This is a genomic window from Acinetobacter sp. AOR12_HL (assembly GCF_027855275.1).
GTDB classification, from domain to species: Bacteria; Pseudomonadota; Gammaproteobacteria; order Pseudomonadales; family Moraxellaceae; genus Acinetobacter; species Acinetobacter baumannii.
The window spans coordinates 1-57450 of the sequence record NZ_JAKTIJ010000018.1; the positions used below are offsets into that span (position 1 = coordinate 1).

A 57450-nucleotide genomic window follows, 5' to 3' on the forward strand; every position below is an offset into this window, starting at 1 on the left:
AGAGGTGGATCAGGAAATTTGAACAACACTTATAAGTGATATTTTGCTCCCCAAATGATGTTATAAACATCAATATATGGAGTATTTTATGGCACGTAGACCAAGAAGAAATCATTCAAATGATTTTAAAGCTAAGGTAGCACTTGCTGCGATTAAAGCAGAAAAAACACTTGCTGAATTGAGTGCTGAATTTGATGTTCATCAAAACCAAATTATCGACTGGAAAAATCAACTGATTTCAGCTTCCTCGCAAGCTTTCGATCAATCAAAAGCTCCAACAGAACCACCCATCGATCTAAAAAAACTACATGCAAAAATCGGTGAGCAGGCATTAGAAATTGATTTTTTAGAAGGTGTGTTGAAGAAACTGGGCCGCTTCAACCACAAAAGTTAATCGATGACTCACTTCAGATTTCAGTATCTAAGCAAGCTCAGCTGCTGAAAGTCTCCCGTGGTTGTTATTACTATCGCCCAAAACCTGTGAGTGCATCAGATCTGAAGCTGATGCGGTGTATGGATGAGTTACATATGCAATACCCTTTTGCAGGTAGCCGTATGATGCGTGATTTGTTGAATCGTCAAGGACATCATATAGGACGACGTCATACACGTACTTTAATGAAGAAAATGGGCATTAATGCGTTATATTGCAAACCAAATTTAAGCCAGGCTAATCAAGCTCACCGCAAATATCCATATCTGCTCAAAGGATTGGCTATTCAGCGCAGTAATCAAGTGTGGTCTACGGATATAACGTATATCCCTATGGCAAAAGGCTTTGTTTATTTATGTGCTGTGATTGATTGGCATAGCCGCAAGGTACTTGCGCATAGAGTATCGATTAGTATGGAGGTTACATTTTGCATAGAAACATTAAATGAAGCTATTGAAAAATATGGTCGACCTGAAATATTTAATACAGACCAAGGCAGTCAGTTTACCAGTGATGCATTTATTGATGTATTGAAATCAAATGACATCCAAATCAGCATGGATGGTAAAGGTCGATGGGTTGATAATGTGATGGTTGAACGATTATGGCGGAGCGTTAAATATGAAGAGGTGTATCTCAAAGCCTACAGCAATGTTTTGGATGCGAAGAAGCAATTAAACGCATATTTTGAATTTTATAATTTGAAACGACCTCATTCGAGTCTGGACAAAATGACTCCAGATGAGTTTTACTATGACCAGCTACCACAACAAAATAAGGTAGCTTAACTAGAGCAGAGTATCACTTATAAATAAGCTTTTAGTTGTTCAAACATGTGGGACCACCTCTATTAGTAGTACTTAATCCCAAAGGATCAATCCAACTTACTGGATTCGGTGCATATGCATATACATTATCTCCACCCAATAATCCAATCGGGTCTTTGGAAATAAAACGCCTTACATACGGTGAATAATAACGATAACGGTTGTAATGAAGCCCTGTCTCCTCATCAAAATACTGCCCTTGGAAACGGATATTATTACTAATAATCTCAGAGTCTTCAAAGAAGTTAGATTTAGCTTTTTCAGCTTTACACTCACCCCAAGCTTTGCCAAATGACCGAACCTGTATGATCCGTCATTTCTTGCGGTGTACCTAAATGGTCGCAATGATAGAACCAAAAATCTTTAAAGTCTTTTGATGTTTTCGTTACTTTCCATAATGGGTCACGTTGTAAACTATAGGGTTTATCTGCCCAGTCAGGTGTTTGACGAAGCTCTATTTCTTCTGCATAAACAGTCTGTACCAGCGGTACAAATGAATCTTTCTCATATATATAATACTTGGTAATTTGCTCATTCGACTCATAAGCAAGTGTATTGCCATCCCATCCATAAATGATGTTATGCTCACCACCGGTATGATGATGTTTACTTCGCTTTTGAATACGGCGTTCTAACGCATCATAGCGGTACTCTGCTGTATATTCAGCATTAGGACTTTTAATCAGTCGTCCACATGCATCCCACTCAAGTTGTAAATCACTCTTACTTGATTTTTGACGACAGATTTTGCTTTTTTTTGGGTTTCCAATATTCTAAACTTTCAAAAGCTCTTTCTAAATCGTCCATATCATCTTCCCCTAAACCATTATCAAATTTACTAGATAAAATTCTTCTAATTCTCGCTAGTCTTTCACAAATATTATTATCATCAATAAATTTTGTAGTTTCATCTGCATATTCGATATAAGAATCAGGTAAGGTTTCAGCATAGTGAGATCCTACTTTGTGCAGAGAAACTAATATATATTCTATCTCTTTTAAAACCTCTACCATTTCATCACCAGAATAAAATATAGTTTGATTATTAACTAACATTATTTTCTCCTATGAATAGTTAAATTACACGGGTTATCTACGTCGCCTTTGATTGTAAGCTTTTCATTATGATACCTAGGGTTTTTAATGCACTCTGTTTTATTTTTTTGAACATCGAATTCTACATAGTCACGCCTTTTACCTTGTTTAATTTGACATTTATCCTCCGCTTCAACTTGAGATAAAGGCTTCCTATTAGCTAGTTCAACATATATCCTATTATTATCAGCAGCAATTATTTTTTGAGTTTTTTCAATAACATTTGAATCTTTTCTATTTGTGTAATGTCTTACACGTATCATTTTCCTCTTCAGAATTTTTGGATTTTGAATTTAACCCCAAAGGATCAATCCACCCTACAGGATTCGGTGCATAAGCATATACATTATCTCCACCCAATAATCCAATAGGATCTTTGGAAATAAAAGGCCCTATATACGGTGAATAATAACGATAACGGTTGTAATGAAGTCCTGTTTCCTCATCAAAATACTGACCTTGGAAACGGATATTATTTGAGATAATTTCACTATTTTCGAAGAAATTCGACTTGGCTTTCTCTGCTTTACACTCGCCCCAAGCTTTATATTCAGCTTTCCAAATAATTGCACCTGTATGGTCAGTCATTTCTTGTGGTGTACCCAAATGGTCACGAAGATGAATAATAAAAATCTGTCTCCAATATTTCATTCAATTGATCAGAAAAGATATTGTTATAATCTAAATTTATTCTAGGATTTTTTAAAAATTGATTATTTAAGTCAAATTTAAAATAATCAACAATAATTTCTTGCTTCCCTTTCAAATCAAAAGAAAAATCTCTATCAATATACTCAGAAGGATAAATTTCATAAAAGTACATCAATCAGCCTTTAAAATATTTTATTTTAAATAGTACTTAAAAAGTACTATTTAAATTTTCAAACTATTCAGGCAATTTAACCATATCTCATAATAATATACAATTTCATTGTAAAAATTATCACACTCAAACTAACTAATCATTTTATATGATAATTGCAACACATCAATTCAATAAAAATATTGACAATTCTTCCTCATGATAGTTTTCAATAACCCATTTTTTATTTCCGCCAATAATCCAAAAATCCCAATCCTCATCAAAAATATTATCTAAATTTTCTAATACAAACTTAATATCACAAAGAATTGAATATTTATTTAAATTTGACCAGAATACATGAACTTCCTCATGAATCGGTTTCTTCATTAAATATTTTCGTATCATATTCAGCAAGGATTCTCTATCATCCTGAACTATTAATTCCACCTTATCTGTCTCTTTATCTATTACTCCGTAGTTTAAAACATCCAGACCTAAACTTTTAATTGTATTTTCTAAATCAATTGAACTTAATGAAACTCTATTTAATAGAGCTTCATTAAGAAATGAAGGGATAATCATTAAGTATTCCTTTTTAAAAGTGTTACAAATGTTTTTTCATTACCTGGGACTAAAGGGCCAATTAACTGTAATGCACGAGTTCGTGCAGCTTCAAATGATCTAAAATTTTCAACTATTTCTGGTTCTCTTTTAGGGACATTACAATATTTTTTTGGGGATAACCCTAATGGATCAACCCAATTATTAGGATTCGGTGCATATTCATAAACATTAAATCCACCCAACAATCCAATCGGGTCTTTACTGACAAACCTACCTACATACGGCGAATAATAACGATAACGGTTGTAATGAAGTCCTGTTTCCTCATCAAAATACTGACCTTGGAAACGGATATTATTTGAGATAATTTCACTATTTTCGAAGAAATTGAATTTTGCTCTCTCCGCTTTACACTCGCCCCATGCTTTATATTCGGCTTTCCAAATAATTGCACCTGTATGGTCGGTCATTTCTTGCGGTGTGCCTAAATGGTCACAGTGATAGAACCATACATCATCAAACTCTTTACCCTGTTTTTCAGTTTTCCAAAGTGGGTCACGGTTTATGTTATAAGGTCTATCTGACCAATCTGGAGTTTGGTGCAATTCAATTGGACTTAAATAAACAGCTTGTAGCATTGGCACGAAACTATCTTTTTCATAGATGTAATGCTTGGTCAACTGCTCTGTGGACTCATAAGCAAGCGTATCGCCATCCCATCCATAAATGATGTTCTGTTCTTGACCTGTATGGTGATGTTTACTCCGCTTTTGAATACGGCGGCAAAGCATCATAGCGATATTCTGCCGTGTATTGACTATTACGGCTCTTCACCATGCGACTATAGACATCCCACTCAAGGTTTAAATCACCTTGGCTCGTTTTTTGTCTTACGAGTTGTCCATAAGCATCATATTGGTATTGTTGATCTAGATATTCTTTAACTACGTTATTAACTAAACGGTTATAACCATAGTCTTTTTCTTCCGTAGTTTGTGAATAGCTTTGTGCCTTGTGACTATGATACGAATCTATAATGTTACTGGCGGGGTCAAAACTAAACGTTTTTTTTCCAAGTTTACTGCTCGCTTCAAGTAAACGCCCCACAGGATCATATTTATAGTGAATGGTTCCACGACGAGTATCCTTAATGAGCGTTAACTCATCTGTTTTATCGTAGTGATATAAGCGTTCAATCAATTGGTTGGTATGCTGGATAGCATTATTTTTAGTTTGGGCCTGATAACCTTTGTCATGCCCATTCAACATTAATTGCTGAGTTAAGCGGCCTACTTCATCATAACGTTGTTGTTGGCTAAGACCATTTGCATAGTGGCGTAATATCTCTCTATGTAAATCATCACGTTCAAAGCTAACAACATCTTCACCATTTAAAGCTACGCCATAGACATGTCCACTTCCATAAGTGAGCCAATCTATTTTCTGTCCATCTGGTCGGATGGTTGTAGCTCAATTATTTAATTCATCATAAACATGATTCCAGAAATGAAAAAGCCTATCAGTTAGATAGGCCCTATATTAAAAGATCAAAAAATAAATATTATTAATTTTCTAGATCTAAATACCAAATGGTTTCGCCCCAAGAGTTATCTTTAATTTCTGGCATAATTTCGCCCTGATTAAAATGACGCTTTTGCATGTCATTCGCTGGACTATACCATTCACCAGACTGAGGACAAGGTTCACCAGCTTCACAACGTAAACGGTTAGCTTCTCCCTCTATATTTCCATGTTCATTTAGAACTGTATACTGGCTTCGAGCATAATCAACCAAGTCTTTTGGATAGTATGGTTTATCTCGATAACTACTATCATCTATTCGTAAAATAACTGTAATTGCTGCCGCCTCTAATGACCAGTAACCCGGAAACTGACTACTTTTATGACGGTCATGATAAGGTTCTCTTTTACTGGCACCATACCACTCATCCATATAAGCTGACATTAGAGCTGGACGGTCAGCTTCATCCGCCGTAAATACTTTTTCAAGCTTTCTATATGGAAGTTGTCTTAAATAGACTTCCGAGATTTCCCGATCTGGTAACCATGGGGAAACTAGTTTATCTAGTAAGGCATCTTGCTCATCATTTTCATAAGCTAGAAGTTCCATAATTATTTTTAAATGCTCAGGTTGAGCAAATAAAATTGAGAAACAAACTAATTGTAAAGCTTCCCAATATTCATCAGTTACCAGTTCTAAATGTGGTACTAAATGTCCATCACATTCTGAACTTTGATGAAAATTGATATGATGCTTTGCATAAAGCTGCCAATATTCCACTACCTTTGGAAAAAAGTCAGCAAGTTCGTCTACAGTTAGACCAGCAGAATAACTAAAAAAAATACTTTTAAGGGATAGTTGAGCAATAGCATTTGCAGCATTCATTAACCCAACATAATAATCATCAGGTCCATGATCGAAATTATTCTCTAGATTATTTAAACCTATTTGAATATTTTTAAGATTAAAATCCAATCGTTTTTGATAATCTGAAAATTTTTGATATGGCTCTCGTCTTAAATTTTTCCAGTCTTTCTCATTTAATAGGCTAATCATATAAGTATTATTCCATTAAAAATATTATGGGCAATAAACTACAATCTGCCAAATACTATTTAAATTTAATAAATTACGAAAAAGCCTATCCGTTAGATAGGCCCTATATTAAAAGATCAAAAAATAAAATATTATTCATTTTCTATATCTAAATACCAAATGGTTTCGCCCCAAGGATTATCTTTAATTTCCGGCATAATTTCGCCCTGATTAAAATGACGCTTTTGCATGCCATTCGCTGGGCTATACCATTCTCCAGACTGTGGACAAGGCTCACCAGCTTCACAACGTAAACGGTTAGCTTCTCCCTCTACATTTCCATGTTCATCTAGAACTGTATACTGGCTTCGAGCATAATCAACTAAGTCTTTTGGATAGTATGGTTTATCTCGATAACTACTGTCATCTATTCGCAAAATGACCGTCATAGCTGCTGCTTCTAGCGACCAATAGCCTGGGAAAAAACTACTCTTATGGCGATCATGATAAGGTTCTCTTTTGCTTGCACCATACCACTCATCCATATAAGCCGACATCAGAACAGGACGGTCAGCTTCATCCGCCGTAAATACTTTTTCAAGCTTTCTATATGGAAGTTGTCTTAAATACACCCCCGAGATTTCCCGATCTGGTAACCATGGAGAAACTAGCTTATCCAGTAAAGCATCTTGCTCATCATTTTCATAAGCCAGAATTTCCATAATTGTTTTTAAATGCTCAGGTTGAGCAAATAAAATAGAGAAACAAACTAACTGTAAAGCTTCCCAATATTCATCAGTTACCAGTTCTAAATGTGGTACTAAATGCCCATCACTTTCTGAACTTTGATGAAAATTGATATGGTGCTTAACATAAAGTTTCAAATATTCAATAATATTTGGAAAATAATTAGCTAACTCTTTTATAGATGAACCAGCAGAATAACTATAAAAAATAAGCTCTAAGCTTTCTTTAAACAAAAGACTTGAGGCATTCATTAAACCACTAAAATGATACCCCTCTACAGATAAGCTATCATCATTTATGGACCTCATAGTCTCCGGAATGCCATCAATTGCAGAGGAAACAACCATCTGATAATCCTTATATTTCTGATAAGGTTCTCTTCTTAAATTTTTCCAGTCTTTCTCATTCAATAAGGTAATCATTTAAGTATTATTCCATCAAAACATTATCGGGTAATAAAATTATAGGCTGCTGAATATTATGGGTTTTACCCTTAGATCGATCATGTTGCTCATATTGTTTACCTGTTACCATATAAATTTCACGACAGTATAACGTAATAGGCTTTCTTAACCTCTGAGCACTACGATATTCAAGAATAAATTGATTTTTATAACCCACTGATATCGATGCATCAACAATTATTGATGAGTTAATCCATTTATGACTCATCTGACGACCTTTAGACTTAGTTCCACTTAACCCAGCTTTCCCTTGACTGCCCGTTAGAGCCCCTTCATTTTTTATAGAAGTTTCTGCACTAGTTGATCTTTTACCTAACCCTGACTGTTCATTGTACTCAGTCTTTCCATCAAAAATTTTACCAATCTCGCTCCGATTACCTTCAATAGCTTTAGCATCAGAATCTGCCATTCCCGCTAAAAAAGCAAAATGACCAAAAATGCTTCCCTTTGTTTCACCAACTAAATATTTACGACCTTTACGGCTTCCAAACCACAAATGATCTATACCAGTTTGGTTAATATCTTGTTTACGTATTCGGTCACCTGCTGCATTACGCTTTAAACGATCATGTTCTTCTATTAAACGTCCATTATCATTAATTTTACGTAAACCTTTTCGTCTTTCTTTTGAATAATAATCCACAATATGCTCAGCAGGCACCCCGGTAGACCAACGCTTTTTTTTCGATTGCCTAATTTCTTGACTACATGAAAAAGGCTAATTTAAATAATTAGCTAAATTATTTATCTTGTTTTATATCTTATGAATATTTTTGAAAAAACGAAGTCTTGAATATTATAGATAATACTTGCAGGAAAAAATGATGGAAATTTCATTAAGATTCGCGAACACTGCCGATCTCAAAGCTATAAACGAACGCTATGCCGAAATTGATTTTGTTCCATCACATAATGATGAACTTATTATACTAGCTTCTATTGATGAGAAAATTGTTGGTCAAGGTAGAGTTGTGGGTATTTATGCTAACAGTGGCGAGCTTGGCGGAATTTATGTTTTTCCGGGCAATGAAGGATTAGGAATCGCCCGTAAGGTAGTTGATTTCTTAATTAAAAATTCAGATTTTTCTATGCTTTACTGTTTACCCTTTGCCGAGTTAGAGGGCTTTTATGGCTCTATGGGTTTTGCTGCTGTGAAAGACATGGCTCAGGTTCCAGAAGCTGTGCTAAAAAAACATGAGTGGTGTAACAGTAATTACGACAAACCGGTTTTGCTTTTAGAAAGAAATAAAAGAATATCTATAAAAAAACCGCCCCAGAAGGCGGTGGCTGAATTTAAACCAGCAATATATAGAAGTATGGTGGACGAATACTTCTATATTCTTTTACGAAGGAGTTTTATTGGTTTTCATAAAATCTTCCGATTTAAAATATTTAATAATCATATCTGCATGCTCTTCTTTAGGAGGAGCAACGGTTACAGGAAATGATTCTTTAGAAATTTTAAATCCGTGCGGAATTAATTGTGAAATTGGTGGAAATTTAGGTTTTCCACCATCCGTAATTCGCTCGATAAAACTTGCTAACCAGAGCAAATACTCTCCTTCGTTTTCAAACTTCGGCATTACACTTAGATCAACTTTGACTTTACATTCACTAAGAGGCTTAGTGAGTTGCTCATCAAAATCAATATAATTGAACTTAAGTTTAAACTCAGTCCCTTTAATGGCCTTACGTATCTGACTGATTAAACAATTCAGATTTTGTGTAAGGTCATTGGTGAATAAGTCGTCTTTTTTAATATTCTTATAAACCTTTTCAGCCACGGCTAAATACTTTGGCATTTTTACACTCCTCAATCTCAATTGTTATAAAGTTTTGATCTTAAAATGTTTTATGGTTCTGATTATGATTAAACAAATGTAAAGGAGTGAAACAATATTATACTCAAACGTAAGTAGTTAAAGCTTTATGTAAAGACTATTAAACAATCACCTAAAAAAATTATGGTTTTGATAACTCATCCGCAATTTTTTTTTAAATATTATTATCTTTTGAAATATTTATTTTCAATTAAAATTTACCATTTGGTAAAATTAATACAGTCTCATTTGCTGATCTCGTCTTATGAGTCCTAAAACTGATCTACGAACTCTTATTTCATCTTCAGAAAATGGTAAATGTTCTTTTAGCTCATCTATAGAAAGTGAATTATTTTCTATTAAAAAACAGTCTTGTTCAGTCGTCCAACGTGAAGCTATTGATTCGGTTTGTTTCCAGTAACGTTTCATATGCCCTAGTAAATTAATCAGTCTAAAAGCTTACGATGAGTACAAGCTTTTTATAGATTGTGTGCAGAAAGAAGAATAGGAATAGTACCGAAATACTCAAAAATAAAAAAGCCAAACACCTCAATAAAACGCTGTTTGGCCTTTCATAAAAACTGGCTTAATCCAACTCTAATTTTTGTCTCAATTTTAAAATATCGACTAGTCCTTTATCCCTTTTTTGAGATAAATCGATATCTTTATAATGTGTTAAAAGCTCTTTAGTTTGTTCTTCTAGCAACTCAGTAGTTTCTTCAGAGTGCTGAAAATTTTGCATATCATTCCACCATTCGGTCATAGGTGGTCCTAAATGGTGAATTGCCTCTTTAAACCCCTTCTGATTGGCAAGTTCCATATTTATATAGGGGCCAAATAAAGCCCATCTCAGCCCAGGCCCACTGGTGATTGCGATATCAACATCTTCTGCCGAACACACCCCTTCTTTAACCAGTGAAAATGCCTCACGCCACAAAGCAGCTTGTAAACGATTTGCTACATGCCCTTTAACTTCTTTATTTAAAACAATCGGATGCTTACCCAAACTTTGATAAAACTCGGAAGCTTTCTTTAAAATTTGCGGAACTGTTAATTTTCCACCCACAATTTCAACCAAAGGTAATAGATGAGGTGGGTTAAATGGATGACCTAAAAAAATACGCTCGGGATGAGTTGCATCTTTTTGAAAGTCAGAAACTTTTAGACCTGAAGAACTTGAAGCAATTAGTGTTTTTTCAGGGCAATATGAAGTGATTTCTTGATATAAATTTTGCTTTAAATCTAACCTCTCCGGTGCATTTTCTTGAATAAAATCGGCATCAATCACCGCATCTTTTAAGTTGTTGTAAAGCTCTAAATTTAGAAAAATATCTTGTAAATGATGACTTGAATCTGTTTGCTGATCTAAAGTGAGCAAATCACTAAGATTTGCCTGTATTCTCTTTTTAAATAATTCTTCGTCTATTGGATAAGGGTCATATACCTTTACCTTAAAGCCTTTATATAAAAATAATGCTGTCCAGCTTGCACCAATGACACCGACACCAACCACACCGATTGTTTTAATTCCTTCCATATCTTCCTCGTGACCTTATTACTTCAAAACTTTTCTTATTCCTTGCATGACTATAAAAATAGTCGACTTCTTACCTTTTCTCAGTTATTCAAAGCCAATTTATAATAAGCACGCATAACCAAAACTTCATACCATTATTGTACTTTTCTTGCATTACCTTCATTTTTTAAGCAAATTTTGGCTACCGCTTGCAGCCCTATAAGCACTAAGGGTGTATGATTGGCAAGATTTTGAGCCATTTAACTTTAATATGACAAATACATTTTCTGACCACAAGCAAGTTGAAGTGGTATCTACTTTTGCTGAACTTGTGAATACACATTTTCAGGGAAATAAGAATGCTATTTGTTGGCATAGAAATTTGGTGGGCGACTTTAAAGAAATTGTGGCTAAACTTGAGTTAAAAGAAAATATTACCGAAATTTCTACTGAAGACCTGTTAGCACTTGAGCTTTCAGAACAAGGTGATTTGGCTCGAGATATTATTTTAAAAGACATGCAGCTCTTAACTGATATGGGGGCATCACCTGTACTTAATTTGCTTAAAAACTATGAACGCGATGAAGAGCTAGATTTCATTTCAGCAGATGTCTATTCATTTCATGTTGACCGCTCCCCCATTGAAACCGACACATTCTTATGTACTTATCACGGCGCTGCTAGCGACATTGTGCCGAATGATCAGGTTGAACAAAAAGTTTTAATTCCTGAAATTAGAGAAAAGCTCAAAGCTTTACATGACGGCCCAGAAGCCGAATTTGAAAGCTTTTTAACAGAGTATTTTTTTGATTTACATTATCAGCCTAAACCCGATGCACAACCTATAAATTTAGGTATTGGACATATTTGGCGTTTAGCGGTAGATCATCCAACTCAAAAGGTTTTACCGTGTGTGCATCGGGCACCAGTTGAAAATGACGGTGAATATCGGTTGCTGTTGATTTGTTAAGTATTACCACTTAACCACTGTAAAAGATATTTATTAGAATGCTTATATTTTAAAGCTGACAAAAATTGATTCAAGAAAGCTCGCAACATTTTTAATAAATCTGACTGGCTGACATTTTCAACATAGCTAGGTGCCCAAATTCCATCATGACTTTGCCCATAGCAAGTATAATTTCCTTGATTAAATTTAAATAAAATTTCTCTATTTATTCCTTGCTCATATAAATCAACTGAACAATCAGATCCTAAATTTATTTCTCTTATACAAGCAGGTAATTGCTCTAACAAAACAACCAAATCAGTTTCGATATCTACAGGCCAAAGCTCATTTGAAAAAGCCTGAATCTTAAACTGATTGAGTTTATTCTTAGAAAATTCAGCACAAATGTCAGCCAACACACTAATTTCAGTGTCATATTCATCATCGTATTGTCGCAACTGCGTAATATCGAGTTCTGATATTAGTTCTAATTGAATTAACATACCCTTTTATTCCTGAGTTACTTCAATACTGGATAAGAGCTTTCTTATATCATTCATCTTTTATAGTAGACTGAACTACTTTTATTGCGTTAATTATAGACCTACTCAACGTAGTAACTTACTCCAATCCAGCAAAAAATTAAAAATTATGATTTAAAGTAGTTGACCCTCACGTAACGTAAGCCCCTAGCATAAAACACGCCTAAGGAAGAAGGAGCTAAAAAGATGCTGTTAAAAGTTGGTGAACTGGCTAAGCAAACAGGACTTACTGTCCGTGCTCTTCATCACTATGACGATATCGGTTTACTTCAGCCTTCGGCCCGTTCCGATGCTGGTTATCGACTATATACCCCTAAAGACATTACTCGTTTGCATCAAATTCAAGCATTACGAGGGCTGGGTATGTCTCTAGCCGAAATCTATACGGTTCTTGAAGATCCCAATCTAGCACTTTTACCGATTATTGATCGGCAGATTCAAGCAATTGATCAAAGACTGGCAGAGCAGAAGAAATTGCGAAATCAGCTTGGACAATTGAAATCTCAACTCATCAATGGTGAAGAACTTGATTTGGAGGATTGGCTAAATATGCTGGAGCTTATAGCAATGTACGAGAAATACTTTACGCAAGAAGAACTTGAAAAGCTTACATTTTTACAATCAGGTACTAAAACCCACCAAGAATGGCAAGAGTTAACTCAAGCTGTAAATACGGTATTTAATGCTGGAGAATCATCTAGCAGTGAAACCGCTCAAAAGCTCGCCCATAAGTGGATGAAAACACTTGAGCAGAATACGCGCACCAATCCAGAATGGCTTGTTAAATTAAATAACATCAATTCTGCAGAACCTGAATTTCAGGAAAAATTAGGAGTAATGCCAGAAGTTGTTGAGTTTTTACTTAAGGCCTTTTCAGAGAGTAAGCTGAGTATTTTTGCTCGTTATTTATCTGATAATGAGTTTGCTTTTTTAAAGGAAAATTATGTTCGCGAAATGAAAAAATGGCCTCAACTATTAGTCGATATTGAGAAATTGATTGACGCTGAGGTTAAACCGAATAGTGAAGGAGCAAAGCGTTTGGCACAGCAATGGCTCTCTATGCTACAAGGTTATACTGGCGAAAATCCAAGCACTCAAGAAAAGATCCGTTCAGCAATGCAAAATGAACCAAGCCTTGCTGACGGTACTTGGCTTAAACCGGTTACCCTACACTTTCTAGAAAAAGCAGTAGCAGCATTCAAGCATAGTGCTTAGTTCTATCTATCAATTTAAATGGCTCTTTTTCAGGAAGAGCCATTTACCCGTAAATATGATTAAAGTAAAGAAACAGTTTCAGGATTTTTAGTCATAAAATTTAATATTGCAGACTGTGATTTAATACTAACTAAATGACTTCGAAATTCATTTTATAATTCTGTCCATTCTCGCAATTGCATAAGTAATGTATTCAAAATAATATCCAAACAAATAGATTATAACTTTACATATTGTTTAGCTTATAGAGCAATACTAAGAAGACTGTGAAGTTAAATTTAAAATGAATCATTTTGGCAGTTAAAGCCATCCATATTTAATTAGAGAAACATTTGATATGAAAAAATATTTATTCTTACTTTTACTGAGTTTTTACTCAATTCATTCATTTGCTTCGGACAAACTACATGGCAGTGTTTGGAAAACTATTGATGATGCCACCAATCAACCGAGAGCGCTGGTAAGATTTAGCCAAGACAAAAACGGATTTCTATCCGCAAATATTGAAAAAATCCTTGTTCCAAGCGAAGCCAATAAATGTACGATGTGTGAAGGGACTTATAAAAATAAATCTTTAATTGGTTTAACCATTGTCAAAAATTTAAAAAACGTAGGTCAAAATAAATATGACAAAGGATCTATTCTCGATCCTCAGTCAGACAAGACTTATCGCTTTAGTGTAACCGTATCACCAGATGGGGAAAAACTTACCGCTCGCGGCTACATTGGTATTTCTGCAATTGGCCGAAACCAAACATGGTATCGAGTTAAATAATCCATGAGTAGCTTGCGACCAACTCTCTTTAGCTACTCACCGATCATAATTACGGTCTATATGTGCACTATGTAACTTCTATATTTAGACCGTATTATGACCGATACTTGGCCTGAATCATCAGCATGATAATGACGAATAGCGAAGGTATGGCAGCAATCACAAATAAATGGGTAATGACCAGAAATTGAGAGAGATAACCGCCAAATAACGGCCCAATGACAGAACCCAAACGAGCAATTCCAATACTCCAGCCCACCCCTGTAGTACGAAGTGAAACTGGGTAATAACTGGCAGATAAGGCATTAATGGCAGGTTGCCCACCAACAATGGCAAACCCAGCAATAAAAATGATAATAAACAATAAAACGATATGACTAACAGAATAGCCAATTAAAGCAACACTAATCACTGCAACCAGAAAAACAGGAATTAATACTTTATAAAATCCTGTCTTATCAATTTTAAGGCCCATCACCACACTACCAATCGTACCGCCTAATTGTAGAGTGGAGCCGATCAACAATGCCTGATTTAATGAAAGCCCTGACTCTTTGGCCAAAGTCGGTAGCCAATTTGCCAGAAAATATAAACTGATCATATTTAAAATACTGATGATCCAGATGGAATAGGTAAAAAACGCACGCTGATTTTTAAATAACTCAAGCGGTGAATTTTTAACCTGAACCTCAGTATTATTGATGATTTTTATCTCTGCATTGAATGTTAATGCTGGATAAAACTTCTTTAACCAAAACAAAATTTTGGAGCTATTTTTGCTATTTTCACTTAAAAAATATAAAGATTCTGGCAACTTAAAGAATGTGATAAAGAAAATAATTAAAGGGATAATACCGCCAAAATAAAAAATCGCCTGCCATCCTCCCCAAGGAACTAGTAAGGCTGATATTCCGCCCCCCAACATTGCCCCTACCGTATAGCCACAAGAAATGACCATCATGGTAAAAATACGAGATTGATATGGAACAATTTCGGAGCTATAAGCCATCACATTTGGCATGATACCGCCTAAAAAAATTCCTGTAACAAAGCGGATTACGGTCAATTGCTCAATATTGCCTACATGTGGTGTTAACAGCATCAATATGGAGAATATAAAGGTCGAGATCAGTAGTATCGGACGGCGACCAAAACGATCAGAAAGTGAACTTAATAAAAATGATCCAACAAACAAACCAAACAAGCTTGCACTAAACACAACTCCCAGCATCGATTTTTGAACACCCCATTCTTCTATAATCAGTGGGGCTGCGTAAGCCATGGACTGAATGTCATACCCATCCATAATCATTAGTAATAAGCAGGTGGCCAAAATAAACTTTTGATAAGGTCCAACTTTCTGCTGATTGATCAAATCACTTAATACAATTTCTTTCATGGTATTCCTTTCTCCATGACTCGCTTTAAATTAATTCCATTTTAATTATGATATACGTAATCTATTTACGAGTAGCGTAAAAATAAAATAGCAATATTATCGCTATAAAGTCAAAAATATTAATTTTTATAATATAAACAGTATATTAGAAAGAATTATTTGATCTAACCTAAGTAATGAGTTCACATCATTGCATGGTGTATATGGTCTGCTCATCTAATAAAGATCAAGCAAACCATACATTCTTTTATTTAAATAACTCATTTACCTCAAACAAGTTGGCTTAAAAAAATACTCCACCACCACATCCCTTTCATCCAAACTCTTTGTACTCAAAAACCCGAACATCAAGCCATCTATTAAGTTTAAAACCATGTTGGCATCGGGTTTTAACGCACGTGTTTCTAAGCTAAAAATCAGTTCAAAAATTTCACGAGTCAGCCATTTTCTATACTCTATTGCCATACGGTAAGCCTGCTGGTAAGCCACTTTAATTTCAAAAAAAGCTTTAAGTAGCAAGTGATACAGACTGTTAGAGTTAACATGTAAAACTACTATTTCCTTGAGCTTATCGGTTGGCGTGCAATAACGGCTTGAATAGATAATCGCAAGCACTTCTTCTTTAAGTAGGCTTTTTTGGAAAGCTATACACATTTCAATAAGTCGTTCTTTTGAGTGAAAGTAGTTATACAACGTGGCTTTCGGTATTTCTGATTCTTTGACAATCAGGTCTACGCCTGTTGTATGAAATCCATATGTGGTAAACAAACGAATAGCGGTACGAATAATGTGTAATTTTTTGGAAGAGGTTTCTAAATTTGGCATAGTTTTACCGTTATAAATTTTTGTTGTATGTAAAGAGATAGAAATGCCGTCACTCTTAAAATGAGTGCTAAATACGGGCATGCAAAAGCCGCACAAATGGTGTGCTCGCCTATCTCGTGTTTTGTTGTTGATATGATTTTTTAGTCGTGACAATTCTTAAGGTGTAGAAAACCTAGAGCCGTTTTAAAGACTGTTTCGGCGGTATAAATAGAGAAGATTTGGCAAAAGCCAATAAATAAGAAATAGTACGCATGTGCGAACTCCTTTGGGTAAGAAAGAAGTTTCGCCACATCACTGCTAAATGATTATGGTGGCGAAACGAAAAGGGGTTAGCAGACTGATTTACCCAAAAATCAGCACATCCGAAGATGTCCCCCTCCCGTTCCGCCGCAGAGGAGGCACGTAGGGATGCCCACAAAAAAGAGAGACTTTTTCGTGTGCTTTGGGTAAATACGGCCTGCTAAAACCGACTGGCAATGTGGCCAGCAGGCAAAGGATAGTGCTCTGCCCTATTATAGTCAAGCACACAAAATGACATTTGTTTTAAAATAGATCATTAAAAACTAAGGATAAATAATTAAAATTTATTGTTCATTTGGGATTTATATAAAAATCCTTTTCATTTGAAAATTACTTATAATTATTTATTAGAAGTTCTGAATTTTGGGTTTGAAGTTTTTTCTAAAACAACCACTTTACCTGTACCTAACCCGCGAAAAAAATAATTAATGATATATAAGAATAACAAGCCAAAATAAAAAATCGGGAAAATACTAAAGACAGTTGTTACTATTTCCCAAAACATCACCCCGATTCTGTAATTATAACTAAATGCTATAAGTCCACCTCTACGTCTAGGTCTTTGCTGAGTAATATCATCCTCAATAAAGTGAATAATTCCCATGACAAAACACCCAGCAAAGGTACTTGAGACTAAAGTCTTTTTAACTAGAGGCTTTTCTAACCAACGGTATTTTTTTGAAGATTCAAATTCGGCTTTGAAAAAGAATTTATAGATTTCCTCTTGATAAGCTTTATTAATTCCATATTTTCTAATAAAAAAATAACATATAACACAACCAACAATAAACATGACTATGGTTATATAAAGGCTGTAAAGAATCGTAAAAAACGGTAATGGCCCTTTCGTACCAATAGTCACATGCATAATTTGTGTGATGTATTGATATATTTCGTACTGCCATTCGTTTTTAGGATAAGTAGGAAATACAAATAAAGGAATAATAAAAAGAATAGAACATATAGCTATACTCCCTTTGTTCTCTTTAATTTTCCGTGCAAGCGTAGAAAGAAAGTTTTTAGAGGCCATATCTATATTTTACAATTTGGAATCATATGTTTAGCTTTATAAAACTCATCAAAAGCTTTTTAAAATATTCATAAAAAGCCATGCATTTTATTTAATATCTTGCGAGCAAACTTTACTTTATGTTTTAAATGAAATCAAAAAGAATTAATAGAAGGAAATATACGCTCATCTTTTTAAAATACTTTTTATTGTGCCCTTTTATATTCGGAAAGAGCACATTCTGGATATAAAATAGCGTAACCAACCTTTGTATTTAATATATGCTAAAGGTATTATCTCTGCTGCTAAAGTAAGTATCATACAATATAAAAAACCGTGCTCCCAAGATAATTCAGGCATTACAGCAAAGTCCATCCCATAAAATGTACCTACCAATGTTAGTGATAAAAACACAGCAGTAATAATAGTAAAGACCTTAACAATTTGGTTTTGTTTAATATTCATCATATTCGTGACAGCATTCTGAAGATATCTAACTTTTTCATACTCAAATGACGCGTATTTCTTAACTTCCACAACGTCACAAGCTAGTTTAGATACTAAAATCTGCGGTTCTACCAAATCACTATCAAATGATGGTGGTAGAACGAAGGCGGGTTGACAGACCAGTCATCTAGAAACCGGCACGCACAAGGCGTCCCACCTCCGTCCTACCGCTACGAAGGTTAGTAGCCAAGCCCCATACAGTCAAGCACACAAAATGACATTTGTTTTAAAATAGATCATTAAAAAGTAAGGATAAATAATTAAAATTTATTATTAATTTGGGATTTATAAAGTCTCGGTTTAAAGGCCTTTAAATCTCTCAGTTGACTGTATAAAAAGGCATAACAAAATCAGTAAAACTTCGCTTCACCAGCAGGACGAGTTTTAAACCTTCTATGAAACCACATGTATTGTGTTGGGGCGATCCGAATCTGGTTTTCAATAATTTTATTGACGCGTTCAGCATCATTCACTTCGCATTCGCTAGGAAAATTTTCAAGTTTAGGTTCTACCAGTACATTGTATTGAGGATCTCGAATATCCCCACTTCTGTAAAAATATAATGGTATTGCAACAGCGTTTGAAATATCCATGAGTCTTCGATGTGCCGTGACTGTGGCTGCTTGTATTCCAAAGAATGAAGCCATGACACCTTGCTTTAAACCAAAGTCTTGATCAGGGCTATACCAGATTGCATGACCATTTTTGAGTTTTTCAATTAAGCTACGCATGTTGTCTTTTGCAATCTGATTTTTATAAACCCTAGCGCGACTACGATGAATGAGGAAATCCATGAAAGGATTATTTTGAGGTCTATACACCACATCCATATCAAAAAATAGCGTACATGCAGCACCTCCGGCATCGAGTAATGTGCTATGCGTGCCTAACAGTAGAACCGCGATCCCGATTGTCATTTAGATGTTCCAAGCCTTCTATATGAACTCTTTTTTTAAACCATGCAGGACAATACCAAGCATTTAAGGCTTCAAATATACCAATCATCGTATCGGTAAAAACCGACTTAGCCTTGGCTTCAATTTGTTCAGATGTTTTTTCCGGAAAACACGCACCTAAATTTCTTAAAGTCGTTTTCCTTCTAGAAGCCAATAGTGTCCAAGCAATTTTTGAAAATAGTTTTGCTAAGCGCCACTGGATTGCCCAAGGCAAATACGCAAGAAACATTAGAATAAAAGCTGTGAACCAGATACCCCAATATTTTAATGATAGAAAGGAAAATTGAAATTGCCCTGATTGATACTGCGCTTCAGGTTTCGTCATATTGTAAATATCTAGAGGTATAGAAATTCATCCTAACACACTCGCACTCTACATACGTTTGTAAAGTGTGTCTTAATATTAGGCTCAATCTAGCAAACTACTGCTAAACAGTACTGGTGAGTGCTCCGATTTATTCTTTATCGGTCTTGATGGGCAATTGCTTGATAAACTCATTTAAAGACATTGGACAGCCCCATAAATAGCCCTGAAACTCGGTACAACCATTACTTTTAAAAGCACTAAACTGTTCAGCCGTTTCTATTCCTTCTACCAACACGCGAAGGTTTAAATCTAGGCCAATTTTAATTATACCCGTCACTAATTTATTGCTGCGTTTATCATCTAAAGCTGCCTGTACAAAGCTGCGATCAATTTTAATTTGTTTAATTGGCATTTTTTGTAAATAGCTTAAGGATGAATACCCTGTACCAAAGTCATCAAGTGAAAGCTGAATACCATGCTTAGACAAGAAATGCATTTTTTCGATCATGCTCGCACAATTATTTAAAGCAATATTTTCAGTAATTTCTAATATGAGCCGAGAGGGATTGAAGTCATACCGCTGAACCAGACCAATCACAGTGTGCTCAAAGTTAGATTGCATAAAATGATCAGCACTAATATTGATTGAGAGCGTAAGATCTTTAGTCTCTTCTTTTTTACTCCAGTCCTGTAAAACTTTGCAGGCTTGGGCCAATACCCACTCGCCGATCTCTGGCATTAACCCAAAAGTTGCCGCTGCCGGAATAAACTCTTTTGTTGGAATATACCCTAAAACCGGATGATGCCATCTTAACAAGGCTTCCGCACCAATCAGTTTTTCTGACGAATTAACTTGAGGCTGATAAAAAAGCTCAAATTGTTGCTTAGTGAGTGCCAAACGTAGATTGTGCTCCATACTGCTTTCTATTTGTATTTCTAATTGCATGGTATAAATTGAAATACAAATCATAAGAGTAGCGACACAAGTGGCTATCCACCCACCATGATCACGAATATCTTCTGATAAAGGTATGGCACTATCGAGAGTAAAAGAGCTACCACTGAAAAATATAAAGCAGCCAATCGACAGTAGTATTAAAACAATTTGTAAGAACCTTGGCTCCCTACGATAATTCAAATACCCCAATATCGCTCCGGCAGGTAAAAACAAATGGGCCACTCGAGGGCGATCAGGCGTAGCGACATCGAAAAATAAGCAAAAGACAACTGGAAAAACCAGTAGAACCGCTTGTGATAAAAGTATCCCTGCCGAAATACGGTTTATATAAATAAGAAAAAAACTAAATATGGAAATTAGTGTGAAACAGATATCCATATAAACAATCACCCACATTTGGGCAAATGCAAAATATATAGTCCAAAACAAGCAAAAAATAATACAAATAAAGATATTTGCTTTGGCTGCGATTGTAAGCTGCTGGTCCTTTAGGGAGCGGTAATTTTTCTTGTGTTTTTTAAAGTAAGACGAAGTTATCATAAATAAACCAACCGTAAATATTTCTTTAAAGGACCCCAGCCAGCTTGGTCATTGATACTCCATTTCAATATTTACCAATAAAACGTAATCGTTTCTCCCATTGTGATTTGTACTTATTATTTTGAGATCAAGTTTCAACCATCTTAATGGTATAACCCAATTAGGTCACTTGAACGATACTGCTTTTTAAACACTCTATAATTTTAAAGTATCATGGCTTCACGATACATGCCTATGACTCTCAGGTACAGCCTTTAAGTGCAGAAAAATTAGTGAATTACAATTTTTGCATTAAATATTTTTATTATTTAGATTCATCAATAGGAACATTTAAAATAATGCACATGTGTGCTTAATTATGCTGCTAATGACCAAGTTGTGAGCTTTGTTGTTCTGAGGTTGGAGCTAAAAGCTAAAGAAGCCATGAGATACCCATCTCATATTTTTGATCGGTCTATCTCATGTTTACCAGAAATATTTATTTTTAATAATATAGAAGTCTTGGCTTATACCTTATTGCGTTTATAAGAAAAATAAGAGCAACCTGCACATGATGCCATAATAATTGTTATCCCTAGAACCTGAAAACTATTTAATCGTTCATCTAAAATCAGCCATCCAGCCAAAGCGCTCACTGCGGGTGATGCACTTAGTAAAATCCCAAAAACTCGAGGATGCAGTTTTTTCATGGCAATCATATCTAATATAAATGGAATAGCACTCGCGAGCATCGCCATAAGTAAACATGTAAAAAGAATCTTATAACTATCAAAAATATGGATAATGTGAGATGCACCTAAAGGTGTTGCAAATAAAGCCGCTATAAACATTCCAGTCGCAACAGAGCTGCCACCACCTTGTGCAACTTTTGAGCCATAAATCACATACAGTCCCCAACCCACTGCGGCTAATAAAGCATACGTCATACCAATAAAACTAAAGTTATTATTGGCATTGCCCATAGGTAGAAGAAGCAAACCAATAATAGATAATCCTCCCCAAAAATAATCTAATTTATTTTTAGACATTAAAATAGCAACCGTAAGTGGTCCTAACACTTCGATGGAAATCGCAATCCCAACAGACATGTAAGAAAATGCTTTATAGACCAAAGTATTCATTAAAGTGAGGATTGATCCATAAATAATTAGATTTTTCCAATTGGTCTGTTTATTCCACTGCCGCCATGGTTTAAAGACTACCCATAAGAAACAGGCCGATAAGGCAAGTCGAGTTAAGGTGACTCCTTCAGCAGTAAGAATCGGAAAAAGGACTTTTGCTATTGCTGCGCCGATCTGTACAGAAACTAAAGATAAAAATGCGGCTGCAAATGCCATACCTTGTTTGGAGTTTGTCTCAATCATCATCTTTACTATTGGGGGGGATGATTGAAATTTTAATTCTCTATAATCAATATATTTCTTCTATTTTTCACGGTAAAACGATTAAATAACTCTATATTTAATATTTAATGAGAGATTTACTCATGTCAGAGATTTCTTTAGATAATTTTGATTATGCGATCTTAAGAATACTGCAAAAAGACAATAAAACTTCCCATCGAGAAATTTCTGAAAAAATCGGTCTATCCGTGGCATCTGTACAAAGGCGTATAACTCGGATGGAAGAAAAGGAAATTATTTTAAAAAATTGCGCTATCTTAAATCCCCTCAAATTTGGTGAAAAAATTACTTCCATTATTGAGGTCCGCCTTAGCGAAGATCGTTCAGTAGTTATGGACAGAGCGAAGCTATACTTTGCTTCTGTTGAAGAAATTCAACAGTGCTACTTCGTGAATGGAGGAGTCTCATTTATAATTATCATGCTGAGCAATAACTTATCTCATTTTGAAAGTTTAGTTAGAAAACATTTCGCTGATAATGAGGATGTAAAAACTTATAGAACACTCATTGTTTTAGATCGCGTAAAAGTAAGCTTTGAGTTGAATATTTAAGTTTTTCAATCCTTGGCTTAAAAGACCCAATTGTTCTATTTTTATGTCTTGCTACATTCAACCTCTATTTCAATGCTTGATCACTTTTTTTCGTTAACTCAAATTTGTTACCATTGCACCACTGGAATGGTCTGAAGTCACTTTATACTAGGGATGCTGATTCTAAAGTTCATCCAGTTGTTGTACTTTTCTTGAATTACATTCATTTTTAAAGACTTGAAATTGGTTAATAAACCAAAAGTAGATTTTTCGTTTTTTTAAGGGTTTATTACGCATGAATAGCGCTGAAATCATGGCTGATCTCTCCAACCACACTCCAATGATGCAGCAATATCTCAAAGTCAAAAAAGACTATCAACATGCGTTGCTGTTTTATCGTATGGGCGACTTTTATGAATTGTTCTTTGAAGACGCGCATTTAGCAGCCAAACTTTTAGGTATTACCTTAACCCATCGGGGTAAAGCAAATGGCAACCCGATTCCAATGGCAGGTGTTCCCTACCATTCAGCCGAAGGTTATTTGGCGCGTTTAGTAAAAGCCGGCCGAACTGTAGCTATTTGTGAGCAAGTCGGCGAAGTTACTGGCAAAGGCCCGGTTGAACGCAAAGTTGTTCGTATTCTTACACCGGGTACTTTAACCGACGACGCACTACTTACAAGTTATCAGTCGTCTAACCTTGTTGCGCTATGTATCCATCAAAACCAGATCGGTTTTGCTTTACTCGACTTAAGTGCGGGTATTTTTAAAGTTCAACAACAAGACTACAAACCAGAACAACTTCCAATTGAACTGGCTCGCCTCATGCCAAGTGAAATTTTGATTGATGAAGATCTGGTTGACCCGAATATTATCGAACAAATTAAAAAGCATTTAGATTGCCCTGTAACCAAGCGCCCAAATGTCGATTTTAATTTAAACAATGCGCAAAAAACCTTATGTGACCAGTTCTCTGTATCAACACTCTCTGGTTTCGGGCTAGACCCGTTACCTTTGGCTAAAGCCGCCGCGGCAGCACTTATTCACTATGCCAAAGAAACTCAAAAAACGGCGTTACCTCATATCCGTTCAATTCTTTTAGAACAAAGTACTGATTTTATTGCGCTCGACCCAATCACGCGCCGTAACTTGGAAATTATTGAACCTTTGTTTGAGCACGGAACTTCTTTATTTCAGCTTGTGAACGATTGCCAAACCGCAATGGGTGGACGTTTACTTAGCAGAACACTCATGCAGCCTGTCCGTGATACAGCATTACTTGACGCACGTTTAGATGCGATTGAGCAATTGATTCAAGGCTACCATGAAAGCCCTGTTCGTCTGGTACTTAAAGAAATTGGGGATATTGAACGTGTTCTTAGTCGTGTGGCGCTGGGTAGTGCGCGACCACGTGATTTAGTTCAACTTCGTCATGCTTGCGCGCAAATTCCATTTTTAAGAAATGCTTTAGCACCTGTTGTACAAGCAAAGAAATCTAAGTTATTAGGACAGCTCGATCAGGAATTGGGTGACTTTAAAGCGCTTCATCAACATTTAATGGCTGCGATTGTTGAAAATCCGCCTGTATTACTTCGTGATGGCAATGTAATTGCAGAAGGCTATGATGCTGAACTTGATGAATTACGTCAAATTCGTGATCATGCAGGTCAATTCCTCATTGATTTAGAAATAAAAGAGCGTGAACGTACTGGTATTAGCACCTTAAAAATCGGTTATAACCGTGTGAGTGGTTACTACATTGAGCTGACTCGCGCTCAAGCCGAGCAAGCCCCGGCCGACTATATCCGCCGTCAGACATTAAAGAATGCCGAGCGCTACATTACCCCTGAACTAAAAAGTTTTGAAGATAAAGTTTTATCAAGTGAGTCGCGTGCATTAGCTCGTGAAAAAGCATTATTTGAAGCTTTACTTGAAAACCTTCGTGAAAATATTGCTCACCTACAAATGATGAGCTCAGCAATCGCGCAAATTGATGTAATTGCAAACTTTGCTCATCAAGCGCGTTTAAACAACTGGGCACGCCCTGAATTTACACCAGAAACAGGTATTAAGATTCAAGGTGGCCGCCATCCTGTAGTTGAAGCGTTAAGTAAAGCACCATTTACACCAAATGATACTTTCCTTGATGTGCAGCACCGTATGGCAATTATTACCGGTCCAAACATGGGTGGTAAGTCTACCTTTATGCGCCAAACAGCATTAATTAGTTTGCTTGCTTACTGCGGTAGTTACGTTCCGGCACGAGCTGCCAAACTTGGCCCAATCGACCGTATTTTTACCCGTATTGGCTCAGCCGATGACTTATCGACAGGCAAATCGACCTTTATGGTTGAGATGACTGAAACTTCACAAATCTTGCACCATGCGACGAATCAATCGCTTGTGTTAATGGATGAAGTTGGTCGCGGAACCAGTACCTACGATGGTCTTTCTTTAGCGTGGGCTTGTGTGGTTGATTTAACCAAACGCGTTAAATGTCTTTGCTTGTTTGCAACTCACTATTTCGAATTAACAGAGTTGGGTAGCGAACCTGGTATTGATAACTACCATGTCACTGCTCAAGAGTTAAACGGCAATCTCATTTTATTGCATAAAGTCCAACAAGGACCAGCAAGCCAAAGTCATGGTTTACAAGTTGCAAAATTAGCCGGTATTCCAGCTAATGTGATTAAAGAAGCTCAGAAGCGTTTACGTATTTTAGAGAAGCAACAACAGCAGCACTTACAAACTAGTGTTCAAAGTGATTTGTTTGCAACTTTAGATTCAGAAGTTACCCCAAGCACTCAAGTTATAGAGAAAGTGATTGAAGTTGAAGTCTCTTCACCTGCCCTCGATTTACTTAAGCAAATCGAAGTAGACAACCTGACTCCTCGTCAGGCACTTGAACAGCTTTATGAGCTAAAAGCAGCGCTTAATTCATAATCACTCATTGAGCAAACATGTGTATAGGCATGTTTGCTCTTACTTTAAGGAGAATAAAATTTCTATTTTCTTAAGGCCACTACAATACACAGAGATCGATTTAATTTGGCAACAGATTAATCGTCGTGAACTGATTACCCAACTCTACTTACAAAAGCAAGAACACTTAGAATTAACAGATTGTTTTTATGATGTTAAACATTGGGATGCTTATCATTTAGAAAATGATCCACCCAAATTAAAAGAACTCTATGAACAAGGGGCTTTATTTATCGGTGCTTTTGATGCGTCTGAACAGTTGGCTGGCATTAGTGTAGTCTCGAATCAAACTATTACTGATTATCCCGATGCAAAATTACTGCAATATTTTTACGTCGATGCCGATCAACAAGGTAAAGGTATTGGTGCAAAGCTGATGCAAGCGGCAAAAGAATCGGCCAAGCAATTGGAAGCCCATCAACTTTATATTTCAGCCACTCCAAGTAAGCGTACAGTAGATTTCTATATAAAGCATGGCGCGGTCGTATTAAAGCACCCAGATCGTCAATTATGGGAACTTGAACCAGAAGACATCCATTTACTTTGTACACTTTAAGCTCATTACTTAAAGATTTTTTGTCTATCGATTCAACATAGAGGCAAAATTTAAAAGTAAATGTTGTAGTTGAGGTGTCTGCTTAAACAGATACCTTGACCCAAATGACATTAAAACTCATGACAAAAAAATTATTTAAACTATTGTTTTATAAAACTTATTATTATCCTGATTTTATAATTTAGCTCTTATTTAAGCTGAAACATTCTTTTGAATATCAATGTATTAACTTATCTTCATATGTATAAATAAACAATATCAATAAAAGCAATTGTTTGTTTACCCCTTTTTTGCCTAAAATAAGCTATTCGAAATGAAACCATATTTTTTAGGTAGCTGTCGCCATGACCTTTGTTGTCACTGAAAATTGTATTAAATGTAAATACCAAGATTGCGTAGAAGTTTGTCCTGTAGACTGTTTTTACGAAGGTCCGAATTTCCTAGTGATTAATCCGGATGAATGTATTGACTGTGCATTGTGTGAACCAGAATGCCCTGCAAATGCAATTTTCTCTGAAGATGAGCTACCAGAAGGTCAAGAAGTATTTATTGAATTAAATGCTGAACTTTCTCAAAAGTGGCCTAACATTACTCAAATTGGTGAACAACCTGCTGACCGCGAGGAATGGAACGGCAAACCAGATAAGTTACAGTATCTAGAAAAATAATTTCAAAAAGATCAGCAACCGCTGATCTTTTTTATACCCTATTCAAACATTTCATTGCAAATTCCTCGTAATTTGTGCACTGTTTTGCATTAAAATAGGCGCAATATTTATAAGCTTTTGATTTTTCTTATGCGGAAGTTTTTGCAGAGCATGCTGCCCCTATGCATAATCCCTGCGATTATGGTGGGTTGCGCCAGCTCTCCTCAACACACAACAACAGGCAAAACCTCTCCAAGCGGTAAGCGCATCTTTATTCCTCAAGAGCGCGTTATTATCGAACGTCCAATTCCACCTAAAGTTGAACCTGCTTCCTATCGCGCTTGGTTAAATACAGGCGATCATTATGAACGTGTACGCGAATATGAAAAATTTCTGGCGCGTCATGATGTGGCAGGTATCGTACCAAGTTTTGAATTATTAAGATCCGCTCGTGATTGGCAGAAGTGTGGCCGTTCAGAATATGCGGTACCTAACCGTGAACTTTGGAATAATTCTTTATCGACCTTACGTGTCTTTAAATATCTTATTGCCGCAAAAGTTTTAACCGACTTTGAGGTAACTTCAGTTTACCGAGACTTACCTTTAAATGAATGTGCAGGCGGCGCAAGTTCTTCTAAGCATTTATTTAACTCTGCCATCGATTTCCGTATTGGGCCAGAAGTTCCACAGCCACAAGACTATGCGTTTATTGAAAATACGAAGTTTAAATTGTGTCAGTTCTGGGCTCAGCACGGCCAAAGTTTAAATTTAGGTATTGGATTATATAGTTCAGGACAAATCCATATTGATACTCAAGGCTATCGTACTTGGGGACCTGACTTAACCCGCAATACATCAATGTGTAATTTCTAAAATATAAATCCCCTTATGCGCTTCAGTTTAAGGGGATTTGCTCATTCTATAATCAACCAAAATTTCTTGAATCGAAGATTTTTGCACTCTAGTCATAAACGTTTAAAATACGCCTATCAACATACAGGTAAATTTGACTATGCAGCAGATGTGGACAGACATTGACGAATATATCGATTCACATTTAATTCCCGAAGATCCTCGACTCGACTTTGCATTAAAAAATACCGACGAACACGGCTTTTCAAATCATCTTGCAGTTGCTCCAAATCAAGGAATGTTCTTGCAAATGCTCATTCAGATGAATAAATGCAAGCGTGTTTTAGAAATTGGGACCTTTGCTGCCTACAGTACAATCTGGTTAGGACGTGCACTGCCTGAAGATGGCTATTTGCTTACCATTGAAGGTCGTGATACTCATGCAGAAATGGCTCAAAAGAATATCGATCATGCCAACCTGCCTGTAAAAGTTGACCTTAAATTAGGCCGTGCTGCCGATGTACTTTCTGCAATTGATCCTCAGTCGATTGAGCCTTTTGATTTTATCTTTATCGATGCCGATAAACAGGGCTATCCGGAATATTTAGAACTCAGTCTCAAATTTTCAAAATCGGGCACTATTATTGTGCTAGATAATGTCATTCGTGCCGGTGATATTTTGAATCCTGAAAACAAAAAACCAAGTATTGAAGGCATTCGTGAAACTTTTAAAGCCCTAGAAAATCATCCGCAAATTTTGTCTTGCACAGCTTTACAAACGGTTGGCTCAAAAGGTCATGATGGTTTTGCAATTGCAATTGTGAAATAATGGTTAAAAAATCATCTTTTTCATTTTATTATTTATAATCAACAAATTACTTTTATTACCCCTGCTTTTCCATATAGTTATCCACAAGATTTGCGGATAACTATATGCAAATCTCATCATTTAGCCACAAGTAATGGTACAGTCGCGTTACGGAAAATCGTGGTTGCAATACTTCCCAAGAAGAACTGATGTATTTTGCTATGGCTAAATGCGCCGAGCACAATAATTTGAATGCCGTGCTCTTGTTGGTACTCTAAAATATTTTGCGCCACATCGCCGTATCTATAAACGGTCACTACATCTAGCCCCGCTTGTTTCAAGTAATGCTCTGGTTCATTCAATATTTCAGGATGGTCACCGACATAGACTAAATGGCACTGTAAAGTCCGTAATAAGTCACTTTGTGCAATACGGCGCATCATTTTTTGACATGTCGGAGAATATTCATAAGCAAAAATAAAACGTGTCGGTACTTTGAAGTTTTCACCAATGGTCAAAACCGTACAATTTGCACCGCGAATAAAGTTTTCAACATTGCTGCCAATCGGTTTATGTTTTTCGGCGGCTCTTTCACCCACCCGACCCAAAATCACAATATCGTTTTCGTGTAAGAGATTAAAACTTTGCTCTAGAAAATCCCCTTTTTCCTGAATTTTTGAGCAAGTAATTCCGTGTTTTTCTTTAATTAAGTCAGAGATATGTCTGAGTAAATTATTGCTGTAATCTAAAGCGAGTTCACTTTGTTTTTGCTCTAATTCAGCTAACTCTTTAAGCAACATTGCATTGCTTTCAAAGCCGATTACGCCACTAATTTCACCAAGGTGATAACTTGCCGGGTAGTAATCTAGAATTTGTAATAATACAAGCTCTCGTCCAGTTGCTTTCGCAACCCAAGCCGCTGCATCTGCAATAGCATTAATACAAGGTGATGAGTCAATACACGCAATAACACGGTTCATTTTTGCCTCTCTTCTTCAGGTCTATTTGCCTTGGAGATTTTTCTATAACTTAGCTTTAACTTAACATAGATAAAAATCCGTATGTTAAGGTTTATGTATTAAAATCCACTTTTTTGTTTAAAGATCAAACATTTTATTACATTCTTGAGACTGCATTATTCTCTTAAACGGATAAATTTTGCTGGGTTTCCTCCCACAATATGGTACGGCTCCACATCTTTTGTCACCATACTATTCATGCCAACTACAGCATGTTTACCAATTTTAATCCCGTCTTTAATCCCCACATGCGCACCTAACCAAACATCTTTTTCAATTTCGATACCCTGTGAGCGAACCGGCTGTTGGTAAAGTGGACGGTCGAGTTGCATGCCATGATCAAATGCATAGAGATGACAATAAGCAGCAATACGAACTTGATCATGTAGTTTTATGCCTGCTCGACCACCATCTAAAATACAGTGGTGGTTAATTGCAACCTCATTACCAATCTCAAGCGGTCCATGCAAACTACAATCTGCCGCGATAAAACAATTATTACCAATCTTAATTTTCCGGCCCGGCTCGGCAAAAATATGGGCTAACGGTGAAATAAAACAGTTCTCCCCGATCTCGACTGTTTCCATATCCATTAAATAAGCCTGATATTCTTTTTGCCATTCTTCCGCCCAAACACGGTGTTTGGGTTTCAATGTCCAATATAGCCATGGCATATAATTTAAACGGTGTTTATGTTGCTCGCGGTACTTGAGTAAAGAATCAGTCATCAGTCAGTTCCTCCTCAACTTTTAATTCTTCGCGACCACGAGTCACATCTCGTAGTTTTAGAGCGAGTGGTTCAATTTGGTGAACCTGTAGCCTCGCTTCGATATCGACACCTGTTGCAGTATAGCTTTCCTGATATTCAATTTGCTGCTGTGTCAGTTCATACTGAAAGATAGCCCATTCATTAAAATGACAAGAAAAATGAATCGTTTTCTTGGCAATCAGTTCAATACGTTCAGCTAACAATAACGATTGTCCGGCACAACCACCATATGCCCGAACAAGCCCACCAGTTCCCAGTTTTATACCACCATACCAGCGGTTCACCATGACAATAATATTAGTCAGGTCATTTCCTTCAATAGTTGCCAGAATTGGGCGTCCCGCTGTACCAGATGGTTCCCCATCATCATTAAAGCGAACGTTATGCCCAATTTTCCATGCCCAACATTGATGTGTGGTCGAGATATCTTTATTTAATTCTAAAAACTCTTTCACTTGCTGTTCATTTTCTACTGGCGCAGCAATCGCCTGAAATCTACTTTTTTTAATTTCTTCTTCAAAAGTAACGGGTGATGCAATCGTAAAAGCCATAAATGAAATAAAGCATAATAAAAATCAAATTATAACGTGAATTTAATAGAAGCAAACCTATAAAAAAGCCCCGAATTTCGGGGCTTTTTTTCTTATCTTTCTCTTAATGCTTCTTTGGCTTTATTAAATGGTTTAAGTAAGTAATCCAGTACAGTCTTCTCACCCGTACGAATATCTACAGTTGCCACCATACCCGGTGTAATACCGAATGCTTTACCTTCTTTATTGTAAAGCTTATCGGAGTCAGTTCGGATATAAACACGATAATAGAATTGATCCTGTTTCACTTCATCGCGAATGGTATCTGGAGAAATAACCGTAACCTTACCTTTTAAACCACCATAAATCGAGTAGTCATAAGCAGTGATCTTAACCAAAGCTTCTTGACCAGGACGAATGAATGCAATGTCACGTGGCAAAATACGGGCTTCAATTAATAACTGTTCATCAATTGGAACGATGGTCATTAACTTACCGTTTTGTGGAATCACACCGCCATGCGTTGTCACTGTAATTTCTTTTACCACACCGCGCACAGGGGCTTTAAATACGGCACGCTGTAAACTGTCATTACGGCCCATGACCACTTGTTGTTGAGTTTGCGTGTCAGTATTTGCTTTAGATAACTCTTCACGTGCTTTAACGTAGTATTGGTTACGTGCATCGTTCATCTTGTTTTGCAAATCATTTGCTTCACGGCGTAAGCGTAAAACCTCAACCTCACTAGCAGCACCTTTAGCAACCAAAGGCTCTGTCATGGCCAATTCTTGCTGAACCAGTTGTAAAGCCTGTCTTAATCCTGAAAGCGTCTGTTCAAGATCAGCTCTGCGTGATTCATACAAAGCAGTCTCTTCATGAACAAGCTTCGGATCTTGTGCAACTATTTCAGGGAAAACCAGTGGTGTACCGTTCACTTCCGCACGTAAACGTGCTGCTGTGGCCTGAGCTGCAATTAATAAAGATCTCGACTCACCCACATTTGAAGCAAAACGGGTTGGGTCGAGCTGAGCAAGAATTTGCCCTTTTTGGACAATATCGCCTTCTTGTACATTTAGCTTAGTTAAAATACCACCTTCTAAAGACTGGATGACCTGTTCTTTAGAGGATGGAATAACTTTACCTGTACCGGTTGAAACTTCTTCAAGCTTAAAAAACCATGCCCAGATAAAGAAAATCACTAAACCAATGCCCACGATCCAGATGACTAAACTGGCACGCGGTAATGGTGGTTCACTATAAGATACATTCATTGAACGGGTAAGTTCTTGTTGTTGTTCGCTCATGAATTGCCCCCTTGGCTCACTTGTTTTTGTTGGGCTGTAGATTGATTAAGTACCTGATCTCGTGGTCCATCCATCACGATTTTGCCTTCATTGACGACAATAATTCGATCGACCAGTTCAAGAACAGCTCGGCGGTGGGTCGCTACAACCAACGTTCGGTGTGCTAACCATCCTTTGAGATGATCAATTAATTGTTTCTCTGCAACATCATCAATGGCTGCTGTCGGCTCATCAAGCAATAAAATATTCGGTTGACGAATCAATAAACGCGCCAGCAATAAAGCTTGCTTTTGACCACCAGAGAAACCAACGCCTCCTTCTAAAACCAAGTAATCCAAGCCTTCTTTTTTCTCTTGAACAAAAGATAAAGCACCTGTTACTACCAATGCACGAAGAATATCTTCATCTGTTGCAAGCGGTGCACCTAAAGTCAGGTTTTCACGTATTGTTCCGTAGAATAAATGTGCATTCTGGTTGAGTAGCCCCATATCTCGGCGCACATCTGATGGGTCGATTAAAGAAAGATCGAGTCCATCTAAATGCACAGCTCCCTGAGTTGGAACCTGCATACCGGATAAAAGCTGAAGCAATGTCGACTTACCAGCACCATTACGACCCAAAATCGCAATTTTTTCTCCGGCGCGAATTTTTAAATGGCGGATCGCAAGACTTGGTCTCGGATCTTCTTCTCCATATTGGAACAAGATATTTTTTAATTCATAGTCGCCATTTAAAACAGCTTTGTGTACCAGATGTGAACGGTCGGCCTGATCAATCGGACGTTGCATAAGTTCATCTAAACTTTGCTTAGCAACTTTTGCCTGTTGTAGACGACCTAATACGCCCGTAATCTGGGCAATTGGCCCTAACATACGCGAAGATAAAATTGAACATGCGACTAACGCACCTGTGGTCATTTCACCGTCCATTACCGCAAAACAGCCCACTAACACCACAATGGCATAAGTTAAACCCTGAACCATTTGGGTCCAAGCCATTAAGGTACCCACAATTTTACGCTGTCTCATACCAATGTCGGCTGAGACTTCATTCATATGGTTCCATTGGTTTTGGAAACGTGATTCAGCACGTAAGAGCTTAATGTCTTCAATACCTTGCACCGCTTCTACCAAAATTGCGTTACGAATTGAAGATTCTCTCATACCCTCTTGTGCAAGTTGAGCCAGCTTCTTCTGTACCAAAATACCCGGCAAGATCATAAGTGGCACAACAAGTAGCATTACCCAGAACAGTTTTCCACCAATAATGGCAAAAATTACTAAGAACAGGAAAAAGAACGGAAAATCGGCAATCGCACTAATTGTAGTTGAGGTGACCAGTTCACGAACGCCTTCGAGTTCACGAATCTGGGAAATAAAACTACCTGTAGATTTTGAACGATCTTTATTTTTAATTCTTAAGGCATGGCCAAATACACGATCCGACACACGTAAGTCAGCACGTTTACCAATAATATCGGATAAATATACTCGTGAAACACGTAAGGTAAATTCAAAAAGAGCGGCAATCAGTACACCACCCGCCAAAACCCATAAAGTGGGAATTGACTGGGATGGAACCACGCGGTCATACACTTGCATCGAGAAAATAATGGTTGCCAGTGCCAACACATTGGCAATCAGTGAGGCAAACATAATATCAACGTAGCGTTTCCAGTCTCTTAAAACGATTGACCAGAACCAGTTGGCTTCATAAGGTTTAATATATTCATCAATACGTGCATCTGGAATAGACGTTTCAGGACGCAAGATATAGACATTTTTAAGTGTAGTTTTTAAAGCGTCTAAAGATAAACTTTGTGAAAGGCCCTGATCTCCACTGAACTGGATACTCACATTTCCTTGTGTATCGGCCTTATCGATTACACCGACTTGACCATCATTAAACTCCACCATGACAGGTAAACGCCATGGGTTGAGTAAGTCTAAGGAAAATGGTGCCTTACGAAGATTCAGACCGACTTGACGTGTCATTAACTGCAAGACGTTATCTAAATTCTGATTTTGGTTCCAATCAAGTTGTAAACGAATTCTTTCTTCTGAAGGCTCTATTCGATAATGTTTAGCAATAGTTAAGACCGCCTGTAGCCAAGGCTGGTAATTTATTTTTGTCATCATGGTTGTACTTCGAACCCCTGAATTGAAATATTATTTAAGCCATAGGCTTGGCGGGAACGTCCTGTTGCTTCAATGTACTGAACAATGCTGCTATAAATGTCATAACGTGCTGATTCGAGTTCTGAGTTGGCACTATGAATAGCTTGTTCAGCATTTAATAAATCGACCAATGAACGCGTACCGAGCTTGTATTGCTCTTGATAGAGTTCACGTGTACGAACCGTTGTTGCTTGGCGACTTGCCAAAACCTGCATTTGACGCTGTTTATTTTCAATCTGTTCGCGACTTGTTCTAATTTGGTCCAGAACATCCATATACACCGAATTCACTTTGGCTTTTGCAGCTTCTTCGGCATAACTTGCCATTTTTACTTGTGAAGCTGTAGCACCACCTTGGTAAAACTGACTGGTTGCTTCAAGCATGACTGAACTATATAAACCGTCATCTTTGTCGTTATTCGGGTTTTTACCATTAATCGCCTGACTTACCGAACCTTTCACAGCCAAGGTCGGATATCGGGTTAAACGGGTTTGTTGTTTTTGAGCTTTTGCAACCTCAACACCTGCCTGCGCAGCAATCATTTTTGGAATGGTATTAAACTCAGGTTCACCATAAAGATCGGATTGCTTCACGAGATCGTCGGAAATAATCCATCCGGTATGACTAACATCTGCACCTAATAAGGTTCTTAAATGCTGTTGGTATTGACGTAATAATGATTGCTGAGCAATCAAAGCAGACTGCGCTGCCTGTAAGTATGACTGCGCCTGAATTGGGTCGGCTTGACTCGCGACACCAGCGTTTGCACGCAGGTTAGCAATTTCCTGAATACGTCGAATACCGGCGATTTGCTGCTCAGCAATTTTATTAAGCTGTAGATAACGCTGAATATTCACAATGGTCTGTGCAACATCCAAAGCTAGAGTATCAACGCTAACCAAAACATTGGCTTGTTCAACCTGAACTTTAGCTTCTTCAACATCAACACCTGATTTGACTTTACCGAAGTCATAAAGCATTTGGGTAGCACTTAAAGTTAATAACTGCCGACCTCGTTCTCCACTGCTTAAATCACCAGTCGTAATCCCTCCTGAAAGCTGGGGATAGTAACCGGCTTTAGCAACGTCAACTCCTGAATTTTGACCTGCTAAAGTTGCAATAGATTGTGAAATATCGGGGCTACGCTGAATGGCAATTTTTACCGCATCTTGCAATGTCATCGTTCTAGATGGCAAGTTAGAAAAAGATGAAGCTCGATTATCATTAAGTTGAACAGTAGGAAATTCCTGCACAATAGAACGGTCTAGCTTAAAATTACTAAGCTTGTGCATTTTGGCAACTTTAAAGTCATCACTACTTTTAGGGACAAAAAGTTGTGACAAGTTCTCTTTCAGGGTGTGGTATTGCTCACTTGGCTTAGCAGCGTATATCACGACAGGTACATGTAGTGTACTTAAAAGCATAAGCCCTTTCAGGAAAGCCTGCTTTCTACATATCCCTCTTACTCTTCTTTGGTTATATCCAATCATGCTTATCTTGTTGATCTTGTTTGTTATCGTTTAAAAGCTTCTACATTCTACATAGTTTTTCACCTAAAGCAGCATAATTGATGGAATAAATCACACATTATTTTTTCATTAAATGATTGATATATGTATTTGTTTTTATTTATAAAATACCAAAAAATAAAAAAAGAGGCCTTGACCTCTTTTTAACCAAACAGATTAATGTCTTTAATTAAACTGTGAAATCATCACCTAAATAGACTTTACGTACCTGTTCATTGTCTAAAATTTCTTGGGGTGTGCCTTCGGCAATTACCGAGCCTTCACTTACAATATAAGCACGTTCACAAATTGCTAAAGTTTCACGAACATTGTGATCGGTAATGAGGACACCAATACCGCGATCCTTTAAGGTCTGGATAATATCTTTAATATCGCCTACTGAAATTGGGTCAACACCAGCGAACGGCTCATCCAAAAGCATAAATTTCGGATCTGCGGCCAAAGCACGTGCAATTTCTGCACGACGACGTTCACCACCAGATACACTCATTCCCAATGAATCTTTAATATGACTAATTTTAAAGTCATTTAATAACTCAGTAAGGCGCTGCTGACGTTGCTGTTTATTCAAATCTTTACGCGTCTCTAAGATCGACATAATATTTTCAGCAATCGTCAATTTTCTAAAGATAGAAGCTTCTTGAGGTAAATAACCAATACCCTTACGCGCACGTTCATGCATCGCTAGGTCTGACATATCCAAGTCATCAAGATGAATCTCACCTTTATCCATGCGCACTAGTCCAACTACCATATAGAAACTGGTGGTTTTTCCAGCACCGTTAGGACCAAGCAAACCAACAATCTGTCCACTTTGCATACTAAAAGAGACGTCTTTGACAACCCAACGCTTACTATAGTTTTTTGCTAAGTGTTTAATACACAAAGTTTGCGGTTGTTGAAGAGCTTGCTGCATTAGTCACGCGCTCCTGGGAAACTTTTTGAACTTGAAGGTGGAATAATGATTTGTACACGGTTTGAAGAAGAACCTTGAGCTTCAACATCACCCTTATTCATACTATATTTCAGGGTGTTACCGCGAATACTTGAACCATCTTGGTATAAATATGCACCGCCAGACAAGGTAATAATGCCTGTATCTGCATTATAAACAATCGTTTGTCCTTCACCGCGTGCAATACCTTTATCAGCACTTATTTGTTGCTGAAACTTAGACGGTCTACCTTTAGCAGTGATCGTTTGAATTTCACGTTTAGAGTTTAGCGTAGCAACAATTGAGTCGGCCTGAAGCTTCATGGTGCCCTGCTCAATCACCACATTACCCGTATAAGTCGTCAAACCGGTTTTTTCATTATAAGTTGCTCGGTCTGCCACTAATGAAATTTGTTGATTACGGTCAGACGGCAAAGCAAAAGTCGAAGCAGATGATAAAGCAACGAATGTAATTACCGCAGCTTGTTTTAGGAAAGCTGAAGAACGTTTTAAATTAAGACTTTGGTGCATACTTTCCTCGAATATTAAAAAATTCGTACTGACCATTATTCAAATTGGCTTTTAGTCCTTTGCTCACAAACTCGCCTTGTGGAGACTGAACTGTCACTTGATGATTAGTTTCAATGTCTCTAGTTTTTGGATAACCAGTTAATTCATCGGTTTGAAACTCAATGGTTCCTTGCGGTGCCAACTTAGTGGCTACCACGTCACCCGATAACACAACCTTTTGATTATCATCATATCCATAAGCTTGTTTAGCAAAGAATGTTGCATCAACTTTACCTAATTTATACATAGTGGCATTGAGTTGATCCAACTTTGACGTTTTTTGTTGCATATCCTGTTCAAGCTGACGAACTTCAGCACGAATATACAAATTGCCTTTGTCATCAGTTTGAGTCAAATGGACGCCCTGCGCCGAATAAGTCATATTCTTCGCCGAACCAATGTCCAGTTTTTTTGCCTTGCCACTATAGTAGTAGTAACCACCACTCACAGCAGCAACCACTACAGCAACAATATATAAAACTCTGGTATCCATGAGCAGGAATAGCCTACCTTTTTAAGTAATCTTGTTATTAATGCGGTACTGCAAGATATTTTTCAAGAAGTTCTTGGTAAATGCCTTTTGCGATCAGCAACATATCACAAACTTCACGCACAGCTCCACGGCCACCCATCGCCTGTGTTACCAAATCCGCACGACGGCGCACTTCTTCATGTCCGTTTGGAACAGTAACACTCATTCCGGCAATGGCAAATGCTGACAGATCCGGCCAATCATCACCCATATATAAGCAATCTGAAGGCAGGATATTAAACTGTGCACACGCTTCACGTAGCGCCGAACCTTTATCTTCACGGCCTTGGAACACCAGATCGACACCTAAATCGGACATGCGTTTTTCAACGATATTACTTTTTCGCCCAGTAATAATGATGACTTTCATACCCGCTTGTTGCGCAAGTTTCATACCCAAACCATCACGAATGTCGAATGATTTAATTTCATCACCCGTGTTGGTTAATGTCACAAAGCCATCACTTAAAATACCATCAACATCCAGAACCAATGCCTGCAAATGACGTGCTTGTTCTAACAATGCATACGATGCCATTGATTAATTCACCCCTGCCTGAATAAGGTCATGCATACTAATTACACCAATCACTTTGTTCTGGTCATCGACTACCACAAACTGACTGATTTTTTTCTGGTTAAGTTGTTGTAAAGCTTCTACAGCTCGTGCTTCTTGAGAGATCGTTGACGGTTTCTTTGTCATCACTTCAGACACAGGTAAATTTACATCAAACCCTTGCTGTTTATCGATGAGACGACGTAAATCCCCATCTGTAAAAATACCAAGTAGATGGTCTTGTTCATCAACAATTGTTGTCAAGCCTAAACGCTTATTTGAGATCTCGTAAAGTACTTGATTCATTGGTGTATCAGGTGAAACTTTTGGTAACTCTTCGCCTGTATGCATTAAATGTTTTACATGTAACAGTAAACGCTTACCCAACGCACCTGCCGGATGCGAACGAGCAAAGTCATCAGCAGTAAAACCACGAGCTTCAAGTAAAGCAACTGCTAAAGCATCGCCTAAAACCAAAGTCGCTGTCGTACTTGAAGTAGGCGCTAAACCTAAAGGGCATGCTTCGTCAGACTCACCCAGAGTTAAAGCAATATCTGCATTTTGCGGCATTGGGCCTTTATCATCACGACTAATCGTAATAAGAGGTACACCAAGATGCTTAATGAGTGGCATCAACATCATGATTTCATCGCTTTTTCCCGAGTTGGAAATTGCAATAAGTACATCGCCACGAACCAGCATTCCTAAATCGCCATGCCCTGCTTCGCCAGGATGCATAAAGAAAGACGGCGTGCCTGTCGAAGCAAATGTCGCTGCCATTTTTCGGCCAATATGCCCAGATTTACCCATACCCGTGATCACAACACGACCTTTGCATTGTAATAATATTTCACAAGCACGATTAAAACGGTCATCAATTTGTGTTGCTAATACATCTATGGCTTGTTGCTCAATGCGCAATGTCGCTAATGCACTGCTTTGGAAATCTGTAGGATTAGGCATACGAGTTTGACTCAAAATAATTGATCTGATCTCTGGTTGAGATCGGTGATTTTAATCAAAAGATTTGGGGGCATTCTAGCATAACTCAATCAGTTACACGTTTTTAAATGTATAAGATTTCACAAGCTTATAAAATTCATGCATAAAACTTTGTTAAAAATGATGCATCAGTTATGATGTAACACTATTTTTGTTGAGTGTTTGAAAACCCTTATGCAACCGTTTGTTTTATATAACTCTGAGCAACGAAAAAAAGTTGAATTTGTACCTCGCAAAGAAGGTCACATCGATATGTACGTCTGCGGTATGACCGTTTACGACTACTGTCATATCGGGCATGCTCGAGTTATGGTTGCATTTGACTACATTATCCGTTTTTTGCGTAGTCAAGGCTGGAAAGTCCGCTACATTCGCAACATTACCGATATTGACGACAAAATCATCAAACGTGCGAATGAGAATGGTGAAACAATCCAACAGCTCACCACGCGTTTCATCGATGCCATGAATGAAGATGCAGCGAACTTAGGCTGTTTAGCACCAGATGAAGCACCTAAAGCGACTGAATATATTGACCAGATGCAAAATATGATTGGTAATCTGGTAAATAAAGGCGCTGCTTACCCTGCTTCAAACGGTGATGTGTATTTTGAAGTCACCAAATTTGAAAAATATGGTCGTCTCTCTGGCCGTAAGCTTAATGACATGCAAGCTGGCGCAAGTGAGCGTGTTGATGTAGAAGTTGAAAAGAAACATCCTTTTGACTTTGTGCTTTGGAAACATGCAAAAGAAAATGAACCATCTTGGGCATCTCCTTGGGGTAATGGCCGTCCGGGTTGGCACATTGAATGTTCTGCAATGTCGACTTGCTGCCTAGGCAATCACTTTGACATTCATGGTGGCGGTTCAGATTTAATGTTCCCGCACCATGAAAATGAAATTGCGCAAAGTGAAGCTTCGACTGGTGAGCAATATGTAAACTACTGGATGCATGTTGGCTTTATTAACGTTGACGGTGAAAAGATGTCTAAGTCTTTAGGCAACTTCTTTACGATTCGTGACGTAATGGAGAAATTCCACCCAGAAGTGATCCGCTACTTTATTGTGTCTTCACACTATCGTAGTCCTGTGAACTTCTCTGATGTGGCACTAAAAGAAGCAAAAACTTCTTTAACTCGCTTCTATCATTCATTTAAAGCTTACCAACAAGTGTATGGTCAAACGACAACTGAAACGCTTGATCAAAGCTTTGTTGAGCGCTTTAACAATGCAATGTGTGACGATTTCAACACTGCCGAAGCAATGGCTGTATTGTTTGAACTGAACAAAGAGTTAAACCGTGCTGTAAAAGAAGAGCAAGCTGACCAAGCGACTGTGCTTTATTCGACATTACGTCACCTCACTAACATTTTAGGTTTGGTACAACACAATGTAGACGATTTCTTAAAATCAGATATTGGACAAGATGCGCTTGCTTTGTCTGATGCGGAAATTGAAGATTTCATTCAACAACGTGTTGATGCGAAAAAAGCAAAAGACTTTGCTAAAGCAGATAGCATTCGTCAGTCTTTACTTGAGCAAGGCGTAGTTCTTGAAGATACACGTCAAGGTACAGTTTGGCGTCGTGCTGATTAAACGTTCAATTAGATCACAAGAGTGTTGACACTTTAATGAAACACTCTATAATGTGCTCACATTGCGGGAATAGCTCAGTTGGTAGAGCATAACCTTGCCAAGGTTGGGGTCGCGAGTTCGAGTCTCGTTTCCCGCTCCAAAATTCAAAAACCACTTAATTCGAAAGAGTTAGGTGGTTTTTTTTATTGTCTATAGGTCAATTCAAAATTCGCATTAAAAAACGCTTTATATTTCCATTGCAGTACCATGAAATTTGGAGTGTTATTATGCAAAAGCCGGTTAAGCGCGGAGACGCGTGGCGCATCACTGTCCGTTATTTAGGTAAACATTATACAGCTACTCGAGATACTGCGAGTGAGTGTGAACAATGGGCCGCTAAAAAATTATTAGAATTACAATCTTAACAGGCTAATCCTGAGTCTGAAAAATCCATATCCCCTTCTATGCCCCTTTTGAACAGTACTATCAAGAAGAAGGCAGAAAATGAAGAGTGCCCGCTTAATTGTTCAAATGCTTAAATGCCTAAAGAAGAAAGAATAATGAAAATATAATTAATATTTTATGATTAAACCCATCATTAAGTTTTTATTGATATTGAAATTAAAAATTAGCTTAAAAGTATATTATCGCAAAGTCTCCCCCATTGAGGAGACTTTCTAAGTATTAAATGACTTAAGGATGAATTTTTTTCAATCCATCTTCTACAGCAAATTTAGCTTCCTCCCACTGTAGACGTGAACTACCTTTAACTTGTTCCCATTTAGTTTTCAATTTAGATTCAACCTCGGAAAAATTAATTTCTGCATTATTATCTACACGATTTTCATAACCTAAACGATAAGCCGCCCGATAATCACGATCATATTCTAGATTCTTGTCTTCAGTATAATATGGCATTTTTTTATAGTTTTCTCGCCAATAATTATCTTCTTCTTGCCAGTCATTACTATCATCTTTTTGATTATTTGTTTGAGCTATATCATTACCTGCTATTGCCCCTACCACACCACCAATAATCCCCCCAACAACAGCACCTGGAGGGCCGCCAACAACACCAAATGCAGCACCTACCGCCGCTCCTCCCAAGGTTCCTGCGCCTGTAGCAACCAAATTCTCTCCCCCTTCATTCATATCGGGTACATGATTGTTATTAGTCGGTGGAGAGTTTAAATCTGGACGAGCATTATCAATTGTGGATGAAATGTCTTGTAATGGTTTGCTATTTGATACATTACCATTAGAAGATGGCTCTTTTTGAGTCGTATGATTACCAACTGAATTTGATTGTTTTGTATTTACCATTTTCTTACTCCCTATATTTTAAAATCTAGTGTCTTTCAAAAGAGCTAGAATATTAAAAGAACTTTTGAAATATGCTTGACAATTATTATAATTCACCTTTAGGTTAGTTATGTTTCATAAATACCCCTATTAAGTAAGGAGATGTTATTAATTAAAGAAATTATTTCTCATCAATAAAAATTTTTATTCAAATAGTCTTTACAATTATATCATTTTTACCCCATAATCATTATATTTCGCTAGATTAAACATTACCCATAACATTCTAGTTTTACACTACCCTGCAGGAAATTATGATTTTATGTATATGCAATTTAAAAAAGCCTAGTTAATTAATACTAGGCTTTTTAAATATATTTTTAAAAGATAATAATTATATATTATTTCATATTTTTAAATATATCTTCAGCTGCTTTTAGGTGTTTCGCAACAGCATCACGTGTTTGTACGAGCATATTTTTTAATTCAGAACTTTTCGTGTTTGGTATTAACTGCTTATCAATTATCGTTAAAACTTTACGGTGAACTTTAACTTGACTCATCATATAATTTTTATCAGTATCTGATGTTATTTGATTAAGCTTACTAATAATTTTATCACTATCATTTTGCAATGATTTACTAAGATTACTGGTTTGTGAAATCAACTGTAACCGACTTGCCAACGCTTGTGCATTTTTTTCATTGGCTGAATGTTCTTTAATCATCATTTCAGCATATTTCTTAGCTTCATCCATTTTTAATTTTGGCAATGCAGTTTTTGCCTGCTTAATTTCACCATTATTAGCTGTACTTAATATCTTGAAAATTTGACTATCAGTCAAATTTTCATAGTTTTCATTTAATATTGTAGAGTGATTCTTCCCATCATTTATAGTTTGTTGATTCGCTGCCATAATCTCAAATGCACTGAAACTTAAAACACCACTAATTGCGATACAGCTAATAATTTTCTTCGTTAAAATAGCTTTCATACCAATATCCTTTAACTTAATTCATGAGTATTTCTACCTATGGGTAGCTTTTTCACATTTCCAATCTATATCCCTACTTGTAAATTCAAGGTTGGGGTTATTTATTCATTATTTCAATCAACCATATTTATACCGCTCGTTGAATATTATTCGCAAAGGGTAAATAGCTTATTTAAAGTAGATGATATAAATTTAATAATAAATTATGCACCTGTATCCAATCTTATTAATGTAAATATAAAATATATATGATTTTAAAAAACATTAACTTAAAAAAATTTTTATTTTTTATTTTTACGAAAATAACAATAAAGCTCGTTATATTAACTTATAGATACTAAAGCTAAAATTAAATATATTTAAAGAAAATTTAAACCAATTTAACTTATTCACCCATCTATAAAAAAGCGTTCTCCTAAAGACTTTAATTCACACACTGCACACAAACAGTGACATGCACTTTTGTAGATATCGTATGAGCTGTGCAACCTGAAAGTAGAATACACAGCGAAATCAGAACCTTCATAGTGAAACGCGGTTAGCGATCCAACCATAAAAGAATTGCTCTTGGGTAGGATTTCGCTCACAAATTTCGATATAACATTGGCCTTGCATGATATTAAGAACCCGAACTAATACCTTCTCTCCTTCTTTACCGCGCTTAGCCAGTGTTAGTGAAGAGGTAAGTAAGAAATAAAGTTCTATCTTCCAACCTAAGCTAGCCATTTCCCCTAACACTCACATATTTTTAGCTAATTCTTTTGCCAAACATTGTTCATGCCACGTGGTTTGAAAATTCTCGACAGCTTTTGACTTAATGAGAGGGTCTTCAAATAGCTTTGAAGAATATGCAGATTTGATAAGCTCTTGATAAAGTTGTTTGGCTTGTTGCTCTTCAAGATGATTGGCGATGTCATGTAACTCTTTAGCTGGCACTTCATGTTGTCTAGCATCCATCACGCCACTCGCTGCTTTTTTCACAGTTTCACAGTAATGAAGCTCCATCGCTTCAGATGCTGCATAACATTGAATTGAAATTGCGCTTATAAAGAGGAATATAAATCTCATAATCTCACCTTAATTTGACGCGCAAGGTTAGCAATTAATCTCCCAAAATTTAAGTTAAAAAAGGTTAATTTTTCTATTCTCTTATTTTATTTGACCTTTTGCACATGAGTGTCAGAAGCATTAAGCACTTTTCCATCTGCTGTAACTGGTGCCATAAATGGAATTTGCTGACCTGTATTTTTATCAATTAATAGAGAATGGCGCTCACCACTTTCAAATAAGTTGTGTTCTCCCCATTGACGTAGAGCAACAATTACAGGAAATAAACTCTCCCCTTTAGTGGTCAACACATATTCCTGATAAGCCGTACCATCTGAAGCATCTTGCATTTCAAGGACACCAACATCCACCAACTTTTTCAGCCGGTCAGAAAGAATATTTCGTGCAACGCCTAAGCTCCGCTGGAAATCTCCAAAACGGCGCATTCCGTCAAATGCATCGCGCACAATAAGCAGTGACCAGCGATCTCCTATGAGATTGACGCAGCGTGCAACAGGACAAGGTTCTTCTTTCATCAATGTAGAGTTAGCCATTGAGTTTCCTTACCAATAATCAGTAACAAGATATCTAGTTGCATTTTAAAACCAGTCGATCTAACATTCAACTAGTTGTATTTTAAAACTAGATTGGATGGATTTAGAATAATGAAAGCCTCCCTTGTATCTTCAATGTCTCCGGTAGATAACAATAAAACGCATTCGAACCTACCTCGTAGCGTAGTTTTGCTATTTGCTATAGCAAGTGGTGCAAGCGTAGCAAACGTCTATTATGCACAGCCTTTGCTCGACATCTTGGCGAGTGACTTTAATGTGAGTCATGCCGCCATTGGTGGTGTGGTTACAGCCACTCAAATAGGTTGTGCACTTGCCCTCGTGTTTTTAGTGCCGTTAGGTGATCTTATAAATCGGCGTCGGTTAATGACACTGCAACTACTGGCTTTAATATCTGCATTGCTAATGGTTGCCTTTGCCCACTCTACGATTATTCTTTTGACAGGAATGCTTGCGGTTGGCCTACTCGGCACAGCCATGACACAAGGGCTTATTGCCTATGCTGCAAGTGCTGCGGCCCCACATGAGCAAGGGCATGTGGTTGGTACTGCACAGAGTGGTGTGTTCATTGGGTTACTGCTTGCCCGTGTATTTTCAGGAGGAATAAGTGATATAGCGGGTTGGCGCGGCGTGTACTTTTGCGCAGCTATCATTATGCTCATGATTACCTTACCACTTTGGAGGCGACTCCCTCATTTAAATGTTCAGCCCGTTACCATGCGCTACCCGCAACTTCTAGCTTCTATGTTAAAGCTACTGCGCCAAGAAAAAGTCCTACAAGTGCGCGGTGTATTAGCCTTACTCATGTTCGCGGCATTTAATATTCTCTGGAGCGCATTGGTACTACCGTTAAGTGCACCACCCTATAACTTTTCGCATACTGTAATTGGGTCTTTTGGACTGTTCGGTGCAATCGGTGCTCTAGCCGCCACTCGTGCTGGCCAATGGGCCGACCGCGGATATGCTCAGCGCACAAGCTTGGCAGCACTGTTAATATTGCTGCTCGCATGGTGGCCGCTTTCACTTATGATCTACTCACTTTGGGCGCTGGTGATTGGCATAGTATTGCTCGACTTAGGTGGACAAGCCCTGCATGTGACCAACCAAAGTATGATTTTTCGTACTCGCCCAGAAGCACATAGTCGTCTTGTTGGTCTATACATGCTCTTTTATGCAATAGGTAGTGGACTGGGTGCAATCAGCACAACAGCGACTTATGCTTATGCAGGATGGCTCGGCGTATGTAGTCTAGGCGCATGTGTAAGTTTATTGACGTTATTATTTTGGTGGAGAACGATAAAGCTATAACCCAAGTATTTTAAAAGTTCTCTCATCTAATTCTCTCAATTCATCCAAAGTATAGAGCCGGCCCTTTGGATCAAAAAATTTATCAAAATCAAATTGCCCTTCTTTATATAACTTATAACGTTTAGGGCCTAACCATTCTTTTTGGAAAAAATTATCGGTCAGATTAAAAAATTCTTTGAAGGAAATATTTGCGTCTATTTGCCCCATTAACTGAGTCCGCTCATCTTTAGGAATATCTCGTACTTTTCTTTCATCCATAACGAAAGATCTGTTCCCAATAAGCCTTCCATCCTTACTTACGGGAACCAGAATACTTCGGCAATTCGGATGCAAAGGTGGCACTCTTTTCGCCGGGTCATTCAGTTTCCAAATAGAACCGTCAATGGCTGCACAGATTTTAGAAGTCCTGCCATCTAAAACGCTCACAAACCTTACATATTCAAAATTAAAATTTTTGAAGTTATATAAATAGACCTGATTTGATATATGGCTACGTAGCGTTCTAATAATTCTTTCAATATCGATTCTGGTACTGTTGAGCAATCCATCTTCGTACTTAAGGCGTTTTGTACCCGTAATACGTTTGATGATTTGCTGAGGCGTCATCCCAGTATTCATACCATCCCGAATAGCATATTCAATGCGTTGAAGGGCATTTTCACTAATTTGAGCTAAGGATTCATCAACCAAGGCACCGCCAGCCAAAGGCACTCGTTTTATTGACTGATAAAGCTGCTCTCCCTCTAAATCTTTAATAACCTTACCAAATAGTTTGGCCATATAGTTTGACTCATATATAGCCAAAGCAATTGCCGAGTGAGTAAAAATTTCCGGTAAAACTGTGCTAATTGAATTAAACCAGTTCGAAATAACAAGTTGGATGTTTTTTAGATGCTGAGTTGTATACTCCCCACCAGCAAGAGCAAACCTCTCAGTTTCATTCAGCTCTTTCATTAAATCGCCTAACCGATCAAGCATAACCATCGTTTCACTATTAAAAAACTTATAAAGTTCATTTACCGATCGCGATGATGCTCGGTAGAGATAAGCTTGATGCTGAGTAAAAACATCAAAAAGTGATTTTTCAGTAATATTCTTCATGTAAGTTACCTCTACAAAGGTGCACTTTATTTTTCTTTTTATATCGCTGTTCTATAAAATTTATTAATAGTTTTGAGTAGTTAAAAAGTTTATAAAGCTAATTAAAATAGTACTTTTGTTTTACGAACTTTTTTTGCACACTAATATTTCTAATAAAATTAGTGAGCCATAAAATAAATTCATCTCTATACTCAAAACGAGGAAGTAGACTTAAGTCAACTTTTATCTCTCTTTCAGAAAGAGGCTTAGTTAAACATTCTTCAAAATCAATTTTGGTATATTTTAACTTTAAATCATTTTGTTCGGCTTCTTTTCTAATTTCTGCCATCACTCTATTGAGATTGGTTACAGGGTTATCCGTAATCTGGTACTTTTCATACATATTTTCGTATACATTTTCGGCAATATCTAAATATTTAATGAGTTCAGCATTCTCATTCATCTCTTCATCATCCTATTTTTTTGGAAATTATGTACCAGTAAATGTTTCTATACGTAATTTAAGATTATTTTTATGTGAAAAATATTTTAATAAAAATAACAATATAATCTCCAACTTATTATTTTTTATGTCATTATTAATTCTTTATAAAACATTTCCATATTTACTGTCATTTTTGATAAGTTTTATATGCTGATCATTTAAGCTTGTTAAATAAAAAAACCGCCCCAGAAGGCGGTAGCTGAATATTATCAGCCAGATATAGAAGTAAGGTGGACAAATACTTCTATATTTAAGAGGATATTTTATTATTTTTAATGAAATCCTCAGATTTAAAGTAGTTAATAATCATCTCAGCATTTTCTTCTTTGCTTGGTTCAGCAGCCACAGGAATTTCGGCTTGATCAATTTTAAAGCCTTTTGGAATATAGTTTGAAATTGGAGGAAGCTTCTCTTTCCCTCCAATTGTCATTCGCTCAATAAAGCCTGCAAGCCACAAAATGAATTCATCTTCATTTTTAAACTTGGGCATAAGACTTAAATCAATATGCACTGATTTTTCTTTATTAAATTGATTTAAGCATTCTTCAAAATTTATAAAATTGTACTTAAGTTTGAACTCAGTACCTTTAATTGCTTTACGAATCAAGCTAATTAAACAATTTAAATTTTGAATGGTATCTTCAGTAAATAAATTATCTTTTTTAATTTCCTTGTATACTTTCTCCGCTATAGCTAAATACTTTGGCATTTCTTCCTCCTCAATATTATTATAAATAATTGAAAATAAAAAAATTCATCTTCTGATTATGAAGACTTAATTGTAATTGAGTGCAAATAAATTTAAAACAATGTAAGAATTACCTATATTATGTAAAATTGCACCATAACGGAACACAAATAGTCAAACTAATGTTAAATATTTCACAATTTTATTTAATACTTTTAACTAATTAGAAATACTTTCTTTCAATTGTAAATGATTATTTTTCACACAACATGAGTAATAAATTATTATTAAAAAACAATGTAGAAATAATTTTTATAAGTACCTCTCATGCTTCTAGATTCACCATACTTTAGTCTTTTTTCAGTCATAAATTTGAAGAAAAACTTAATTAAAGATGAGGTTATAACACCTACCCATCTGTTATATTTTTTTGAAAAAACTCTGTATCTATGATTACACCTTGCCTTTCTTCATGATAGTAACTATCTAGACACGAGGTAGCTAACATGAGTTTTTTAAGAAAGAAAAATAAAGCTAGTTTTGTACTATTTATTATTACCCTCTATTCAATGCTAGGGTTCGGCTTAGGTTTTATTATTTGGGAGTATTTCCTACAAATTCCATAACTTGAGCTAATAATTAATTTTTAAAGTAGCCGTTTTGATGGTTCTTTGAAAGATAATGTTTGCTTTACCTTTATACGGCTAAACCAGGGTGGTTAAAAAAATACCTTCCACATATAAGGTGTTAATATTTGGAAGGTACTTTGCAATCAGCCAAAGCTAGTGTCTCGTAATTTCTGCATTAATTTCTAAGCTTATTTCTTTACTACGATGGTAAGCTGCTTTTAAAGCCAGCCGAATATCATCAGAGAGGTTGCCCAATTCAAACATTCGTAATGCAGACTCTGTAATACCATTCGCTAATGTGACCTTGCCACATAACTCACTAGGCTGAACATTACTTTTACGAACCATTTCTACAGCGCCTGATGCAGCTTGAAGTATTAGATCTAAAGCAAATTGCTTATCTAGCCCCATAGACACCCCTGTTTTCACCATACTGTCGAGAATATAGAAGAAGTAAGCTGGTCCTGAACCCGATAAAGCAATAATCGCGTCACTTTGGGATTCTGAATTTGCCCAATAGGTTCGCCCTGTTGCTGAGTAAATTGTTTCTATCACTTCTTTATCTAAAGGCTCTAAATAGTCTGAACCAATTAACACATGGGTACCTGTATAAGTTAATACAGGGGGATTAGAAATGACTCTGATAATTTTTTTTGAACCCGTAATACTCATTAATTGTTTAATATTAACTCCGGCCATCATCGACACAATAGTTTTATCAGCTAACCATTTTTTTAAGGGCGCCAGTATAGCCTTTAAGTCTTTTGGGTCTAGTAATAGAACAACTATATCTGCCTTTTTCACCTCATGTTGCTTTTGCTTTAGAATGATTTGATTCTCAAATTTGACTTCCTCTATTAGATTAATTTTTTCTCTTTGAAAGCCTTTTAAAACTAAACCTCCAATTAAAGCTAAAGACAAATTACTGCTACCAATGAAGCAAATATTAGGCTGTACTATATTCAACATTTAGAATTATTTCCTTCCTTTAGATATACTACAAAAAGAAATATTATTTATGACGTAAGTCATGTACCGTTAAGACAAGAAAAATTTAATAAATTTTCATGAATGTTAAGTTTAATTTTACAACGATTTTAAATTCTGAGCTAAGATTACTCTTTACTTATGACTTTATGAATAACAAATTAATCTAAATTGTTAAAAATATGTAATTAAAAATAATTTTTAGCTTATCTCATTAAAGAAATAGGCTTACCAGACTTAAAGTATTTAATTAAAATTTACTTAATAAAAACTTTGTTCTTTTTTAAAGAAACTTTCAGCTATTCTGGAGGCTTCTTGAAAATTAATTTCATTACACACCCAAAATGATAAAAGCTTTCCATCCAAATGGAAATATTGCTTGTGATATTCCGTTACATCATCTGAATGAGGATTTCCTATAGAGAAATAATTTTCATTATTCTTTCTTACTTTACCGTTTAAAATACCGCCAATACAAATATCCATTTTTATACCAGTTATAAAGTCAACTTATACAACACAATTCTAATTTCTATATTATATAAAACAAATAATCAACTTATTTAATTATCCATATAAAAAACCCACAAAGGAAGAAGTGGGTTTTTTAACTATCTTGATGATTAGAGCCGTTTAATTGAGCAAATCACTACAGATCAAATCGTCTAAAACCATCAAATTACTTTAGTTTAAGCATTCGTCACAATTGTGATATTCGAAGCTTGTGGGCCTTTTTTACCCTGTGTTACAGTAAACTGAACACGCTGACCTTCTAAAAGAACTTTAAAGCCTTGTGTTTGAATCTCAGAAAAATGTGCAAAAACATCTTTACCTTCATCAGTTTGAATAAAACCGAAACCTTTAGTTTCATTAAACCATTTTACTGTACCAGTAGTATTAGACATAAATTAATCCTAACTTTTAAAAACATTATCATTTATTATTGGGCAAACCAATAGAACTAAAAAATACACATTCTACTTAAATATCTAAAAATATACGGAGGATTATAAATAAAACTGCGAAAAGAGAGACTTTGGGTAACATGAATATTTTTGTAGTTAGTGTCGACTATACACGCTTCTTAACGAATTGCAATCGATATCTTAATTAATTCATTTCTTATTGAATACGAAGGTATCAAATTTTAACTTTCTATCTGATTTTCAATGATATTTAAATATAATTTTCTAACACTATATCTATATATTAATTAAATATATTTAATACTTTTCAAAGCATTGGATTTTTAATTTTCAAATAATTTAGAGTTTAAAAAATAAAATTGTGTAGGAACTTTCAAATACCATCCTTTAATTTACTTTTTTATAAATTATACATACTTGTCTGTATACATTATTCCTATTCTGCTTTAAAGTAGGCATGCAATTAACATATTGATGATAAACAGGAAGTATCAAGGTGAGCGGTCTTTTAGTTTTTATAACCATTGCTTTTCTTACTTTATCAAGCCCAGGCCCAGGCGTTTTATTTACAGTAACAAATTCAATAAATTATGGTGTGAGGACAGCTTTATTTGGTATTAGTGGTTTAATTATTGGTATGTTTATTATCGCCGTGATTTCTGCAAGCGGTGTCGGACTTATTATTACTAGCAACCCTACTATCTTCACTGCTTTAAAATTTATTGGGGCCTTTTACTTAATGTACTTAGGTTATAAAAATTTTATTAAAAAAACCCCGACTCAAGACTTATTAGAAACTGAACATAATGAAAAAGGGATAAAGAAATCAAAGCTTTTCTATCAAGGGTTGTTTGCCTCACTACTTAATCCAAAAACAATTGTCTTTTTTATTGCCCTTTTTCCACAGTTTATTGATATTAAAAAAGAAATATTAAATCAGTTTTTGGTTTTATCTTTAACATTCTGCTTGATCGGATTTTTAATTCATTTAGTTTATGCCAACTTTTCCTCAATATTCAAAGAGAAGATGCTTGCCGGAAATAATTTTTCTAAGCTCAATAAAGTCAGTGGTTGTATATTTTTTCTTTTAGCAGTTTTACTTATTACTCAATAAAACTATTTTATGAAAGTGAGCCAACTTGTAAGGCTATAACTCAATAGCTTTAGCAAGTTAGCTTTTCTATAAGCTGATACGATTAGCAAGCCATCCATAAAAGAATTGCTCATGCTTCGGATTTGTTTCCGTAATTTCAATATAGCGTTGGCCTTGCATAATATTAAGAAGCCGTACCAGCACTTTTTCACCTTCCTTACCACGGTTTTTAATATATTTTATTAAAGCCTGCAAAGTGGCTGGCCCATATTCACCATCTACCTTAAGGTCTACCCAGCCTTCTTTGCTCTGCCTATTCAATAAATTTAATGCACGTTGTAAAAGTGGTTTTGTGAAACTAATACCACAATTCACACCCGTGTCGAATAACTCTTCAGCAGTAAGTGCGCTGATCAAATTAACTTGATCAAATCGCGGCTCAAGCCAATATTGATTCCTATAAATTTCTCTGGCTGTCTCTAACGTTAAATTCTCCATTGCACCTTGATAACCATAACTACGAGCAACGGCTTGTGTAATTCCAAATTTAGTCGCATGCCCATGATCAAGTGGATCATTTACATAGCCACCTTCGCGTTTTATTAGTGCATCTAAATATTGTTCAATATTCATAAGAGTTGTCCTCATCTTTATTAGGGCCAAACAGCTATTAGCTTTGGATATCATCTTTCGCTTTTTTTAGATCTTTCATGACTTCAACAATGGTTTTTCCTTCTTGTTTATTAATGAAATTAAATATCCACCTCACAATTGCCCAACCAGGTAAGCCACAAATAAAGAAGAATCCACCTAAAGTGATCATTCCCCATATATCTGTCACCCACTCATGTAAATTCCATTTCATGATAATGAATGAGCCACCAGTCAAGCTTGAAACAACCGTACAAATCAAACCAACGACCCATTCTTGAGGTGAACGTGGAAAGCGCATAATTAAAACTACTGCAACAACTAAGCTCACTGCTAAAGCCACCATCATGACAGTGCCATAAAGGTTAAAAGCGGCAGCTAGCCCATTTGAAGTTAAAAAATTTTCCATAATTTAATCCTGCCTAAAGTGTAATTTTTTGAAAAATAATCATGGCTACTGCTTTGTTATTTTTCATATTTTTATATCTAACTCTGCTATGTACACAGATTTAATCTAGTCGATCTTGTTCTTTTTAAACCGCTACGAATGACATAAGCCTCAGTAAAACTACACCGCTAGATAACCTCTCTTTTTTGACCAAAAAGTTGAGATAACACGTTGCCGTATATCGGAAACTTTTGTGACGCATTAAATTCTTTGTTAGATTCTTCATGTTCTTGATACCCTTTATCGACGAACATTAAGCCTGATCCACGGAATCGGGCTTTTTTTATTCCATTTCTTGTTTTTAATAGTCTGTATAAACCACTCATCGACTATCACCATTTTTATATTCTGTCGTCCAGTGAGGCAGAATAATTGTTACTTTCTTAATAAGGTATTGATAAAATTAAGAAATAAATTTCAAATAAAATATTATTTTCGTTCTATCAATATGTCCTTATAACTGATATTATAACTATAGTTATTATTAGTCAATAACTATAGTTGTTTTACTAAATATAACTTAAGTTATATATTTGTTATAAGTTAGCTGGTGCGATCATTATGGCTCTTAAAGACCGTTTAAAAGATTCAAGGATTAAAGCTAAAAAAACACAGGCAGAGGTTGCTGAAGCAGTAAAAATGTCTCAGCCTGCTTATCAAGCTTTAGAATCGGGGAAGAATTTAAAATCTGCTTTTCTTCCACTCATTGCACAGTTTTTAGGTGTAGATGCTTATTGGCTTACTACAGGAAACTCAGAAGACTCTTTTAGAGAAAGTGATGTATTTAGTCCTACTGTCGTGAATAACGATGCAGCAGACCAATATGTCTGGATCGAAGTAGTTGAAGCGAGTTTTTCTTGTGGTACAGGCGAATCAATCGAATTTCATTTTGATGCAATTAATGGGAAAATTCCTTTCCCCGCTTCATTCTTTAAAGAAAAACGTGTTGCTCAGGAATGCATGCGTATTATTAAAGCTAAGGGCGATAGTATGACCGATTACATCAAAGATGGAGATCTGGTCGGTATTGATATTTCTCAAACAGAAGTAATTGATGGTGAAATCTATGCCGTTTATTTTGCTGGTGAAGGCATGATTAAACAAATTTTTAAAGAGGCAGATGGCTCTTTAATTTTGCATAGTTTAAATGAAAAATTTAGGGACCGACGTGTCACCGAAGAGAACGGAAAAAACTTTAAGGTCATGGGGCGTCAGTTCTGGAGAGCAGGCTAATTTAGTTATTAAATATAGCTAAAATAATAATAAGACCTTTTTCATCACTTTCGTCTTTTTATAACTTTAATTATTTAACTTTCTTCTTGATATAAAAAAACCTATCTCCTTTAAAAGGGATAGGTTTTTTTGCTTTATTACCATGATTTTATCAACAATATGTATTTAAACGATAAAGTTGATTAAACCCAGCATAGAAGCTTTTTCCGTCTTGGTTTAACTCAATTTCTTCACCAGTTTGAAGCTGAATTTTCTTTCCAACCTCAACCCAACGATAACCATCAAGCGAGTTTTGCTTACGGACGTGAGGAACAATCCTCACATTAATTTCATTGCCATTTACGGCTGTGGCGATTTGCCACTCATTTACTATATTCACAATCATTCACTCATCACTGAGCTCATGTGATTTAACGGTATTTAATTAGAACGCTAGATTTAAGGTATGGACAATTCGTCTAGAATTTAATATTTAGCTTTATATAGGGTTATTTATAAGCTAATTGCTTTCCATGATTTCGTATCATGAAAAGTAGTACATCACAGAGCATAATATTTTGGATGCGGGGGTCGGATTTGAACCAACGACCTTCGGGTTATGAGCCCGACGAGCTACCAGACTGCTCCACCCCGCAATTGGAAGTAAGCTTTATACGCTTATATATTTTATAAAGCAAACTTTATTTTTTAATCGGTTGTAATTATTAAGAATTATCTTTTTATTAATTTTTCTTTTTATCCGTTCAAATTAAATAAGCCCCCTCAATTTCAATTTTAACACTCTAAATTGTTGTATTTATTTTAAACAGAACCCGTTATTCATAGACAACAATTGCCATGCTTGGGTAGCTTTTATACTATCTAGTCTCAACCCATCATTTATAGTTTATATGTCTGATCCTCAGCTCTCTCTTAGTGAATATCTCGGTACAGTGCAAGAAGTCATACGCCTGACTTTTGACGAGCCTGTATGGGTGAGAGCGGAAATTCGTAATTTAAATGTTAAAGGTGGACATTATTATTTAGAGCTTGCAGAAAAAGATGCTGACACCGACAAGGTCATTGCAAGCTGTAAAGCAACCATCTGGAAATTTTCAGCCAGTAAAATTGTTCTAAAGTTTGAACGTGAAACAGGTATTGAGTTAGCTAGTGATTTAAACGTTTTAATCAAAATTAGAGCGCGTTTCGATCCACAATATGGATTTTCAGTCAATATTGAAGAAATAGACTCAAGTTTTACACTTGGAGAAATTGCAAAACGTTATCAACAAATTGTAGAACGTTTAACTCAAGAAGGGTTAATACATAAGAACAAACTTCTCCCTACTCCTTTTGATATACAAAATGTATTAGTTATTGCTCCTCAAAATGCTGCGGGTTTAGGTGACTTTAAAAAGGATGCGGATGCTCTTGAGCGAAATAGGGTTTGTCATTTTGTTTATCAAAGTGCGACCTTTCAGGGAAATACGGCTGCCGTCAGTCTTATGGAGTCGTTGGCAACAGGTTTAAAACAATGGGCAAATAATTTTAACTTTCCACCCGACCTGATTGTAATTATTCGCGGGGGTGGCGCTGTAAATGACTTAGCTTACTTAAATGACTATGAGCTCGCCGCCCTCCTCTGTAAACGCAGCGTGCCGATTTGGGTCGGTATTGGACATGAAAAAGATCGTACTATCCTTGACGAGATTGCACATCGTTCGTTTGATACTCCAAGTAAAGTAATTGCGGGTATTCGCAACCATATTGTTGAACGTGTACAAGAAGCTGTGGACAACCTGCAAACAATCAAACTCTTGTCACAACATCAAATTACGACCTACCAAAGCAAGAGTGATCAATATCTACAACATATTAAATCCTCTGCCCAAGCTCAGCTTAATTCAGCTCACCAGTTCCTTGAGCAGATAAAGGAACGCATTCAATTTGTTTCACAGCAACAAGTTAAATTTTCTCTATCGCAAACTGAATCTCTTATGCGAGAAATTCTTTTGCAAAACCCGAAACAAATTCAAGCAAAAGGTTATGCAATTGTAAGATCAGAAGGCAAAGCAATTCGTTCCATTCACCAAATCACAAGCTCTACCATTACTGTTGATATGCAAGATGGAGCGATTAACGCTAATATTACCGAGGTAATTCCAAATGAATGATAAAGAACTGACTTTTAAAGAAGGTCATGACATTTTAAAGCGAAATGCCGAATTACTTGAATCTCAAGAAAGCCCGGATATTGATAATTTGATGAAGATTGTTGAAGAATCCATTGGTGCTTATAAAGCTTGCAAATCTCGCATTGAAGCAGTCCAGCAAGCTTTAGATGAAACTTTTAAAGAATAAATTTCCATAAAAAAAGCCCATTTCTACTTCTCATTGAAGAAATGGGCTTAGTGAACACCACTTAGTCCTGAAATACAAAAATGTGGATTAGGTCACATTTTTGCAGAAATATAGTCCCATAAGGACCCCTTGGTGTTCAAGATTTTAATTGTGTCTATACGTTAGTTTGCTTTTATTTTAAGCAACACTAAAACAGATGAAAAAATCAACTTTCCTTCGCCCCTCTATAATTCATCTTCATTAAACGGGCCAACTAATTTATAA

58 protein-coding genes, 2 tRNA genes and 8 pseudogenes (1 of these 68 only partly in view) are annotated in these 57450 nt (G+C 36.3%); 20 read left to right on the forward strand and 48 right to left on the reverse strand.

Annotation, left to right across the window (positions count from 1 at the left end):
- Positions 1–76: 76 nt before the first annotated feature.
- A protein-coding gene (locus tag MKL36_RS07955; RefSeq protein WP_085944219.1) for an IS3 family transposase occupies positions 77–1221 on the forward strand; the annotation gives its coding sequence in 2 pieces (ribosomal slippage) (positions 77–341 and positions 341–1221; 1146 coding nt in all).
- A gap of 70 nt (positions 1222–1291) precedes the next feature.
- Here MKL36_RS07955 and MKL36_RS07960 read toward each other — a convergent pair.
- The 10 genes and pseudogenes from MKL36_RS07960 to MKL36_RS08005 all read right to left on the reverse strand — a co-directional run.
- A pseudogene (locus MKL36_RS07960) lies at positions 1292–1997 on the reverse strand (RHS repeat domain-containing protein); the annotation flags it as partial.
- Entirely contained in the window at positions 1984–2316 is a 333-nt protein-coding gene (locus MKL36_RS07965) for a hypothetical protein (protein ID WP_000960844.1), read from the reverse strand. The pseudogene MKL36_RS07960 and the gene MKL36_RS07965, both read right to left, overlap by 14 nt.
- On the reverse strand, positions 2316–2618 hold the full coding sequence (locus MKL36_RS07970; protein ID WP_021510489.1) for an HYD1 signature containing ADP-ribosyltransferase family protein: 303 nt from the start codon (positions 2616–2618) through the stop codon (positions 2316–2318). Before MKL36_RS07970 ends, MKL36_RS07965 begins: the two co-directional genes overlap by 1 nt.
- Before the next feature lie 7 nt (positions 2619–2625).
- A pseudogene (locus MKL36_RS07975) lies at positions 2626–2967 on the reverse strand (RHS repeat domain-containing protein); the annotation flags it as partial.
- Position 2968: 1 nt separating this feature from the next.
- Positions 2969–3178, reverse strand: a pseudogene (locus tag MKL36_RS07980) (hypothetical protein); the annotation flags it as partial.
- Between the two features lie 165 nt (positions 3179–3343).
- Positions 3344–3742, reverse strand: a complete 399-nt coding sequence (locus MKL36_RS07985) for a hypothetical protein (RefSeq protein WP_016804504.1) — start codon at positions 3740–3742, stop codon at positions 3344–3346.
- Between the two features lie 110 nt (positions 3743–3852).
- Positions 3853–5227, reverse strand: a pseudogene (locus tag MKL36_RS07990) (RHS repeat-associated core domain-containing protein); the annotation flags it as partial.
- Positions 5228–5288: 61 nt separating this feature from the next.
- A complete protein-coding gene (locus tag MKL36_RS07995; RefSeq protein WP_021510494.1) occupies positions 5289–6302 on the reverse strand; it encodes a PoNe immunity protein domain-containing protein in 1014 nt (337 codons plus the stop codon).
- Between the two features lie 131 nt (positions 6303–6433).
- The gene (locus MKL36_RS08000) at positions 6434–7450 is read right to left on the reverse strand and encodes a PoNe immunity protein domain-containing protein (RefSeq protein WP_000631583.1); all 1017 of its coding nucleotides are present in this window, start codon (positions 7448–7450) and stop codon (positions 6434–6436) included.
- Between the two features lie 7 nt (positions 7451–7457).
- Positions 7458–8198, reverse strand: a pseudogene (locus MKL36_RS08005) (hypothetical protein); the annotation flags it as partial.
- A 118-nt stretch (positions 8199–8316) separates the two neighbouring features.
- On the opposite strand from MKL36_RS08005, the pseudogene MKL36_RS08010 reads away from it, so the two are divergent.
- Positions 8317–8742, forward strand: a pseudogene (locus MKL36_RS08010) (GNAT family N-acetyltransferase); the annotation flags it as partial.
- A gap of 93 nt (positions 8743–8835) precedes the next feature.
- Here MKL36_RS08010 and MKL36_RS08015 read toward each other — a convergent pair.
- The 3 genes from MKL36_RS08015 to MKL36_RS08025 all read right to left on the reverse strand — a co-directional run bounded on the left by MKL36_RS08015 (position 8836) and on the right by MKL36_RS08025 (position 10849).
- Entirely contained in the window at positions 8836–9294 is a 459-nt protein-coding gene (locus MKL36_RS08015; protein ID WP_001127331.1) for a hypothetical protein, read from the reverse strand.
- Between the two features lie 252 nt (positions 9295–9546).
- Positions 9547–9741 (reverse strand): hypothetical protein, encoded by a 195-nt coding sequence (locus MKL36_RS08020; protein ID WP_079265541.1) that lies wholly within the window; start codon positions 9739–9741, stop codon positions 9547–9549.
- Between the two features lie 157 nt (positions 9742–9898).
- Entirely contained in the window at positions 9899–10849 is a 951-nt protein-coding gene (locus MKL36_RS08025; protein ID WP_000398515.1) for a 3-hydroxyacyl-CoA dehydrogenase NAD-binding domain-containing protein, read from the reverse strand.
- Between the two features lie 250 nt (positions 10850–11099).
- Here MKL36_RS08025 and MKL36_RS08030 point away from each other — a divergent pair, with 250 nt between their 5' ends.
- Positions 11100–11798 (forward strand): DUF1826 domain-containing protein, encoded by a 699-nt coding sequence (locus tag MKL36_RS08030; RefSeq protein ID WP_031222495.1) that lies wholly within the window; start codon positions 11100–11102, stop codon positions 11796–11798.
- On the opposite strand, the gene MKL36_RS08035 is transcribed toward MKL36_RS08030, so the two are convergent.
- Complete coding sequence (locus MKL36_RS08035; RefSeq protein ID WP_021510497.1) at positions 11795–12280, reverse strand: hypothetical protein; 486 nt, start codon at positions 12278–12280, stop codon at positions 11795–11797. The genes MKL36_RS08030 and MKL36_RS08035 overlap by 4 nt on opposite strands.
- Before the next feature lie 225 nt (positions 12281–12505).
- On the opposite strand from MKL36_RS08035, the gene MKL36_RS08040 reads away from it, so the two are divergent.
- Positions 12506–13534 (forward strand): MerR family transcriptional regulator, encoded by a 1029-nt coding sequence (locus MKL36_RS08040; protein WP_000925263.1) that lies wholly within the window; start codon positions 12506–12508, stop codon positions 13532–13534.
- Positions 13535–13871: 337 nt separating this feature from the next.
- Positions 13872–14309 carry a DUF2147 domain-containing protein gene (locus tag MKL36_RS08045; RefSeq protein ID WP_021510498.1) on the forward strand — a complete coding sequence of 146 codons (438 nt, stop codon included), beginning with the start codon at positions 13872–13874 and terminating at the stop codon, positions 14307–14309.
- Positions 14310–14403: 94 nt separating this feature from the next.
- Here the strand turns inward: MKL36_RS08045 and MKL36_RS08050 are convergent, their stop codons facing one another.
- From MKL36_RS08050 to MKL36_RS08085, 7 genes and pseudogenes are all read right to left on the reverse strand, one after another.
- Positions 14404–15708: an MFS transporter gene (locus tag MKL36_RS08050; RefSeq protein ID WP_021510499.1), complete on the reverse strand. Its 1305-nt coding sequence runs from the start codon at positions 15706–15708 to the stop codon at positions 14404–14406.
- A 264-nt stretch (positions 15709–15972) separates the two neighbouring features.
- Positions 15973–16533 (reverse strand): TetR/AcrR family transcriptional regulator, encoded by a 561-nt coding sequence (locus MKL36_RS08055; protein ID WP_199942079.1) that lies wholly within the window; start codon positions 16531–16533, stop codon positions 15973–15975.
- Between the two features lie 640 nt (positions 16534–17173).
- On the reverse strand, positions 17174–17863 hold the full coding sequence (locus MKL36_RS08065; protein WP_021510501.1) for a hypothetical protein: 690 nt from the start codon (positions 17861–17863) through the stop codon (positions 17174–17176).
- Positions 17864–18061: 198 nt separating this feature from the next.
- Positions 18062–18424 carry a CorA family divalent cation transporter gene (locus MKL36_RS08070; RefSeq protein WP_002077780.1) on the reverse strand — a complete coding sequence of 121 codons (363 nt, stop codon included), beginning with the start codon at positions 18422–18424 and terminating at the stop codon, positions 18062–18064.
- A 275-nt stretch (positions 18425–18699) separates the two neighbouring features.
- Positions 18700–19630: pseudogene (locus MKL36_RS08075) on the reverse strand (LpxL/LpxP family acyltransferase).
- Positions 19631–19760: 130 nt separating this feature from the next.
- Complete coding sequence (locus MKL36_RS08080; protein WP_079747749.1) at positions 19761–21110, reverse strand: EAL domain-containing protein; 1350 nt, start codon at positions 21108–21110, stop codon at positions 19761–19763.
- Positions 21111–21616: 506 nt separating this feature from the next.
- Entirely contained in the window at positions 21617–22477 is an 861-nt protein-coding gene (locus MKL36_RS08085; protein ID WP_000972450.1) for an EamA family transporter, read from the reverse strand.
- Positions 22478–22596: 119 nt separating this feature from the next.
- On the opposite strand from MKL36_RS08085, the gene MKL36_RS08090 reads away from it, so the two are divergent.
- From MKL36_RS08090 to MKL36_RS08115, 6 genes are all read left to right on the forward strand, one after another.
- A complete protein-coding gene (locus MKL36_RS08090; RefSeq protein WP_021510503.1) occupies positions 22597–23064 on the forward strand; it encodes an Lrp/AsnC family transcriptional regulator in 468 nt (155 codons plus the stop codon).
- Positions 23065–23338: 274 nt separating this feature from the next.
- Positions 23339–25984 carry a DNA mismatch repair protein MutS gene (gene mutS / locus MKL36_RS08095; RefSeq protein WP_002047154.1) on the forward strand — a complete coding sequence of 882 codons (2646 nt, stop codon included), beginning with the start codon at positions 23339–23341 and terminating at the stop codon, positions 25982–25984.
- Positions 25985–26048: 64 nt separating this feature from the next.
- Positions 26049–26579, forward strand: a complete 531-nt coding sequence (locus tag MKL36_RS08100) for a GNAT family N-acetyltransferase (protein WP_049081181.1) — start codon at positions 26049–26051, stop codon at positions 26577–26579.
- A gap of 344 nt (positions 26580–26923) precedes the next feature.
- Positions 26924–27247 carry a ferredoxin FdxA gene (gene fdxA / locus MKL36_RS08105; protein WP_000144889.1) on the forward strand — a complete coding sequence of 108 codons (324 nt, stop codon included), beginning with the start codon at positions 26924–26926 and terminating at the stop codon, positions 27245–27247.
- Between the two features lie 129 nt (positions 27248–27376).
- Positions 27377–28099, forward strand: coding sequence for a D-Ala-D-Ala carboxypeptidase family metallohydrolase (locus tag MKL36_RS08110; RefSeq protein WP_001986294.1), 723 nt, complete (start codon positions 27377–27379; stop codon positions 28097–28099).
- A 139-nt stretch (positions 28100–28238) separates the two neighbouring features.
- Positions 28239–28907, forward strand: a complete 669-nt coding sequence (locus tag MKL36_RS08115; RefSeq protein ID WP_001186835.1) for an O-methyltransferase — start codon at positions 28239–28241, stop codon at positions 28905–28907.
- 116 nt (positions 28908–29023) lie between these two features.
- Here MKL36_RS08115 and MKL36_RS08120 read toward each other — a convergent pair whose 3' ends face one another.
- The 11 genes from MKL36_RS08120 to MKL36_RS08170 all read right to left on the reverse strand — a co-directional run bounded on the left by MKL36_RS08120 (position 29024) and on the right by MKL36_RS08170 (position 39768).
- The gene (locus MKL36_RS08120) at positions 29024–29866 is read right to left on the reverse strand and encodes a universal stress protein (RefSeq protein WP_001082436.1); all 843 of its coding nucleotides are present in this window, start codon (positions 29864–29866) and stop codon (positions 29024–29026) included.
- Between the two features lie 155 nt (positions 29867–30021).
- Positions 30022–30633, reverse strand: coding sequence for a chloramphenicol acetyltransferase CAT (locus MKL36_RS08125; protein WP_000132359.1), 612 nt, complete (start codon positions 30631–30633; stop codon positions 30022–30024).
- Positions 30626–31225 carry an IMPACT family protein gene (locus MKL36_RS08130; protein ID WP_000885988.1) on the reverse strand — a complete coding sequence of 200 codons (600 nt, stop codon included), beginning with the start codon at positions 31223–31225 and terminating at the stop codon, positions 30626–30628. Before MKL36_RS08130 ends, MKL36_RS08125 begins: the two co-directional genes overlap by 8 nt.
- 92 nt (positions 31226–31317) lie before the next feature.
- Positions 31318–32508, reverse strand: a complete 1191-nt coding sequence (locus tag MKL36_RS08135; RefSeq protein WP_000003555.1) for an HlyD family type I secretion periplasmic adaptor subunit — start codon at positions 32506–32508, stop codon at positions 31318–31320.
- Entirely contained in the window at positions 32505–34646 is a 2142-nt protein-coding gene (locus MKL36_RS08140) for a type I secretion system permease/ATPase (RefSeq protein WP_000988402.1), read from the reverse strand. The genes MKL36_RS08135 and MKL36_RS08140 overlap by 4 nt, the downstream gene beginning before the upstream one ends.
- The gene (locus MKL36_RS08145) at positions 34643–36109 is read right to left on the reverse strand and encodes a TolC family protein (RefSeq protein ID WP_000927323.1); all 1467 of its coding nucleotides are present in this window, start codon (positions 36107–36109) and stop codon (positions 34643–34645) included. The genes MKL36_RS08140 and MKL36_RS08145 overlap by 4 nt, the downstream gene beginning before the upstream one ends.
- Positions 36110–36383: 274 nt before the next feature.
- On the reverse strand, positions 36384–37130 hold the full coding sequence (lptB, locus tag MKL36_RS08150) for an LPS export ABC transporter ATP-binding protein (RefSeq protein WP_001183458.1): 747 nt from the start codon (positions 37128–37130) through the stop codon (positions 36384–36386).
- Positions 37130–37678 (reverse strand): lipopolysaccharide transport periplasmic protein LptA, encoded by a 549-nt coding sequence (lptA, locus tag MKL36_RS08155; protein WP_000554244.1) that lies wholly within the window; start codon positions 37676–37678, stop codon positions 37130–37132. Before lptA ends, lptB begins: the two co-directional genes overlap by 1 nt.
- Positions 37662–38210, reverse strand: coding sequence for an LPS export ABC transporter periplasmic protein LptC (gene lptC, locus MKL36_RS08160; protein ID WP_000381220.1), 549 nt, complete (start codon positions 38208–38210; stop codon positions 37662–37664). Before lptC ends, lptA begins: the two co-directional genes overlap by 17 nt.
- Positions 38211–38247: 37 nt before the next feature.
- Complete coding sequence (locus MKL36_RS08165) at positions 38248–38787, reverse strand: KdsC family phosphatase (RefSeq protein WP_000179337.1); 540 nt, start codon at positions 38785–38787, stop codon at positions 38248–38250.
- 3 nt (positions 38788–38790) lie between these two features.
- Entirely contained in the window at positions 38791–39768 is a 978-nt protein-coding gene (locus MKL36_RS08170) for a KpsF/GutQ family sugar-phosphate isomerase (protein WP_001133556.1), read from the reverse strand.
- A 213-nt stretch (positions 39769–39981) separates the two neighbouring features.
- Between MKL36_RS08170 and cysS the strand changes: the two genes are divergently transcribed.
- The 3 genes from cysS (at position 39982) to MKL36_RS08185 (ending at position 41807) form a co-directional block, all read left to right on the forward strand.
- On the forward strand, positions 39982–41403 hold the full coding sequence (cysS, locus tag MKL36_RS08175; protein WP_021510504.1) for a cysteine--tRNA ligase: 1422 nt from the start codon (positions 39982–39984) through the stop codon (positions 41401–41403).
- Between the two features lie 63 nt (positions 41404–41466).
- Positions 41467–41542: transfer RNA gene (locus MKL36_RS08180), tRNA-Gly, on the forward strand.
- A gap of 127 nt (positions 41543–41669) precedes the next feature.
- On the forward strand, positions 41670–41807 hold the full coding sequence (locus MKL36_RS08185; RefSeq protein WP_001171614.1) for a hypothetical protein: 138 nt from the start codon (positions 41670–41672) through the stop codon (positions 41805–41807).
- A 268-nt stretch (positions 41808–42075) separates the two neighbouring features.
- Here MKL36_RS08185 and MKL36_RS08190 read toward each other — a convergent pair whose 3' ends face one another.
- The 5 genes and pseudogenes from MKL36_RS08190 to MKL36_RS08210 form a co-directional block, all read right to left on the reverse strand.
- A complete protein-coding gene (locus tag MKL36_RS08190; RefSeq protein ID WP_021510505.1) occupies positions 42076–42705 on the reverse strand; it encodes a glycine zipper in 630 nt (209 codons plus the stop codon).
- Positions 42706–43085: 380 nt separating this feature from the next.
- Positions 43086–43679 carry a DUF4142 domain-containing protein gene (locus MKL36_RS08195; protein ID WP_021510506.1) on the reverse strand — a complete coding sequence of 198 codons (594 nt, stop codon included), beginning with the start codon at positions 43677–43679 and terminating at the stop codon, positions 43086–43088.
- Between the two features lie 522 nt (positions 43680–44201).
- A pseudogene (locus tag MKL36_RS08200) lies at positions 44202–44348 on the reverse strand (putative peptidoglycan-binding domain-containing protein); the annotation flags it as partial.
- Between the two features lie 69 nt (positions 44349–44417).
- Positions 44418–44747, reverse strand: coding sequence for a hypothetical protein (locus MKL36_RS08205; protein WP_001210983.1), 330 nt, complete (start codon positions 44745–44747; stop codon positions 44418–44420).
- 86 nt (positions 44748–44833) lie between these two features.
- Complete coding sequence (locus MKL36_RS08210) at positions 44834–45280, reverse strand: winged helix-turn-helix transcriptional regulator (RefSeq protein ID WP_005111506.1); 447 nt, start codon at positions 45278–45280, stop codon at positions 44834–44836.
- 111 nt (positions 45281–45391) lie between these two features.
- Here MKL36_RS08210 and MKL36_RS08215 point away from each other — a divergent pair, with 111 nt between their 5' ends.
- Positions 45392–46606, forward strand: coding sequence for an MFS transporter (locus tag MKL36_RS08215; RefSeq protein WP_086374227.1), 1215 nt, complete (start codon positions 45392–45394; stop codon positions 46604–46606).
- Here MKL36_RS08215 and MKL36_RS08220 read toward each other — a convergent pair.
- The 3 genes from MKL36_RS08220 to MKL36_RS08230 form a co-directional block, all read right to left on the reverse strand.
- Positions 46601–47707, reverse strand: a complete 1107-nt coding sequence (locus MKL36_RS08220; RefSeq protein ID WP_021510507.1) for a minor capsid protein — start codon at positions 47705–47707, stop codon at positions 46601–46603. The two genes, MKL36_RS08215 and MKL36_RS08220, sit on opposite strands and share 6 nt — an antisense overlap.
- Before the next feature lie 97 nt (positions 47708–47804).
- Entirely contained in the window at positions 47805–48149 is a 345-nt protein-coding gene (locus MKL36_RS08225) for a hypothetical protein (protein WP_001004676.1), read from the reverse strand.
- Between the two features lie 292 nt (positions 48150–48441).
- Entirely contained in the window at positions 48442–48900 is a 459-nt protein-coding gene (locus tag MKL36_RS08230) for a hypothetical protein (RefSeq protein ID WP_001127325.1), read from the reverse strand.
- Between the two features lie 485 nt (positions 48901–49385).
- Here MKL36_RS08230 and MKL36_RS08235 point away from each other — a divergent pair, with 485 nt between their 5' ends.
- Positions 49386–49505, forward strand: a complete 120-nt coding sequence (locus tag MKL36_RS08235) for a hypothetical protein (RefSeq protein ID WP_001982898.1) — start codon at positions 49386–49388, stop codon at positions 49503–49505.
- A 156-nt stretch (positions 49506–49661) separates the two neighbouring features.
- Here the strand turns inward: MKL36_RS08235 and MKL36_RS08240 are convergent, their stop codons facing one another.
- The 3 genes from MKL36_RS08240 to MKL36_RS08250 form a co-directional block, all read right to left on the reverse strand.
- Positions 49662–50477, reverse strand: coding sequence for a pyrroline-5-carboxylate reductase family protein (locus MKL36_RS08240; RefSeq protein ID WP_000932369.1), 816 nt, complete (start codon positions 50475–50477; stop codon positions 49662–49664).
- Positions 50478–50756: 279 nt separating this feature from the next.
- On the reverse strand, positions 50757–50981 hold the full coding sequence (locus MKL36_RS08245) for a hypothetical protein (RefSeq protein ID WP_000350299.1): 225 nt from the start codon (positions 50979–50981) through the stop codon (positions 50757–50759).
- Between the two features lie 203 nt (positions 50982–51184).
- The gene (locus tag MKL36_RS08250; RefSeq protein ID WP_000072673.1) at positions 51185–51400 is read right to left on the reverse strand and encodes a cold-shock protein; all 216 of its coding nucleotides are present in this window, start codon (positions 51398–51400) and stop codon (positions 51185–51187) included.
- A gap of 517 nt (positions 51401–51917) precedes the next feature.
- Between MKL36_RS08250 and MKL36_RS08255 the strand changes: the two genes are divergently transcribed.
- Positions 51918–52535 (forward strand): LysE family translocator, encoded by a 618-nt coding sequence (locus MKL36_RS08255; protein WP_002058137.1) that lies wholly within the window; start codon positions 51918–51920, stop codon positions 52533–52535.
- A gap of 66 nt (positions 52536–52601) precedes the next feature.
- Here the strand turns inward: MKL36_RS08255 and MKL36_RS08260 are convergent, their stop codons facing one another.
- Together MKL36_RS08260 and MKL36_RS08265 are read right to left on the reverse strand one after the other, a co-directional pair.
- The gene (locus MKL36_RS08260) at positions 52602–53147 is read right to left on the reverse strand and encodes a glycoside hydrolase family 108 protein (protein ID WP_021510508.1); all 546 of its coding nucleotides are present in this window, start codon (positions 53145–53147) and stop codon (positions 52602–52604) included.
- Between the two features lie 37 nt (positions 53148–53184).
- Complete coding sequence (locus tag MKL36_RS08265) at positions 53185–53574, reverse strand: hypothetical protein (RefSeq protein ID WP_000427180.1); 390 nt, start codon at positions 53572–53574, stop codon at positions 53185–53187.
- Positions 53575–54174: 600 nt separating this feature from the next.
- On the opposite strand from MKL36_RS08265, the gene MKL36_RS08270 reads away from it, so the two are divergent.
- Positions 54175–54846 (forward strand): XRE family transcriptional regulator, encoded by a 672-nt coding sequence (locus MKL36_RS08270; protein ID WP_001185369.1) that lies wholly within the window; start codon positions 54175–54177, stop codon positions 54844–54846.
- Between the two features lie 151 nt (positions 54847–54997).
- Here MKL36_RS08270 and MKL36_RS08275 read toward each other — a convergent pair whose 3' ends face one another.
- Positions 54998–55231, reverse strand: coding sequence for a transposase (locus MKL36_RS08275; protein WP_000636785.1), 234 nt, complete (start codon positions 55229–55231; stop codon positions 54998–55000).
- Positions 55232–55404: 173 nt separating this feature from the next.
- Positions 55405–55481, reverse strand: a tRNA-Met gene (locus MKL36_RS08280).
- A gap of 255 nt (positions 55482–55736) precedes the next feature.
- On the opposite strand from MKL36_RS08280, the gene xseA reads away from it, so the two are divergent.
- Both xseA and xseB read left to right on the forward strand, forming a co-directional pair.
- Positions 55737–56999 carry an exodeoxyribonuclease VII large subunit gene (xseA, locus tag MKL36_RS08285; RefSeq protein WP_001283238.1) on the forward strand — a complete coding sequence of 421 codons (1263 nt, stop codon included), beginning with the start codon at positions 55737–55739 and terminating at the stop codon, positions 56997–56999.
- Positions 56992–57186 (forward strand): exodeoxyribonuclease VII small subunit, encoded by a 195-nt coding sequence (gene xseB / locus MKL36_RS08290; RefSeq protein WP_000998196.1) that lies wholly within the window; start codon positions 56992–56994, stop codon positions 57184–57186. The genes xseA and xseB overlap by 8 nt, the downstream gene beginning before the upstream one ends.
- 224 nt (positions 57187–57410) lie before the next feature.
- Here xseB and MKL36_RS08295 read toward each other — a convergent pair whose 3' ends face one another.
- Positions 57411–57450 carry the final stretch of a hypothetical protein gene (locus MKL36_RS08295; RefSeq protein ID WP_000825869.1) on the reverse strand. Its footprint extends 185 nt past the window's final position, so only the last 40 of its 225 coding nucleotides appear in the window; its start codon lies beyond the right edge, outside the window — the gene reads right to left on this strand; the stop codon is at positions 57411–57413.

Coding starts and splice junctions, on each gene's coding strand:
- mutS (WP_002047154.1), top strand. CDS start 23,339: ATGAATAGCGCTGAAATCATGGCTGATCTCTCCAACCACACTCCAATG.
- lptA (WP_000554244.1), bottom strand. CDS start 37,678: ATGCACCAAAGTCTTAATTTAAAACGTTCTTCAGCTTTCCTAAAACAA.
- MKL36_RS08230 (WP_001127325.1), bottom strand. CDS start 48,900: ATGCCAAAGTATTTAGCTATAGCGGAGAAAGTATACAAGGAAATTAAA.
- MKL36_RS08245 (WP_000350299.1), bottom strand. CDS start 50,981: ATGGATATTTGTATTGGCGGTATTTTAAACGGTAAAGTAAGAAAGAAT.
- MKL36_RS08025 (WP_000398515.1), bottom strand. CDS start 10,849: ATGGAAGGAATTAAAACAATCGGTGTGGTTGGTGTCGGTGTCATTGGT.
- MKL36_RS08085 (WP_000972450.1), bottom strand. CDS start 22,477: ATGATGATTGAGACAAACTCCAAACAAGGTATGGCATTTGCAGCCGCA.
- MKL36_RS08035 (WP_021510497.1), bottom strand. CDS start 12,280: ATGTTAATTCAATTAGAACTAATATCAGAACTCGATATTACGCAGTTG.
- MKL36_RS08260 (WP_021510508.1), bottom strand. CDS start 53,147: ATGAATATTGAACAATATTTAGATGCACTAATAAAACGCGAAGGTGGC.
- MKL36_RS08110 (WP_001986294.1), top strand. CDS start 27,377: ATGCGGAAGTTTTTGCAGAGCATGCTGCCCCTATGCATAATCCCTGCG.
- MKL36_RS08135 (WP_000003555.1), bottom strand. CDS start 32,508: ATGAGCGAACAACAACAAGAACTTACCCGTTCAATGAATGTATCTTAT.
- cysS (WP_021510504.1), top strand. CDS start 39,982: ATGCAACCGTTTGTTTTATATAACTCTGAGCAACGAAAAAAAGTTGAA.
- MKL36_RS08080 (WP_079747749.1), bottom strand. CDS start 21,110: ATGATAACTTCGTCTTACTTTAAAAAACACAAGAAAAATTACCGCTCC.
- xseA (WP_001283238.1), top strand. CDS start 55,737: ATGTCTGATCCTCAGCTCTCTCTTAGTGAATATCTCGGTACAGTGCAA.
- MKL36_RS08225 (WP_001004676.1), bottom strand. CDS start 48,149: ATGAATGAGAATGCTGAACTCATTAAATATTTAGATATTGCCGAAAAT.
- MKL36_RS08265 (WP_000427180.1), bottom strand. CDS start 53,574: ATGGAAAATTTTTTAACTTCAAATGGGCTAGCTGCCGCTTTTAACCTT.
- MKL36_RS08130 (WP_000885988.1), bottom strand. CDS start 31,225: ATGGCTTTTACGATTGCATCACCCGTTACTTTTGAAGAAGAAATTAAA.
- MKL36_RS08275 (WP_000636785.1), bottom strand. CDS start 55,231: ATGATTGTGAATATAGTAAATGAGTGGCAAATCGCCACAGCCGTAAAT.
- MKL36_RS08145 (WP_000927323.1), bottom strand. CDS start 36,109: ATGCTTTTAAGTACACTACATGTACCTGTCGTGATATACGCTGCTAAG.
- MKL36_RS08040 (WP_000925263.1), top strand. CDS start 12,506: ATGCTGTTAAAAGTTGGTGAACTGGCTAAGCAAACAGGACTTACTGTC.
- MKL36_RS08240 (WP_000932369.1), bottom strand. CDS start 50,477: ATGTTGAATATAGTACAGCCTAATATTTGCTTCATTGGTAGCAGTAAT.
- MKL36_RS08055 (WP_199942079.1), bottom strand. CDS start 16,533: ATGCCAAATTTAGAAACCTCTTCCAAAAAATTACACATTATTCGTACC.
- MKL36_RS08045 (WP_021510498.1), top strand. CDS start 13,872: ATGAAAAAATATTTATTCTTACTTTTACTGAGTTTTTACTCAATTCAT.
- MKL36_RS08190 (WP_021510505.1), bottom strand. CDS start 42,705: ATGGTAAATACAAAACAATCAAATTCAGTTGGTAATCATACGACTCAA.
- MKL36_RS07970 (WP_021510489.1), bottom strand. CDS start 2,618: ATGATACGTGTAAGACATTACACAAATAGAAAAGATTCAAATGTTATT.
- MKL36_RS07985 (WP_016804504.1), bottom strand. CDS start 3,742: ATGATTATCCCTTCATTTCTTAATGAAGCTCTATTAAATAGAGTTTCA.
- MKL36_RS08195 (WP_021510506.1), bottom strand. CDS start 43,679: ATGAAAGCTATTTTAACGAAGAAAATTATTAGCTGTATCGCAATTAGT.
- MKL36_RS08090 (WP_021510503.1), top strand. CDS start 22,597: ATGTCAGAGATTTCTTTAGATAATTTTGATTATGCGATCTTAAGAATA.
- lptB (WP_001183458.1), bottom strand. CDS start 37,130: ATGCAGCAAGCTCTTCAACAACCGCAAACTTTGTGTATTAAACACTTA.
- MKL36_RS08050 (WP_021510499.1), bottom strand. CDS start 15,708: ATGAAAGAAATTGTATTAAGTGATTTGATCAATCAGCAGAAAGTTGGA.
- MKL36_RS08210 (WP_005111506.1), bottom strand. CDS start 45,280: ATGGCTAACTCTACATTGATGAAAGAAGAACCTTGTCCTGTTGCACGC.
- MKL36_RS08185 (WP_001171614.1), top strand. CDS start 41,670: ATGCAAAAGCCGGTTAAGCGCGGAGACGCGTGGCGCATCACTGTCCGT.
- MKL36_RS08220 (WP_021510507.1), bottom strand. CDS start 47,707: ATGAAGAATATTACTGAAAAATCACTTTTTGATGTTTTTACTCAGCAT.
- MKL36_RS08020 (WP_079265541.1), bottom strand. CDS start 9,741: ATGAAACGTTACTGGAAACAAACCGAATCAATAGCTTCACGTTGGACG.
- MKL36_RS08015 (WP_001127331.1), bottom strand. CDS start 9,294: ATGCCAAAGTATTTAGCCGTGGCTGAAAAGGTTTATAAGAATATTAAA.
- MKL36_RS08235 (WP_001982898.1), top strand. CDS start 49,386: ATGAGTTTTTTAAGAAAGAAAAATAAAGCTAGTTTTGTACTATTTATT.
- MKL36_RS08165 (WP_000179337.1), bottom strand. CDS start 38,787: ATGGCATCGTATGCATTGTTAGAACAAGCACGTCATTTGCAGGCATTG.
- MKL36_RS08030 (WP_031222495.1), top strand. CDS start 11,100: ATGACAAATACATTTTCTGACCACAAGCAAGTTGAAGTGGTATCTACT.
- MKL36_RS08115 (WP_001186835.1), top strand. CDS start 28,239: ATGCAGCAGATGTGGACAGACATTGACGAATATATCGATTCACATTTA.
- MKL36_RS08140 (WP_000988402.1), bottom strand. CDS start 34,646: ATGATGACAAAAATAAATTACCAGCCTTGGCTACAGGCGGTCTTAACT.
- MKL36_RS08205 (WP_001210983.1), bottom strand. CDS start 44,747: ATGAGATTTATATTCCTCTTTATAAGCGCAATTTCAATTCAATGTTAT.
- lptC (WP_000381220.1), bottom strand. CDS start 38,210: ATGGATACCAGAGTTTTATATATTGTTGCTGTAGTGGTTGCTGCTGTG.
- fdxA (WP_000144889.1), top strand. CDS start 26,924: ATGACCTTTGTTGTCACTGAAAATTGTATTAAATGTAAATACCAAGAT.
- MKL36_RS08125 (WP_000132359.1), bottom strand. CDS start 30,633: ATGACTGATTCTTTACTCAAGTACCGCGAGCAACATAAACACCGTTTA.
- MKL36_RS08270 (WP_001185369.1), top strand. CDS start 54,175: ATGGCTCTTAAAGACCGTTTAAAAGATTCAAGGATTAAAGCTAAAAAA.
- MKL36_RS08120 (WP_001082436.1), bottom strand. CDS start 29,866: ATGAACCGTGTTATTGCGTGTATTGACTCATCACCTTGTATTAATGCT.
- MKL36_RS08215 (WP_086374227.1), top strand. CDS start 45,392: ATGAAAGCCTCCCTTGTATCTTCAATGTCTCCGGTAGATAACAATAAA.
- MKL36_RS07995 (WP_021510494.1), bottom strand. CDS start 6,302: ATGATTAGCCTATTAAATGAGAAAGACTGGAAAAATTTAAGACGAGAG.
- MKL36_RS07965 (WP_000960844.1), bottom strand. CDS start 2,316: ATGTTAGTTAATAATCAAACTATATTTTATTCTGGTGATGAAATGGTA.
- MKL36_RS08170 (WP_001133556.1), bottom strand. CDS start 39,768: ATGCCTAATCCTACAGATTTCCAAAGCAGTGCATTAGCGACATTGCGC.
- MKL36_RS08000 (WP_000631583.1), bottom strand. CDS start 7,450: ATGATTACCTTATTGAATGAGAAAGACTGGAAAAATTTAAGAAGAGAA.
- MKL36_RS08065 (WP_021510501.1), bottom strand. CDS start 17,863: ATGGCCTCTAAAAACTTTCTTTCTACGCTTGCACGGAAAATTAAAGAG.
- xseB (WP_000998196.1), top strand. CDS start 56,992: ATGAATGATAAAGAACTGACTTTTAAAGAAGGTCATGACATTTTAAAG.
- MKL36_RS08250 (WP_000072673.1), bottom strand. CDS start 51,400: ATGTCTAATACTACTGGTACAGTAAAATGGTTTAATGAAACTAAAGGT.